We start from the raw sequence: 46,840 nt of genomic DNA on the forward strand, positions 1-46,840 counted from the left end.
CAAGAGCAGTGAAATCTGCCGGACATACGCAGAACAGGATGCGCGGATCCGTTATCACCAAAAAGAGAACGGCGGCGTCAGTTCGGCGCGGAATGCGGGCGTTGCGCTTGCAGAGGGGCGTTATATCACGTTTGTGGACAGCGACGATTTCGCAGCGGAGGATCTTCTGGAAACACTGTATCGTCTGGCGGAAAAATATGATGCCGAAATGAGTATCTGCCGCGGATACGATCTCTATGAAGGAAGGCCGGTGCCGGATCTGAAACAGGAGGGAATCGAATCTGTGACCGACAGCGAGGAGGGACTGCGCCAGGTGATGAAGGCGCGCGTGTTCGGCGTGATGCCGTGGGGCAAGCTGTATCGGAGAGAGATTTTCGAGGGCGTTGTCTATCCGGAGAAAACAATCGCCGAGGATGCATACGTCATCGTTCCGTTAATGGAGCACTGCCGGAAGGTGGCCTTTTCCACAGCACAGAAATACTATTATGTGCACCGGCGCGAAAGCCTCACGACAAGCGGTTTTCGCTGGTCAGATCTGGGTTCGGTGGAAGTATGGGATCATAATCAGAATGTCGTGGAAGAACGCCACCCGGCGCTGAAAAAAGAAGCAGGTGTGCGCTGCTGCTGGGCGCGGTTTTTCGTGCTGGACAAGCTGATGCTGTTGGAAACCATGGACGCGGAGAAAAAGGCGCTTGCGAAGAGGCTGGCAAAAGAGCTTAAAAAGCATCCGCTTCTGGTACTGGAAGGCGATCACTTCACGAATGGGCGGAAAATCGCCTATCTGACCCTGTTTCTGGGAACCGGAATTTACCGGCAGTGCGTTCGTGCACTGTTCCGGAAAAGAAATTTATAAAAAATGCGGCAGAAACGAATGAGATTTTCGTTTCTGCCGCATTTTTATATGGATTTTTCTAGCTTTCTTTTTCGGAAAGCAGAACACCGTTTTTATCAAACACATACGTTGTTCCGTCAATTTTTTTCGTCCCGGTGACGCATCCGCCCCAGCTCTGGAAATAATATGTTTTTCCGTCAATTTCTGCCCAGCCGGTCTGCATGGAAGCATCATCGTTGAAGTAATACCAGTTGTTTTTATAATAGAACCACTGCGATTTTCTCGCACCGCCCCAGCTGTAGGTAAAGTACCAGACACCGTCCCGGATCACCCATTGGTTTGCCGGCATGACGCCGTTTTCATCAACAAAATAAAGATTGTTATCATACGTAAAGGCTTCATCCGTTTTCCGTGTACAGTCCTCATTAATATAATAGTATTTATTCTGAAGCAGCAGCCAGCCTTCGTGTGCGGCACCGCCCCAGCTTCTGAGATAATAATAGTTTCCATCCCATTTCAGCCACTGGTTCTGATACATTTTTCCGCTCTTATTTACAAAGTAGAGATTGTTGTCATACAGGAACTTTCGTTCTGCTTCAGGGAACCGTCCGCATTCATAAAATACCAGGCGCCATCGATCTGATACCAGCCATTGGTTACGCAGGAATATTTCTGTACATAATACCAGGCACCGTCATGGTACAGCCAGGTGCTGCCGGAAATACCGCCCCAGGAAAGAAATTTGACGCGGTAACCGTTTAAGGTAAGTGTCGTATTGCGTGCGGCACCTCCCCATGTGTAAAAATAGTACATCGTTTTGGTCTCCGGATCAGCGTGCCATCCGGACGAATACATAATACCGGTATCCTTGGCGAGATAGTACCAGTTGTTGCTGATAAACTGCCATCCGGTCTGCATCTCACCGCTGCCGGAAAAATAATAGTAATCTCCATCAAGCAGAAGCCAGCCTGTTGCCATAACGCCGTCCGCGCCGAGGTAATACGTTTTGTGGTCGAGGGTGAGCCAGCCGGTATACGGTGTTTCATCATCGTTGTAGTAATACCATTTTCCATCCCGTTTTACCCAGCCGATGACGTGGCGTTCGTTTGTGATCACGCCGTTTTCATCGGAGGTATATTCGATGCCCGTTTCTGTGTCGCGCCAGGAAGTGGAGCATACGAGAAGATGGCTGCTGTCTGCATAATATTTCTGTCCGCCGCGGGTGAAAAATCCGCTGTACGGGATGCCGTCATGATAAGCAACGAGCTTGGAAGAACGGCCGCGGTAAATTTCATAGGTATCATCCACGTTGGAAGTGACCGCGGAACCGGAAAAGTCAGCAATGACTGCCGGAAGATCGCCGGAATATTCTGTCGTGGAAAATACGCGCAGCCCCAGAGAGGTCAGGGTCTCGACGGTATCGTTATCCATAATACGGAAGTCACCGGTCTGGATAAAATATTCCGGGTTGACGGCAGCAAGATAGTCTGCATCGACAGCATTCGGATATCCGTGATGATTGGAAGTCATCAGATCAATGCTGTACAGCCCGTAGTTCGAAACAATCCGGCTGGCATCGCCCTCGACGTCGTCGATATCGCTCGTCAGAAAAGCGCGGTGGTCGTTTGCGGAGGCAATTACACCAAGACAGAACTGGTTGGCGTCCTCTTTTGGACTTGTGAGATAATCTTCCTCGTAGTTGACAATCTGGATCTGGAAATTTCCAAAAGCAAAATCAGGAGATCCTTCTTCTGCGGAGGCGGCACCGGGATTCAGATGCTGGATCAGGGTCACACCTTCAGTCTCTTCTACAGCAGTAAGAAGCTGGTCGTAGACATAAAGATTGTCCCAGAGACGCGCAGTATTATAGATATAACTGTCATCATACGGGAGCAGATAAACCCGGTCGGGGGAATACAGCCGCACGATGGTATCGCCGGTTCCAATATGGTCGCTGTGCGGATGTGTTGCAACATAAAACTGCAGATTATCGGAGGTGACACCGAGGGAGTCCAGGTAGGAGAGTACCTCATCGTCGTAGCCGGTCGACGTTGTGATGCCGCTGCGCAGCGGATAACGCGGATCAGATCCGTCAGGGTAATCCCAGTCCTCGCCGGAGTCTACCATGCCGAAAATTTTCTGGCCATTATCGTCTACACTTTCCAGAACGATGGCATTGGAGCCGCTGCCGAGTGTCAGAATGTGAATTTTTGCTGTAGTATCAGCCGCATGTGTGTTTTCCGGGGTGAGAAAAAGAAAAGCAGCGGCAAGGGATGCCGCGCCGATGGAAAACACGGATCTGCGGGTATGCCGGGAAAAAGGCATATCAATGGCTCCTTTCGTAACATATATCATTAAAACAAAAAGTAAAACAGCCGGGTGGAAAATAAGCGCTCAACATCACAATTATACAAAATTTCAGGGAAAAGTCAATGTTTATTAGAATTTCGATTACTTGACGCAGACAGGGCATCATGTTAGAATGAGTGGGATTGGGAATGTAAGGAAAAGAAAGGAACCAAACATGATTACCTTATTAAAAATGCCGGCACTGTTTCTGGGAATGCTCGCAGTGTTCTGCTGCCTGGGTTCTTTTTTTATCAGAGAAAACAGGTATGAGAGCGGACATCTGGGTGAAACTGTGCTGTTTGGCTTTATTGCATATTACTTCTTATTTGAACTGATTTCTGTGCCGATGATGGTGCTCGGTGCAAAGCTGCATCTGCTCGCATGGGTATGGGCTGCTGTTGTGGCTGTCCTTGTAATTGCTTCCATCTGTCTTCATCTGGGAATGTGGAGAGAGTGGGGAAAAAGAAGCGGCGGTTTCTGGAGAGGAAAGACGGCGGCTTTTTATGTGATGCTGGTGCTGATTGGAATCCAGCTGTATTTTGTTGCTGCACTGCAGGAAAACGGCAGTGCGGATGCAGCGTATTATGTGGGAAGTGTGACAACGAACCTTGCGACAGATTCCATCAGCAGCTTTGACCCATATACAGGAAAAGCACTGGATTTTTTTAACATCCGTTATGTGTTCAGCATGTATCCGGCAGCAAATGCAGTACTGTGCCGTTTAACGGGCCTTCATCCGCTCGTAGTGACGAAGGTGATTCTCTGTATGATGACGGTAGTTTTAAGTTATCTCGTCTATGCACAGATCGGAAAGGCGCTGTTAAAAGAAAAACAGATGGTATGGGTGCTCCTGTGCTTTATTAGTGTTGTGAATCTGAATTTTCATACGATCTTTTCGAATGCGTCGTTCCTGCTGACGAGGGGATACGAGGGAAAGGCCGTATTGTGCAATATCATCCTCCCGTTTCTGTTTTATCTTGGTCTGCGCATGTATCAGGAGAAAAACGGAAAGAGAGTCTGGCTGCTGTTTTTCATGACAGGCGTCGCTGCGATTGACCTTACGATGTCATCCATGATGACTGTACCGGTGGCCATGAGTGCTGTGATTCTGCCGAATCTTGTGCGGAAAAAACGCTGGGGACAGAGCGGGCTCTATCTGCTTGCTGTGCTGCCGTGTGTGCTGGTGCTTGGGGTCTATCTCCTTGGTGTGCGCGGTATCCTGCAGATTCCGGTTGTGCGGTAGAAAGGAGAAAATGTGGGCGGAATAAATCTGAATGAGAGCGGCCTCGATTTTGTGAGACAGGTCTTTGTGACGTTTGGAGGAAACACAACCGTACTGACGCTGTTTCTGCTGTCGGTGCTGTATCTCGCTTTAAAAGGAAAAAAGGAAGAGCGGTATGTGTTCGTAACAACCGCTGTTTTTCTGGCCTTTACGGTATACAATCCATTTGCGGTGAAATATATCCTGGGAAAACTTGGAATGGTCAATGTCTATTACCGGTTTTTCTGGATTCTGCCGATGGTACTGACCATCGGATATGCCTGCACGAAAGTTGTGGGCGGGCAGAAAAAAGGCTGGAGACGGTATCTGACCGCGGCTGCGCTGGCAGCGGTCATCTGTTTGGCGGAAATTCCGTACTGGCTGGCGGACTGCCGAAGCTGCCGGATAACCAGTATAAGATGCCAGATGATCTTCTGGCCGTCTGTACGGTGCTGCACGAAGAAGCGGGAGAGGGAACCGTAAGAGTTGTCTTTGAACCGGATTTCAACCTGATCGTGCGGCAGTATGATGCTTCGTTTGAACTGGTTCTGGACCGCGATATGGTTCTGACCTATCAGGGCTCCAATACGGTATCAACCGATGCACTGACCGAGCAGGAAATTGAAGACGAAACAAAGATCCTTCAGATTATCACACAGATGGATCTGTCGCTGGATCAGAAAGAATTTTACAGAAGTCTTAGGGAAATGAATGCAGAGTATATTGTACTTTCGAGCAGTTCAGCGGCAGTATCCTATGTGGAAACAGCGGGGTGCATCCCGGTAAGAGAAGTAGAAGGGCATATCATTTTCCGCGTGGAAGAAAAGTAAGAAGGAGGACTTGTTTTTGAATAAGGCAAAAAATTATATTCAGCTGCACCTGAATATCCTGCTGTTTTCTCTGACGAGTGTGTTCTCGAAAGCAGCATCGGTTCAGCTGAACGGGGAGGAATCAAAAATCCTCTATTATATGTATTTTTATTTCTGATGGTTGCAAACTGTGGCATTTACGCTATTGCATGGCAGAAGGTAATCAAAAAATTCTCTTTGTCAACCGCATATGCAAACCGCAGCGTCTATCTGATCTGGTCCCAGATCTGGGCCGTGCTCATTTTTCATGAAAATCTGACGGTAAAAAATATCATCGGCCTTCTGATTGTGCTGGTGGGAGTTATGGTGGTGCAGCGATATGAATAAATATATGATTTTAATGCTGATCTGTACAATGTTTTCAGCAGTATCACAGATTCTGCTGAAACAAAGCGCCAACGAGGAGCATGCATCTGCACTTCGCGAGTATCTGAACTGGCGCGTGATTGTGGCGTATCTGATTTTTGGCAGTGTACTTCTTTTAAATACGTATGCCTACACACAGGTAGATTTGAAATACGGTCCGGTGTTGGATACCTTTACGTACGTCTTTGTCCTGCTGCTTTCCTTTGGCGTTTTGAAAGAAAAGGTATCAAAAGGAAAGCTGATTGGGAATCTGATTATTATCCTGGGAGTACTGGTGTATACATTGCCGTAAAACGTTCCGATGATGGAAAGAAAGCGATATCAGCTAAGCAGTCCTTGTCCTTTGAAATAGGGGGTCTGCGTACAACAAACGAACGGCTTTTGATTATGAATAAGAAAAAAATAGATTATCGTTTTAAGATATTATATGCTGTGGCGATTCTGATGGTTGTTGCGGGACATTGTGATGGTGGTGGAATTTCTTTGGACTTTGCGCAATGGTTTCCGTATGAGGGAATCCATCTGGCGCTGTTTACTTTTTGTTCAGGATATTTTTTTAAAGATGCAGCACTGAAACGACCGGGGAGATATGTCTGTAAAAAGCTTCGTACCCTGATACTTCCAATGTATGGGTATACGATTGCGTATGGGCTGCTTGTCAGGTTATTACATCGGTGGGGCTTTCAAATCGGTGGAAAATTTAATTTGCACAATATTCTGATTTCACCTTTAAACGATGGGCATCAGTTTGTCCTTAATATGGCCGGCTGGTATATTGTGCCCTTGTTTATGGTAGAAATATTAAATTGTATGATTCGGGCATTTTTTAAGCGAAAAGGATGGCAGATACCGGAATGGATATTTTTTGCAGGGGCAGTACTTATTGGAATGGGCGGCAATTTTTTGGCGATTATGGAATATCGCACCAGCTGGTGGCTGACAGTGGTCAGAATTCTGTATTTTGCTCCGTTTTATGCAATGGGTATTTTTTATAAAAAGATACTGGAGAAATATGTGGACAGGATTCCATCTGTAGTGTATTTTGCGATTGTGTTTGCTGCAAAAATTATGATTTTTCTTCATTATAAAACTAGGTTGGCTTATACGCCAGCGTGGTGCAATGACTTTAATCAAGGAACGGTCATGCCAATTATTATTGGTTTTTTGGGAATTGCACTTTGGATGCGGATTGCAACGATAATGGAACCAGTATTTGGAAGAAAAAAGTGGATTAATCTTCTTGCAGACAACACATTTTCGATTATGGAAAATCAGTTTTTGGGTTTTTTACTTGTAAAAGTTGCTTTCGGAACAATTGCGAATGGCACAAAGCTGTTTTTGAAGTTTGACTGGTCAAGATGTAAAAGTGATATTTGGTGGTATTATATGCCGAAGGACGTAGAACAGACAAAAATTCTGTATTTATTAGCAGCGATTTTTGTTGCCTTACTGATCCAGTGGATCCTTACACAGGTGAAAAAAATGGGAAAAAACATATTTTTGTACGTAAGACAATAGTTAAGCGTATACTGCTTTAAATATTTTGCAAAATAAAAATCCCGCAGAAAAAGAAATGAAAACTTTTTCTGCGGGATTTTATTTTATATTGCATAGATCTGAATCGTTATCAAATTTTTATTGATAATCGATAGGAGACAGGTCGTGAGGATCATCTTCCGCAGAAGAGCCTAGATGTCTGATGGTTTTGGAATTATCCTCATTTTCAGAGAAATCGTCCTCATCTATTCCAGAAGAAGAACTTTCGACTGTGGAATCCAAATCGTTTTCTGTAAAAGAAGAAGCGGAGGAAATGTCACTTACCGAAGTGGAGTCGGGTGTTTCCTCTTCCAATTCAGGATTTGTATCGCAAGGACCCTCGATGAGATGGTAATCCGACTCGGAAAAATGATACCATTTCCCATCCTCAAGCTTTTGCCAGCCGGAAACCGCGTGGCCGTCCTTATCAATAAAATAAGACTGCTTACCGTCAGCCCAGAGCTGATGTGGATTGTAAGTTACCCATTCGTTATTGGCAAATCGATCTTCTTCCTTAATATAAAATTTCTGATATTCGCCATCGCCGACCCAGACGGGGGTAAGATCAGCATCAAGTTCATCGAAGAATCGGGAGCCCATAGAGAGCTGGCGATTCAGTTCATCGAAGCCAAGTTCTTCGGCAAGTGTAGGCTTGTCTGAAAAAAGATTCGTACCAAGTCCAAGACGGTCACCGTCAATGACAGCTCCAAGGCTTGCGAGAGTAGTTGGGAACATATCCATCGTGGTGAAAATCCGATTTTTTTCATGAACCGGAAGAATGGGTGAATTTAAAATAGCGTTATAAGTAGAACGTTGATAATCTTCATCGATGTTTTCACAAAAATCAGAGTCCATGGTCAGATGATCACCGGAAAGAATTATAGTCGTGTTTTCATAAAAAGGCTGTTCCTTGATCCAGTCTATAAACTCACTGACACGGGAACTGGAGCAGTCAATCACCATACCGTAGTGGTCATCTCCGTACTGCTTTTCATCACACTCGTCACATTTGTAGCCGTCCTCGAAGTGGGTGGCAACAGTCAGCATACTGAAGTTGAACGGTTCGTCATTCTTGGAAATCTCCGTCAGTTTATCTTTTGCATACTCAAACAGTTTGGCATCTTCATAGCCCCACCACTGGTAGTAGCCTTCCGGGATCAGTCCCTCGCTGATCGCCCAGTAGTAATCGTCAATTTCATAATCACCGTGCGAAGTGAAGTAATTCTTCCGTCCGCCGAATGCGGCATCGGAACCCATCATAAAGTACTGTTTGTAGCCGGCTTCATTGAGAACGTCGCCAAGTGTTGAAAGCTGCGGAAAAAAGCTGTCCTGATAAGCCATCTCATTGCCTTGAATCGAAAGCTTCAGCGGAAGACCGGAAGTCTGTGCAAAGAGACCGCCCATGGTCCAGGTGGTTCCGGTTGTCGGATAAGCGCCGCCCAGCTTGTCGGAGTTGGAAAAATTGATATTGTCCAGGGCAAGATTAGTCAGGGCGGGAATAAAATTGTGGTCGTAAGCACCGCCGTCTTTTTTATCAGAATAGGTGCTTTCCATTGATTCCAGATAAATATAGATCAGATTCCGTTTCTTTTCCGGGAATGTAATCGTTGTCTGGGACGGATTGACGTAATTATCTTCGATCAAAGTACTGTAGCTGTTCTGAATGTGCAGGTAAGTATCGATATCCAGCGTCGTCCAGACATTATAAAGAGAATAGGAAGAAAGAGCGATTCCCAGGGCAATGCAGATGCAACCGAGAATGATTTCCACTTTCTTCCGATGGCGCAGGATAATAAAAAGCGCGATCAGAATAGCAAGAACGGCAAAAGAGATCATGCCGCAGGACCAGACGTAACTCCAGAGCACATCCTTGCTGGTACCCTCAAGGGGTGCCTTTAAGTGATAAACAAGTTCTTCCATATCAAGATGCGCCCAGGTCGCGAGCATCCAGCGGGAAGACGTAAAAAGAAGGATCCCAAGGAATCCTAACAGAACGGAAAGAATGGAAAAAAGTATCTTTCCAACATGCTGTACTTTTTTGCGAGACACAGTAAATAACCTCCAGTTTTCTTTAGTGTTTTATAATAGGTAACAAACAGGTAGCGTTAGGTATAAAATATAACTGGGAACTTACGATATTATAACAGAAACTTTACGAAAAAAATAGTATTTTCTTAAAAAATACGAGTGGAAAATGAAAATCCGGGAATTTACATAAAAAGCGGCGGGGCGGGCGTGAAAATGGGTTCTTGAGTTTCTCAGAAAAGAATGGTATAATAGCAAAGATTGTAGACACAAAAGAGGTCAAAAAAAGATCTGTTCACATTTTTGTGGAGAAGAGAAAGGAAAGAAAAATGGGAAAAATTAAAGTAGAATCTTGTGAAATTGAAGGATTAAAAGTAATTACCCCGACCGTATTCGGCGATGAGCGCGGATATTTTATGGAGACATACAATTACAATGATTTTAAAGAAGCCGGCATTGATGTCCAGTTCGTACAGGATAACCAGTCTGCATCCAAAAAAGGTGTCCTGCGTGGATTTCACTTCCAGATCAATTACCCGCAGGACAAACTGGTACGCGTGGTAAACGGAGAAGTATTCGATGTTGCGGTTGACCTTCGCGAGGGATCCAAAACCTACGGAAAATGGTTCGGCGTCCTGCTTTCGGCAGAAAATAAGAAACAGTTCTTTATTCCGAAGAACTTTGCACATGGATTTATCGTACTCTCTGATTATGCAGAGTTTGCTTATAAATGTACCGATTTCTATCATCCAAACGATGAGGGCGGTCTGTACTTTGACGATCCGGAGATCGGCGTGGAGTGGCCGATGCCGGAAGGAATGACAAAAGAAGATCTGATTATTTCGGAAAAAGATCATAAATGGGGCGGAATTAAGGATTTAAAGAAATAAGGAGTAAAAAACATTTATGAACGTATTCAAAGAACTTTATCAGAACCGGAAACTGATCTGGAAACTGTCAAAAAATGATTTCCGCAATAAATTCGCCGGAGCGTATTTTGGCATTATATGGCATTTATCCAGCCGATGGTGACGGTTGCTGTTTACTTTGTCGTATTCCAGCTCGGACTGCGCGTGCAGCCAGCTGCCACTGGATATCCGTATATCTGCTGGCTGGTTTCCGGTATTATTCCGTGGTTCTTCTTTTCTGATGCGCTGCCAAGTGCGTCAAATTGTCTGCTGGAATACAGTTATCTGGTAAAGAAGGTCGTATTTAAAATCAGTGTACTTCCGATTGTAAAGGTGATTTCTTCCCTGTTTGTACATCTGTTCTTTATTGTGTTTGCTATTTTGATTTTTGCACTGATGGGAAAACTTCCGCCGGTTCAGATTATCCAGATCGGGTACTATACCTTTGCGGTGATCTGTCTCGTCGTTGTACTTTCCTATCTGACCTGTTCCATCACACCGTTTTTCCGCGATTTCGGCCAGATTATCAATGTAATTCTGAATGTCGGCATGTGGGCAACCCCGATTCTGTGGGATACCACAACAATTCCGAATATTCCGAACTGGCTGAACAGCCTTCTGAAGCTGAATCCTCTGTACTATATTGTCCAGGGATATCGTGACAGCTTTATGAATGGACTCTGGTTCTTCGAGCATCCATGGCACACCCTTTACTTCTGGGCTTTTGTGCTTATGGCAGGACTAATCAGTTCCAAAGTGTTCAAGCGCCTCCGGGTTCATTTCTCAGATGTATTATAGGAGGATGGAATGAGCACAGAAAATACAGAAACAGTAATTTCAATTAACCATGTCAGCAAGGTCTACAAGCTGTTTGAAAAGCCGATGGACCGTCTGAAAGAATCGCTTTCACTGACACATAAAAACTATCACACCGATCATTTTGCGCTGGAGGATATCTCACTTGAGGTGCATAAGGGCGAGTGTGTCGGTATCATTGGAACGAACGGTTCCGGAAAATCCACACTGCTGAAAATCGTCACAGGTGTCTTAAACCCGACGAGCGGAAACGTGGAGTTAAAGGGAAGAGTCAGTGCCATTCTGGAACTGGGTGCAGGCTTTAACATGGAGTATACCGGTATTGAGAACATTTTCCTGAACGGAACGATGCTTGGCTATACCGAGGAGGAGATGAAGGCAAAGCTCGACGATATCATTGCGTTTGCAGAGATCGGTGACTTTATCAATCAGCCGGTTAAGACGTATTCCAGCGGTATGTTTGCCCGCCTTGCCTTCGCGGTTGCGATCAATGTGGATCCGGATATTCTGATTGTCGATGAGGCCTTAAGCGTCGGAGACATTTTCTTCCAGTCCAAGTGTTACCGGAAATTTAACGATCTGAAAGAAGCAGGAAAAACGATCCTTTTCGTTTCCCACGATATGGGCAGCGTCATCAAGTACTGTGAGAGATGTCTTCTGATTAACAAAGGAAAACAGGTGATGGTTGGAAAATCGTCGGAGGCAGTCGATGTCTACAAGAAGATTCTTGCCAACCAGTACGATGACGAGACAAAAGAAGAGGAAGAGACCGAAGAGAGTGCAGAACAGACCGAAGAGAGAACCGAAGCAGATGCATCCGGTGCCGTATCGGCAGAAAAGCCGAAAAAAGGCCTCTGGAGAGAACGCCTGATTGCGAATGCGCAGCTGGTAGAGTATGGAGACAAGGCTGCGGAGATCGTGGACTTTGCGATTATCGACCACAAAGGTATGATTACATCTTCTGTGGATAAAAACCAGAGATTCCGCATCAAGATGAAAATCAAGTTCCATGAAACGATGGAGCATCCGATTTTTGCCTTTTCGATCAAAGACCGGAAGGGAACGGAGATTACCGGAACGAATACGGCGCTGGAGGATTACACAAAAGACGTGGTGGAAGCAGGAAAGACCGTCACGGTATGCTTTGACCAGATCATGCCGCTGCAGAGCGGACAGTATCTGATGTCGTTTGGATGTACCAGCTACCATCTGGAAGAGCTGGTGATCCACCACAGACTGTACGATGCTTGCTTCCTGGAAGTCTTCTCCATGAAAGACACCGTAGGATTTTTTGATATGAACTCTACCGTGACCTACGAGTAGGATGCGGAGGATAAACGACGGGGGTTATATGAAAGAAACAATAGGAAATGTTCTTTTGAACCTGGATTATTATGACGGCGAAGATGCTTACAGCGACGGCAGCATTGAGGACCGGCTGCTGGAGATCGTCAAGACGACGCCGAAAGAGGATTACCAGAAGGTAATCCTCACAGAAAAAAGCTGGCCGATTTTTTATCACCTTTCTCCAGAACGGGAAAATATTCTGGACTGGTATGAGTGGAAAGACGATGCTTCCGTATTTGAAGTCGGAGCCGGCTGCGGAGCCATTTCCGGCGTGCTCTGCAGAAATGCAAAGCGGGTAGTGGCAAACGATCTGTCGAAGCGGCGCAGTACGATCAATGCCTACAAAAATCAGGATGCGTCCAACCTGGAGATTATGGTTGGAAACTTTAATGTTGTTGCAGAAAAAATGGAAGAACGCTTCGATTACGTGACACTGATCGGTGTTCTGGAGTATGCAAAAAGCTATATTGGAAAGGATAATCCGTATCCGGAATATCTGGAAAAGATCAATCGTCTCTTAAAACCGGGCGGAAAAATCCTGATTGCGATTGAGAACCGTCTGGGACTGAAGTATTTTGCCGGCTGCAGGGAAGACCATGTGGGCCGGGAATTTGTCGGAATTGAAGGATATCCGGGGATCGATTTTGTCGAGACATTCAGCAAACCGGAGCTGGAGCAGATGCTGCAGGAAAACGGTTTTTCGAAGTTCAAGTTTTATTATCCCTATCCGGATTACAAATTTCCGGCGGTCATTTATTCGGATGAATATCTGCCGAAGCCGGGTGAATTGAGAAAAAATCAGCGGAATTTTGATGCTGACAGGATCACACTTTTTGACGAAGGCAAAGCATTTGACGGAATCCTGAAGTCCGGTCTGTTTCCGGTTTTTTCCAATTCCTTTCTGATTGAAGTGGAGAAAAAGGAGTAAACGTATGAGGAAAGTTCTGTATACGAAATTTTCGAGAGAACGTCGGAACGAATTTCAGATTATGACCCGGATTACAGAAGAGGATGGGATCCGGCGTGTGTGGAGCTTCCGCTGCAGAAAGAGGGAGAACTCCACATCCGGCATATGTATGAAAACTATAGAAAGCTGGAGCATCTGTACGCCTATGCGGGCGTACAGATCTGCCCATGCGAACTGGATGAAGAAAAATGCGCGCTTGCATTTCCTTTTGTAGAAGGGGAAAGTCTGGAAACGCGCATTTCCCGTCATGGAAAAGAAAAAGATTTTGCATCGCTGAAAAAGGATTATGAACTGCTGTATCAGATCATTGCATCGGCAAAAGGGCAGAAATCCTTTGTGGAAACCGATGCGTTCTGTGAGGTGTTCGGCCATCCGGCATTGAAAGAAGGACTTGCCGCAGCGGAGATTTCCAATATTGACATGATTCCTGGCAACCTTCTTCTGGATGGAGAAAAGGTCTGGGTGGCAGACTACGAGTGGGTATTCCCGTTTGCCGTACCGATTGCATTTATCTATGCGCGGAGCGTCTTTTTACAGGAGGCGGCGAGTGCACTGACGAAGGAAGAGCAGGAAGAACTGTACGCCATTGGCGGTATTTCCATGGAAGAGATTCCGGTATACTACCATATGGAAGAGTGCTTCCAGGAATTCGCGGCCGGAAAGGGTGAGCCAAATGCGCTCGCCACGTTCTATGGAAAACTGCACCGGCACAATTATCCGCTTTCTATCTGGGAAAAAGAAAAAATGATGTACCCGGTTGTGCTCACCGAAACAGCACCGGAGGAGAGAGAACTCTATTATGAGGACTGCTTCGGCTTGGATGAGCAGAAGGTGATGATGCTTGAAAAGGCAGACGCGGACGGAGAGCTTTCCCTTCAGCTGATGCAGGAGGGGGCTGTCATTAAAATCCGTTCTCTCGCGGGCGTATGCAGCGATGGAAAGACGGAACGTATCGCTTTTTCGCACAACGCCGAGCTTGAGATTATCGACGACTATTATTTCCTTGGAACGCCGGTTCTGAAATTCCGGAATGCCGGTTATGAACAGATCCGGATTGATTACCGGATTTACTACAAAGGCGATGGCGTTACGTCCCAGTTTATTCAATATATCCGTCAGAATAAAGATCTGAGGGATGAACTGAACGGGGAGATTTATCGGAAAGGCCAGCTGCAGGCAGAAATCGAAGCAGAAAAAGCGGCACTTGCACACAGGGAAGAAGAACTCCAGGAAACGAGAAAACAGAAGCAGTTTCTGGAGGAAGAGCTGGAGCGGATGCGCCAGCGTAAGGTTGTGCGTATGGCAGATAAAGTGCAGCATGTGATAAAAAGGAGTAAATAACTATGGATGTATCCATTGTCATTCCTACCAAAAATGGTGGGCATCTGTTTGAAAAAGTGCTGGATGCCGTTTTCAAACAGAAGACAGAGTATGAATATGAAGTAATTTGCGTGGATTCCGGGTCAAAGGACGGAACTCTCGATGTGATCCGCAAATATCCATGCCGTTTGTTTCAGATTGAGCCGTCCGAATTTGGACATGGAAAAACGAGAAACTATGGTGCTTCCAAAGGAAACGGAACGTATATCATCTTTATTACGCAGGATGCGCTTCCAGCGACCGATACCTGGCTGCAGAATTTCATTGATGCCATGAAGATGGACCCGGAAATCGTGGGAGGATTCGGGATTCATTATCCGTATCCGGACTGCAATCTGCTTGACAAGCGTGATCTGGACGGCCATTTTAAAGGATTTGGAGAAACTAATACGATTTTCCACCTTGATGATCCGGAACGCTACGAAAGAGAAGAAGGATATCGTCATTATCTGGCGTTTTTCTCCGACAATAACTCCTGTATCCGAAGAGATATTTTTGAAAAATATCCGTATGAGGATGTCAACTTTGCCGAGGATCAGATCTGGGCGAGAAAGATGATTGAACTCGGATTCAAAAAAGTATACTGCCCGTATGCACCGGTATATCATTCCCACAATTTCAAACTCAGAACGTATTTCAAACGGTATTATGATGAGCAGAAGGGATTATATGAAGTTCATCAGTATATGATTGCACAGAAATGGACGCAGCTTCCGGGCATGCTGTACCGTCAGGTGAGAGGGGACTGCGTGTATATCCGTCAGCAGCCGCTCAGTAAAAAAGAGAAAATCCACTGGGCATTTTACTCCCTGTTTCGCAATTTTGACCGCTTTGTGGGCGGCTATCTCGGCGGAAAATACCATCTGTATTCCAAACGGAAACAACAGTTCCTGGATCGTCACATTTCGCAGCAGTACGATCAGAGACATGCATAGAAGAAAGGAAAAAGAAACGTGAAAAAACCAAATGTAGCATACCGTGCGTTACGGTATCTGAAGAATCATGGATTAAAAGAAACGATTGAGCGCGCAAAACAGGGCAATGAGCCGGCTGTACCGCCGAAGAACAACGTCATCGGATTTTACAGATTTGTCGTAGACAACGATCCGATCCCGTTCAATCAAAAAGAGTATGAGAAACATAAAAACGACAAGAAAAAGATCCTGAATTGGGTTGTACCGGAAATGGGACCTGGTTCCGGCGGTCATACCACCATTTTCCGTTTTATTTCCAACCTGGAGCGCCTCGGTTTCCACAGTAGAGTTTATCTCTACATGTCCCCGAATTTTCAGGATAATGCGTCCATCCGAAAATTCCTAAAAGAGTACTTCCCGCTTCTTGTGCCGGAAGTAGAAGTTTACTGCGATGTATCCCAGATGAAATTTGCACATGCAACCGTAGCAACCTCCTGGACCACCGCTTACTACGTAAGAAAATTCCAGAATACGATTTCGAAGTTTTACTTCGTACAGGATTTCGAGCCGCATTTCTATGCACACGGTTCCGAGTATGAATTTGCTGAGAACACCTATAAGATGGGATTCCGCGGAATCACTGCAGGTGATTGGTTAAGAGACATCATGAGAAATGAGTACGGCATGCAGGCAGACAGCTTCCATTTCTCCTACGATGACAAAGTATATCAGCCGAAAGAAAAACCGGACAACGAAAAGAGAGTCTTTTTCTATGCGCGCCCGGTTACCCCGAGACGTGATTTCGAGCTCGGTATGCTGGCACTCAATGAGCTGTGCCGCAGAATGCCAGAGATCGAGGTTGTTTTCGCGGGATGGGATGTCAGCGGCTATGAGATTCCGTTCAAACACAGAAATTTAGGTATCGTAACACCGCAGGTGCTGGCAGATTCCTATGCGATCTGTGATATGTGCCTTGTTATTTCGAATACCAACCTTTCCCTCGTACCGTTCGAGGTTATGGCCTGCAACTCGGTCGCTGTCTGCTCCAAGGGTGCAAACAGCAGCTGGATGGTAAATGAGGAAAACTCCATTCTGGTTGACTATGATCCGATCCAGATCGCAGACAGAATGGAATATTACTTCAACCACCCGGATGAGCTGGCTACAATCCGCAAAAAGGGAATGGATTTCGTAAAGGGAACCTCCTGGTACAAAGAAGCAGAAAAAGTTTATGCAAGCATGTTAAAGGGAATTGAGGAAGATGAGAAAAAACTGCAGTAAGGATGTGAGCAGAGAACACAGAATAGAAATTCTGTTTGTGTTCGGTGTATTCCTGTTTTACTTTTTATGGTCCTGTACGCAGCGATACAATTTTTCGGCGGATGAATCAATGCGCTATCAGATTGCACAGTTTATCTATGAACACGGAAGTCTTCCGCGCGGAGATGATCCACTGATCCGGAATGAGGACTGGGGAACCTCCTATGCGTTTAATCCCATCCTTTCTTACATGGCATCAGCCGTTCTGATGAAAGGCATGAGTCTTTTTACAACAAATGAATGGATGCTGCTGCTTTCCGCCCGGTTTGTTAATGTACTGCTTGGAGCGTTGATGGCATGGGTTGTGTTGAAGGCAGCAAAATTGTTGTTTCCGAGGCGGTATGCATGGATGTTTACCGCACTGGTTGTCTTTCTGCCGGGAAATGTGATTCTGTATTCTTACGTCAACTGCGATGCGCTCGCCATGTGTTCAACGGCTATTATTTTTTATTCCTGGGTCAAGGCGTATAAGGAAGGATGGAACTGGACAACTTGTGCAGTGTCTGCCATTGGAATGGGTCTTTGTTTCCTGTCGTATTACAATGCGTATGGATTTATCCTGACGACATTTTTCTTCTTTGTGGGAACGATGCTGACCGATCAGGAAAAGGCACCAAAAGAGCGTTGGAAAGAGATGATCCAGAAAGGTCTTTTTATTCTTGTGATCGTCTGTGTCATTGCTTTGTGGTGGTTTATTCGAAATGCAATTCTCTATCACGGGGATTTTCTGGGAAGAGAGACATCGAGTGCGTGTGCGGAACTGTATGCGAGAGCTAAGTACAAGCCATCGAACAGCAAAACATTCCAGAAAAAAGGCGACTCCATGCTATGTATGATCTTCTACAGACCAGTTTATCTGGAGCATGACTGGCTTGTGACAGTGCTGTACAGCTTTGTCGGTGCTTTTGGCTATAATAGGATTTATCTTTCCAAAATGATTATTGTTCCATACCTCTGCTGTCTTGGCATCGGCCTCATTCTGATGCGGAACTGTTGCCAGAGAGACTTTTTCTTCTGGAATGCCGATGGCACACAGACGGCGATTGCTGGTAAAACAAAGAGAAAATGGAGTAAAACAGGATGGTTTACCTGGGCAAATGTGTTTGCACTGCTGATTCCAAACTATCTGAATGCATATTATTCCTACAGCTCTGATTTTCAGCCGCAGGGACGATACAGCATGCCGATGCTGATTCCGCTGATGTATTTCGTGACGAAGGGTGTGCAGGCGTTCCTGAAACGGGAGAAAAAACTACAGAAGTATGAAAAATTGTTCTGTATTCTGGTCTGTGTGGCGGCAGCGGCATTAGCGGCATTCACTTGGGCGAGAATCATCTATCCGATGTACTTGCAGAACTACTACGGATTGCGGTAAGCGGAACAGAGAAAGAAAGCGGTGAAACGTTTGGAAAAAATTTCAGTGCTGACAGCAAAATTAAAAAAAGCTGTTGCAGAAGAAGGAATCGGCGGTCTGGCTGGGCGTACGAAAGGGTACCTTGCGCGGGCAAAAAAAGAAAAAGAGTTTCAGAGAGAAAAATCCCGGGTCTACCGGGATATTCTCTTTATCAGTGGCTGCAATGAACAGCTGCCGCATCCACACCGGTACCGCGTGGTGCATCAGATGGAGCAGCTGGAGGCAGGCGGATATACGTGTGATACGGTTTATTTTCAGGAGCTGAAGCCCTGGATGGTACGCTGCTACGGCGCGTTCGTGATTTTCCGCTGCCCGATGACGGACACCCTGCGGGAATTTGCCACAATGGCAAAGCAGATGAACAAGCCTCTGTGGTACGATGTGGATGATCTTGTGATCGATACGAAATACACCGATCAGATTCCGTTTCTCGACCGGATGCAGCCGGAAGAACGGCAGGCATACGATCAGAATGTCCGAAACATGGGCGAGCTGCTTTCCCTCTGTGATGCGGCGGTTACGACGACAGCGGCGCTGGCAGAAGAACTGAAGCAGTACGTACCGGAGGTGCTGATCAACCGCAACTGTGCGTCAGATGAGATGCTGCTACTGTCCGAGGCGGTGTTAAAAGAAAAACAGAAAAAGAACGAAGCAGATGGAACGGCGAAAAAAGTACGCCTTGGCTATTTCAGCGGCAGTGCGACGCATCTGGACGACATCGAGATGATCGTTCCGGTGCTGAAACAGCTGCTTGGCAAAAATCCGAACCTGGAACTCCTCATCGTGGGAATTCTGGAACTCCCGGTGGAGCTGAAACTGTTTGCTTCCCAGATCCAGATGGAGGGATTTGTCGATTACCAAAAACTGCCGGAGCGGATTGCGTCGGTGGATATCAACTTGGCTCCGCTTACCGATACGATTTTTAACCGTGCGAAATCGGAAAATAAATGGGTGGAAGCGGCTCTGGTGCAGACCGTGACAGCAGCCAGCAATCTCGGCGCTTTTGCTGAGATGGTACAGGATGGAGAAGACGGCGTACTCTGCCGAGACGAAGCGGAGTGGTTGGAAAAACTGCAGTGGCTGATCGACGACGAACCGGCACGAAAAGCCATTGCCGGACGGGCATATGGCCGGTGCAGCCGCGAGTGTGTCACAATCTTTCATGCCACCGGGATTTGCGAGTGGGTGGAGCGCCACTGGAATCTACGCTGTGCCTTTGTGCTTCCAGCGATGGAGATCAGCGGAGGCATCCGCGTTGCACTTCTTCATGCGGAAATGCTGGTAAAAGCAGGAGCGCAGGTCAGCCTCTTTACTCTGGAAGGGGAGGCGGAGTGGTATCATGAGGGTGATTTCCATTTTCCGGTGCTGTCGGCCGAGCGAGAGAAACTGCAGGGAACGCTGGATCTTGCGGTAGCGACGATGTGGAATACCGCAGAGTTCGTCGAACAGTCCAGTAAGATCCGAAAGAAAAAATATCTGGTGCAGAATTTTGAAGTTGGATTTTATCCGCCGGGAAGCCCGTACCGGATCGCAACTTCGGCGACTTACCGGATGAGGAGCCCGATGGAGTACGTAACCATTTCCAAATGGTGTCAGAACTGGCTGCGGGAGGAATACCATACCGAAGCAGTCTATCTTCCGAACGGCATCGATCCGTCCTTCTATCCGAAACGGGGGCGGGATCTGCAGGGAAAAATTCGGATTCTGATCGAGGGAGACTGCAGCGCGGAGCATAAAAACGTGGACGAGAGCTTCCGTATCGTGGAACAGCTGGATCTGGAAAAATTCGAGATCTGGTACATGTCCTACAATGGAAATCCGAAATCCTGGTACCGCGTGGACCGCTTTTTACACCGGGTTCCGTATGAAAAAACACCGGAAGTCTATGCGGCGTGTGATATCCTGCTGAAAACAAGCCTGCTGGAGAGCTTTTCCTATCCGCCGCTTGAGATGATGGCGTCCGGCGGCTACGTCGTTGCTGTGCCGAACGGTGGCAATCTGGAATACCTGAAAGATGGGGAAAACTGTATTCTCTATCCGCAGGGAAATCTCGCGGAGGCAAAAGCGGCGATTGAGCGTATTCTGACAGATGCGGAACTGAGGAAAAAACTGGATACGGGAGCAGAAGAGACGGTAAAGGAAAGAAACTGGAAAAGAATCGAACCACAGATTTTAGAACAGTATCTTGGAAAATAAATAAGCAACAAAAAGGGCTGTCGCACTAGCAAATATTTCTGGCGGTAGCTCTGCTTTATACCCAAATGCATCGAAATCGGTTGCGTTTTCGATGCCATTCTTTACTTCTTATAGGAAAGTTCGACTTCCGTCGAACTCTTGAATCAGGATCACCCGTTGGACGGGAGGTCCTGATTGCTTATAAATTAGAAGATCAGTGCCGTTTGTTTCGGTTATTGCGGCGTCTGTTTCTGCGTTTCCGTCTCTTTCTCGCGTTGTTGATCACGACAATGATCAGAATCAGAAAAGCGACACCGTTCAGGCCAAGCAGAATATAGAGCAGTGTGGAGAGAAAAGAAATTTTCTTGGTTTCTTCCGGTGTTGGAATATCTGTGCTGTCGGTTTCTTCTGATGAATCGGAGGAAACCGAAGAACTGTCGGAAACAGTACCTGGAGCGGAAACCTCGGCTGTTCCGATGAAGTGATCATCGAAAAAATACTGGCGGGTGTACGGTTCCTCAACGGAAGCGCCGTCCGGATCGGTGTAGGTTGCAGTTTCAATTTTCGCATTCTTTGGAAGCGTTACCACACCGGAAAGACTTTCCTTTTTTGCGTTCTTCAGGGTATAATGTGTAAAATTATCATAACCGAAATCAAGTACGGTACGGGTATCGTTGATATAATCGAGGTTATCACAGGTTAAAACAACGCAGACCAGCGTCATATTGCCTCGCTTGGCAGCGGTAACGAGTGTGTTGTGTGCCTCATCGGTATAACCGGTCTTTCCGGCGAAAGCACCCTTGTATCCCCACTGACCGTCCTGGAACAGCAATGCGTGGTGGTTCTGAAGATCACGCGGTGTCGAGGTCATATTGGTCGGCTGAATTGTGTAGGTCAGATCGGACTCGATGCGGCAGAAGGTCTCGTTTTTGATGCACTCCTGCATAATGAGTGCCATATCGTGTGCACTGGTGTAGTGGTTCGGATCTGGCAGACCGTTTGCATTGACAAAATGGGTATTCGTGCAGCCAAGTGCAGCGGCGCGTTCGTTCATCATGGCGGCGAAACCTTCCTCGCTTCCGGCAATGTCGATGGCAAGCTGTGTGCAGACCTCATTTGCCGAGGCAAGAAGAATCGCGTGAAGAGCATCCTCCACTGTGATCGTTTCGCCAAGCTGAACGTTGATGCGGGCATTTCCCGGAATGGATTCGCTGACAGCATGTTCGCCGAAGGTAACGGTGTCGGTCATCTGCTTGTTTTCAATGATCAGCAGAGCCGTCAGAATTTTGGTGATGCTGGCAGGATAGCGCTGCTCGTCCATGTTTTTATCGTATAAAACAGCCCCAGTATCGGCATCGAGTAAACAGACAGCGCCGGAATTGTTTTCCGGTCCTTCGGGCCAGGTGGTGACTGTTTTTTTATCGGTTGTGGCAAAAATCGTCTGCGGGAGGCAGGACGCGGCAAAAACAAAAGCAAGCAACAGGCATAAAAATGTGCGGGCTGCAGAATTCTTTCTAATCATAACTCACTCCTTCTGATCCAGCGGGTACAGCTGCATAAGACTGTCCGGGCAGCGGATCTCTCTAAAATGTATTAGACACACTTTTATTATTATAACATAAATCGAACAGGGAAGAAATACATAATTTCTTAATATTTTCAGTCGGGATTTGCAAAATGCAGTAAAATAGAGTATAATGCGAACGAGTTCATACGGAAAAAACAAAAAACCTGAAAAACAAAAACCCCAAGGAGTTAAAAAAAGTGTCAGATATGAAATGGCTCCGTTTTATACGGAAATTGAAACCTTACAACATACAGAAGGGACTGCGTTACCTGAAACATTATGGGCCAAAGGAATTCCTGATCCGTCTTTCGGAGCGGATGGAGCCGGAGGAGGTTCCGTACGGACCGTGGCGGGAGCAGTACTGCGCAAAAGAGGAGGACCTGGCGCGTCAGAAAAATCATAAATTTTCTTATTGTCCGAAGATCAGCGTTGTTGTTCCGGCTTACCGTACGCCGGAAATTTTTCTGCGTCAGATGATCGAATCCCTGGAAAAACAGAGTTATGAAAACTGGGAACTGGTGATCGGAAATGCCAGCCCGGAGGATGAGACGATGGCGCGCATCCTGAAAGAGTATACCGGAAAAGATCCGCGTGTAAAGAACGTTCCGATTCCGGAAAATATCGGCATTGCAGAGAATACAAATGCAGCGCTTGCCGCAGCAGCGGGAAATTTCGTCGGTTTTATGGATCACGACGATCTGCTTGCGCCGGATGCACTCTTTGAAATTGCCATCCGTCTGGAAAAAGATCCGTCCATCGATGCTTTTTATACCGATGAGGACAAGGTACGGACCGATCTGTCCGAGTATTTCCAGCCGCATTTCAAACCGGATTTCAATCTGGATCTGCTGCGGTCAAACAATTATATCTGCCATTTCTTCGTTGTACGGCGGGAGATTGCGGAGAAAACCGGCGGCCTTCGTCCGGAATACAATGGGGCGCAGGATTATGATTATATCTTCCGCTGCACGGAAATGGCGGGAAAAATTGTACACATTCCGAGGGTTTTATATCACTGGAGGGTCCACAGCGCTTCCACCGCAGACAATCCGGCAAGCAAGCTGTACGCGTATGAGGCCGGAAAAAAGGCAATTGAGGGAAACCTTGCGCGCTGCGGCGAAGAGGGAACCGTCACACTGCGTTCGGATTATGGCTTCTACGATGTAGATTATAAACTGCGGGGAACGCCTCTGGTTTCGATTCTGATCCCGAACAAGGATCAGGCCGATACGTTACGCACCTGTCTGGAATCCATTAAGAAGAAGTGCATGTATCCATCCTATGAGATTCTGATTATTGAGAACAACAGCACTGAGGAAGCAACGTTTTCCTATTACAAAGAACTCGAAGCACAGGGCATCCGTGTCCTGAAGTATCCAAAACAGGGCTTTAACTATTCTGCGATCAATAATTTTGGCGTCAAAGAGGCAAAGGGAGAGTATCTCCTGTTTCTCAATAACGATATGGAAATCATCACACCCGATTTTATGGAAAAGATGGTATCCAATCTGCAGAGACCGCAGATCGGGGCGGTCGGCGCGAAGCTGTATTACCCGGACAACACGGTGCAGCATGCGGGTATCATCATCGGTATCGGCGGCATTGCGGGCCACGCCTTTTTAGGACTGGCGCGCGGAAGAAGCGGCTACCTGCATAAGGCATCGCTCCAGATGAATGTGAGTGCGGTGACAGCAGCGTGCATGATGATGAAAAAAGAGGTCTTTGAGGAGGTCGGCGGCTTTGAAGAAGAACTGTCCGTCGCTTTCAACGATGTTGATCTGTGCCTGCGCATTGGAAAAGCAGGTTATAAAATCGTATACAATCCGCACGTGGAGCTGTACCATTATGAATCGAAATCCAGGGGAGCAGAGGATGACGAGAAGAAGGTGCGCCGCTTCCAGTCGGAAATCGAATTTATGCGCAGCCGCTGGATTGGGCTGTTAAAGGCAGGAGATCCCTGCTACAATCCAAATTTAACGCTGGCATCGTGGAACTATGGACTGCGTGCCGACGGCAGGGGAGTAAAACCATGGACAAAGTAGCAGTTGTAATACCAAATTATAATGGATACCGGTATCTGGAGACGTGCTTTGCAGCGCTTGCAAAGCAGACCTTTACGGAATTTACCACATATTTCGTGGACAATGGTTCACAGGATGAGAGCTGTGCGTTTCTGCGGGAACACTACCCGGAGACGAAAATCATCCAGCTCGATGATAACTATGGCTTCAGCCGTGCGGTCAACGAAGGCATCCGCCGGTCGAAGGAGCCGTATGTGATCCTTTTAAACAACGACACCGAAGTGTTCCCGGACTTTGTCGAGCGCCTTTATGAGGGAATCTGTAAAAGAAAGAATGCGTTTGCATGCAGCGCAAAGCTGATTTCCTATCAGGAGCGTGATAAAATCGACGATGCGGGAAATTACTATAATATGCTGGGATGGGCATTCGCAAGAGGAAAAGGAAAACCGGTCAGTGAATTTGAAACGTCCGACCGGATTTTTGCGGCCTGCGCCGGAGCAGCGATCTACCGCCGGGAATTTCTGGAAAAGACCGGACTTTTTGACGAAGAACATTTCGCTTATCTGGAAGATACCGACATCGGCTATCGTGCGCGGCTTTTGGGCTACGAGAACTGGTATGAGCCGTCCGCGAAGGTTTACCACGTCGGAAGCGGAACGAGCGGCTCCCGGTATAACCTCTTTAAAATCCGTTATTCTTCCAGGAACAATATTTATCTGATCTATAAAAATATGCCGGTTTTACAGATTTTGCTTAACCTGCCGGTCTTTATCCTCGGTTTTTCGGCAAAACTGGTCTTTTTTGCATCGAAGGGATACGGAAAAGAATATCTGGCAGGAATCAAGAATGGTTTTTTCATCTGCCGGAAGCCGGAAAACAGAGCAAAAAAGATCCGTTTCGAGTGGAAGCGCCTCGGCACGTATTTTGTCATCGAATGGGAGCTTTTTATCAATGTGTTCCGGAGATTTCTGGAGAGGGCATAAGGATTCTTTCAAAAGATTACGAAAAAGTTAAAAAGTTTACGGAAATAAGAAGAATGTTAGAAAAATATGATTGCTCTTTTTTGGAACTTATTGTATAGTTAGGGGTAGGGAATTTTTAAATCCCGAAAAAAACAGATAAGGTGAACGAATTTGATCAACGATAATCAGAAATATTTTGACCGGATGCACGTTCTGATCGATGCCCTGGTGCTCGCACTTTCCTATGTACTGTCCTGGTACTGCTATGTGCGGCTGGGCGTTATGAATAATCATCCGGAGAGGGGAATTCTGCCGCCGGCGACGTATATGATGGCACTGCTCTATATCGTGCCCGGCTATCTGCTGCTTTACTATGCATTCAATCTCTATGCATCCAAGCGTTTTCAGGGAAGACGTCTGGAATTTGCCAATATCTTAAAAGCGAATACGGTTGGATTTCTGGTCTGGCTGGCCAGCCTTTACATGGTGCGCCAGGTTCACTTTTCCCGTGGTATGCTCTGCATCTTCTTTGTGCTGAATGTGACACTGGAAACGATCGTAAGAAATCTGATCCACTATATCTTAAGCAATATGTGGAAACACGGCCGCAACCAGAAGCAGATTCTGATGGTCGGCTACAGCCGTGCGACCGAGGAATACATTGACCGGATCATTGCAAACCCGGAGTGGGGCTATCTCGTCCGCGGAATCCTCGATGACCATGTCAAAGCGGGAACGATGTACCGCGGTATCAAGGTTCTTGGAAGAATCAACAATCTTTCAGTCATTCTGCCGGAAAACAAACTGGATGAAATTGCCATTACCCTTGGCCTGAACGAATACTTCCGCCTGGAGGAGATCGTTGCCATGTGTGAAAAATCCGGCGTACATACCCAGTTTGTGCCGGATTACCACAACATCATTCCGACAAAGCCGTACACAGAAGACCTGCAGGGACTTCCTGTCGTCAATATCCGCTATGTGCCGCTTTCCAACACGTTCAACGCGATGCTGAAACGGATTGTGGATATTTTCGGCGCGCTCGTGGCGATCATTCTGTTCTCACCGGTGATGCTGTTTTCCTGCATCATGATCAAGCTGACCTCACCGGGTCCGCTGATCTACCGTCAGACACGCGTCGGACTGCACAACAAACCGTTTGAAATGTACAAGTTCCGTTCGATGGAAGTTCAGACGGAGGAGAAAGAAAAGAAGGCATGGACCGTGAAGAATGACCCGCGTGTGACGGGATTTGGAAAATTCATGCGCCATACCAGCATTGATGAGCTTCCACAGCTCTTTAACATCTTAAAAGGAGATATGAGCCTGGTCGGACCGAGGCCGGAGCGACCTTTCTTTGTGGAAAAATTCCGGGAGGAGATCCCGCGTTATATGGTAAAACATCAGGTTCGTCCCGGTCTTACGGGATGGGCGCAGGTGAATGGATACCGGGGGGATACTTCTATCCGCAAGCGTATTGACTGTGATCTGTATTATATTGAAAACTGGACGCTGGGACTTGATTTTAAAATTCTGTTCCTGACCTTTTTCAAAGGATTTGTGAATAAAAACGCTTACTAAAAGATAAGGGGAAAAGAGATGTCGAAGAAGAATTACAAAAAGAGCAGAAAATACAAAAAAATGCGCCGCAGAAAAATAATTTTCGGAATTGAAATCACCGTTCTGCTGATTCTTTCCGGAATTCTGTTCGTCTACGCATGGATCAACCGTTCGATGGATAAGATGAATCAGGATACGCTGGACAGCTCCCAGATTCAGATCAACAGTGAAGTAAAGGCAAATACCGATCTCTCACAGATGTCCGGTACACAGGTCATCGCGCTGGTCGGCGTGGATGCCAGAGGTGTGGAAGGCTCCGAGCTGGCAGAAAGCATGAACAGTGACACGATTATTCTCTGTTGTATTGATCATGACAAGCAGGAAATCCGTATGGTGTCGATTATGCGTGACACCTGGATGAACATGGCGAAATATACCGATGAATATTATGAGTTTGACAAAGCCAATTCCGCATACAACCGCGGCGGCCCGGAGAGTATGCTCTCCATGCTGAATACAAACCTTGACTTTGCACTGACCGATTACGTTACCGTAAACTTCAAGGCACTCGCCGATGCGATTGATGTCCTGGGCGGTCTCGACATCGAGATGACAAATGCAGAGTGTGTTCATGCAAACAACTACAACAGAGAGGTATCGGAAGCACAGGGCGTAGAGTATGAAGCTATTCCGTATGATGAGGACCTTGGGGATGATTACAGCGAAGTACGTCATGTCAGCGGTGCGCTTGCTACCTCCTATGCGCGGATCCGTTATGGCGGCGGTGATGATGCAAAACGTACCAGCCGTCAGCGAATTGTTATCAATCTTATGGTACAGAAGCTGAAACAGAATCCGACCAAGATTCCGGAAATTCTGGACAAGGTGATGGGAAATGTCAGCACCAGTCTTACCAAGAATGAAATCCTGGAACTTGGTATGCATGCGGTAACGTATACGATGGGAACCTCCTATGCCTATCCGTTCCAGCTCTGCTATGGTGAAAATGTAGTGAATGCCCTTGGTGAGGATGTTGTAATTCCGGTTACGCTGGAGTTCAATGTAAGAGAGCTGCATGAATATCTGTATCCGGGTCTTTCGTATGAACCGTCTGCGGCTGTTACAGAGTACAGCGACTACATTGCAAGAAAGAGCGGTTACGATGAAGATATGATCGGCTATGTGCTGAACCAGGGGCCTGGTGCAGAGGCAGATTCGGTGATCGCAGGCGACTAAATACGAGGGAGAAAACCAGACATGAAATTCTATACCGTTGATGTTATGATACCAACGTATAAACCAGGGCAGGAGTTCGCAGAGCTTCTGCCCCGCCTTTTGGAACAGACTTACCCGATCCGGTCGATCCGGGTTGTAAACACAGGGAAAAAGTTCTGGAACCCGGCGTGGGAGCAGTTATCGGATAAAATTATGGTAGAGCATATCCGGCCAAGCGAATTTGACCACGGCGGAACGAGAAGGGCGATGGCAGAAAGTTCGGATGCGGATCTTTTGCTTTTTATGACCCAGGATGCCATGCCGTACGACAATGCGTGCGTGGAACATCTGGTGGAAAAATTTTCACTGCCGCATGTGAAGGCGGCCTATGCGCGGCAGCTTCCGCGGGATGACTGCCGTACACTGGAACGGTTTACGAGAGGCTTTAACTATCCGGAGGAGAGTGATATCAAGGATGCCGGTGATCTGCCAAAACTTGGTGTTAAGACTTTTTTCTGCTCCAATGTCTGTGCAATGTATGACCGCAGGACATATGAAGAGCTGGGTGGATTTGTAGAAAGCACCTTGTTTAACGAAGATATGATCTATGCCGGGCATCTTGTGCAGGCGGGCTATGCGATTGCCTATGCGGCAGATGCGAAGGTGGTACATTCCCACAATTACGGTTGTCTGGCACAGCTTCACCGCAATTTCGACCTCGGTGTATCCCAGGCACAGCATCCGGAGATCTTTGATGCGTATCCGTCTGAGGGTGAGGGAATCCGTATGGTGAAAAAATCGGCATCCTACGTCTGCAAAATTCATAAGCCGTGGCTGCTCGTCACGTTATTTTTTCAAAGCGGATTCAAATATGTGGGATACTTCCTCGGAAAACGATACAAAAGCCTTCCGGACGGTGTGATCCGCTGGTGTACCTCAAACAAAACGTGGTGGGAATATCACGGAAAGATAAGAAAAAAACGAAATAGAAGATAAGTGAAAGTAAAAAACAAAAATAAAAAGATTTTGTAAGTAAATACGAAATGCTCCATAAGGTTGACAGAGAACGGAGCAGCGTGGTAAAAAAGTAAAGAACAAGAAATTAGAAGGCGGCATAACCTGAAAACAGAACAAGGGTGCCGCCTTTTGCTGTTAGGAGGAAAAAATCTATGTGTGGAATTGTTGGATATATTGGAACCTGCCAGGCTGCCCCGGTGCTGCTGGACGGATTGTCAAAGCTGGAGTACCGCGGATACGATTCGGCCGGAATTGCTGTATACGATGGAAACAAAATTCAGATGCAGAAAGCAATGGGCCGTCTGAAGGTGCTTGAGGAAATGACACAAAATGGAGCGACACTTCCGGGTACCGTAGGAATCGGACATACGAGATGGGCAACGCATGGGGCACCTTCCGATCTGAATGCACATCCGCATTTCAATAAAGACCACTCGATTGTCGTTGTACACAATGGAATTATTGAGAATTATCTGAAATTAAAGAAAAAACTGATGTCCAAAGGATATGAGTTCCTTTCGGAGACAGATACCGAGGTAATTGCCCATATGCTGGATTACTATTATAACGGCGATCCGCTTGCAACGATCACAAAGGTTATGCACCGCATGGAGGGATCGTATGCACTGGGTATCCTGTTCCGCGACCATCCGGATGAGGTGTATGCGGTCCGTAAAGACAGCCCGCTGATCGTTGGTACAAGTAAGAGCGGAAACCTGATTGCATCCGATGTTCCGGCTGTCCTGAAATATACAAGAGATGTCTATTTTCTGGAAAATGAGGAGATCGTGAAACTGACCCGCGATGGCCTTCACTTCTACAATATTGACGAGGAGGAGCTGGAGAAAGAGGCAACCCACATCGACTGGGATATGAATGCGGCAGAAAAAGGCGGCTATGAGCATTTCATGCTGAAAGAGATGCATGAGCAGCCAAAAGCCGTAAAAGATACCCTGACGCCGCGTATTAAGAACGGTGATGTTGTGATCGAAGAACTCGGCATGACCGATGAGGAGATCCGCGCGATCCGCAAAATCTTTATCGTTGCCTGCGGTTCCGCATACCACACCGGTGTAACCGCAAAATACGTCTTCGAAAAGCTGGCAAGAATCCCGGTTGAGGTAGATCTGGCAAGCGAATTCCGCTACCGTGATCCGATTCTGCCGGAAAATACGCTCGTGGTCATCGTCAGCCAGTCGGGTGAGACGGCCGATACCCTCGCGGCTCTCCGCCTTGCAAAAGAAAAGGGCGTGCGTACCCTTGGCATCGTAAACGTAGTTGGAAGTTCGATTGCAAGAGAGGCAGACAATGTCATGTACACCTGGGCCGGTCCGGAGATCGCTGTTGCGACAACGAAAGCGTACAGCACACAGCTTATCGCGCAGTACCTTCTGGCGATGAAGTTTGCCAAAGTACGCGGAACCGTTTCGCAGAATGACTTCGATGCGATGATCCAGAGCCTTGAGCGCCTGCCGGAGCAGATTTCCCTGCTGCTGTCCCATAAGGAGAACGTACAGCGTTTTGCCAACCGTTATCTTGCGGCAGAACACGTCTTTTTCATCGGACGCGGCATCGACTATGCAATCTCGATGGAGGGCTCCCTGAAGCTGAAAGAGATTTCCTACATCCACTCCGAGGCGTATGCAGCCGGTGAGCTGAAACACGGAACCATTTCCCTGATTGAGGACGGACGCCTTGTCGTAGCCGTGCTGACCCAGCCGGAGCTCTACAAGAAAACGATCAGCAATATTCAGGAAGTGAAGACACGAGGCGCGTTTGTCATGGCGGTAACGACCGTTGGCAATACAGAAGTGGAAAAAGTAGCCGACTACGTAGTTTACCTGCCGGAGACAAATCCGATTTTTGCAAACTCCCTGGCGATCATTCCGCTGCAGCTCTTTGGCTACTACGTATCGATCGGCAGAGGCCTCGATGTGGATAAACCGAGAAACTTGGCGAAATCGGTTACGGTAGAATAAAAACCGCAGCATAAAATTCCTCTTTTTTCAAAATTATCACAGTTTCAACACAATTCTAACGTACAATAGGCAGTAGAAAATGAAGAAAGAAATAAGAGCACTGTGTATTGGTGCCTGAGATAGAAAAGAGAAAGAGGGATCAGCCATGAGTGAAGAATTCAAAAAAGAAGAAATAAATGGTGAGGCAGCAGAGGAAACCAAAGCTGCAGAGCATACAGAAGAAGTAAAAGCAGAAACGACAGCAGAGCAGAGCGCAGCAGAGACGGAAAAACCGCAGGAAACCGCAGAAGCGCCGAAGACGGAAGAAAAGAAAACGACAACCTACAGCTGGGTGAATCCGAAAATCAGCGGAAAGACCGGCGAGGAGAATAACAGCGCTTCCTACACCGGAAAACCGGACTCGTCGGAGGCAAAGGCAGAGCAGACATCTTCTGCAAAGACAGAACATTATCAGTACCAGTCACAGACACAGAGTGCTCCGAAGCAGGAAAAACCACAGTTTTCTGCCGTTCCGCAGCCGCAGGATCACAAAAAGAAAGCGAAAAAACCAATGTCATCCGCAAAAAAATGGGGCATGACACTTGCCATGGCAGCGTGCTTCGGACTCGTGGCAGGCGGTGTTTTCATTGGGACTGCAGCAGTCGGTACGAAAGTGATAGGTACAGCAACAGAGCAGAAGCAGGAAGTTACAATTCCGACGACCACCACAACAACGGCAGCAGACAGCAGTGATACCTCCGATACCGTAAAAGCAACCGGCGAGATGTCCGTGAAAGATGTTGCATCGAGTGCGATGCCGTCTCTGGTAGCAATTTCTACGACAACGGTGGAAGAAGTTGAGACATTCTTCGGAACCACAAGCCAGGAAGTTCCTGCAAGCGGAACCGGAGTTATTGTCGGACAGAACGACGATGAGCTCCTGATTGCGACAAACAACCACGTTGTCAGCGGTGCAACGTCTCTTTCCGTCAGCTTTATCGACGATGAGACGGTAGAAGGCCAGATCAAAGGTACCGATGCGGACAATGACCTTGCTGTTGTTGCAGTAAAACTTTCCGACATCAAGGACGAGACAAAGAGCCAGATCAAAATTGCCGTGATGGGAAATTCCGATGACCTTGAGGTCGGTGATCAGGTTGTGGCAATCGGAAATGCACTGGGAACCGGCCAGTCCCTGACGAGCGGATATATCAGTGCAAAAGACCGTACGATCTCCAGTCAGGATGAGAGTACCGGCGAGACGATTACTTCTGAGGGACTGATCCAGACCGATGCAGCCATCAACCCTGGAAACAGCGGCGGCGCCCTTCTGAACATGAACGGTGAGCTGATCGGCATTAACGAAGCAAAATACAGTTCCACACAGGTCGAGGGCATGGGCTTTGCGATCCCGATTTCGAAAGCGGAGCCGATTCTGCAGAACCTGATGAACCTGACAACAAGATACAAAGTCAGCGATGATGAGGCCGCTTATATCGGAATTAACATGGCGGATGTCAGCGCAGATGTTTCCCAGAACTACGGTATTCCGACCGGTGTCTGCATCATGAGCGTTGTGGACGGCAGCCCGGCAGCCGATGCGGGCTTCAAGAAAGGCGATGTTATCACCACGTTTGATGGAAGAAGCATCTCGAACGCCAAAGGCTTAAAAGAGACACTGACCTATTATGCGGCAGGCGAGACTGTAGATGTCACCGTACAGCGCGCGGACAACGGTGAGTACAAAGAAGTAACACTGACGCTGACCCTTGGCTCTGCAGCAGATATGCCGCAGACGAGCGGAAGCAGCAACGGAACCACAAACGATGGAACCGGAAGCTCCGATCAGAATGACCAGGGTATTCAGAATCCGTTTGGCAACAGATAAAAACTCGAAATAACTATTTCCTAAGAGAAAAAAGACGGACAGCACAGGAATATGAACGCCTGGCTGTCCGCCTTTTTCTGCATTTTTTGATATAATTTTTTGAATTTGTAAAATTCTTAAAAAAGTTGGTAATTTTTAAGAAAGTTTTTACTTGTGACCCTATGGCTTTTGGGCTATAATCAAGCTAGACCAAGCGATCTATTACAGAAAGGAATTTGAAAAATCATGTCAGAAGAGAAAGACAGAGTGGACGGTACCGCGGACGAAACGAAGGCGGAAACAAAAAGCTCTGACCATCATACAGAAGATACCTATGAAAAAGTCTGCTTCATGTGCCGCAGACCGGAGAGCAAAGCCGGAAAGATGATTACCCTTCCGGGAAACATCAATATCTGCCCGGACTGCATGCAGAAGAGCTTTGATACCATGAACCAGAACCCGGGCCAGATCAATGAGATGATGAATAATATGAACAACATGCCGAATATCGGCATGTTCGATCTCTCCGGGCTTTCCAACCAGATCCCGAACCGGCAGCGGGTAAAGAAAAAAGAAGAAAAGAAGAAAACAAAAGAATTTTCAATCAAGGACATTCCGCCGCCGCACCGGATCAAGGCGATGCTTGACGAATACGTCATCGGCCAGGACCGTGCAAAGAAAGTCATGTCGGTTGCCGTTTACAACCATTACAAACGTGTCTTTGCACCGCAGGACGGAAATATCGAGATCGAAAAATCCAACATGCTGATGATCGGACCGACCGGTTCCGGAAAAACGTATCTGGTGCAGACACTGGCACGCCTCTTAGATGTGCCGCTTGCCATCACGGACGCCACATCCCTTACCGAAGCGGGTTATATCGGTGATGATATTGAAAGCGTGGTATCTAAGCTTTTAGCGGCCGCAGACAACGATGTGGAGCGCGCGGAGCACGGTATCATCTTCATTGACGAGATCGACAAGATTGCGAAAAAGAAAAATACAAACCAGAGAGACGTCAGCGGAGAAGCCGTACAGCAGGGAATGCTGAAGCTCCTCGAGGGCAGCGACATCGAAGTTCCGGTGGGAGCCAACAGCAAAAATGCGATGGTTCCGCTCGAGACCGTCAATACCAGAAACATTCTCTTTATCTGCGGCGGTGCCTTCCCGGATCTGACGGACATCATCAAGGAGCGTCTGAACAAGACAGCTTCCATTGGCTTCCAGGCGGATCTGAAGGACAAGTATGATGGGGATAAGAACCTGCTGTCACAGGTGACCTTAGAAGACCTTCGGACTTTCGGTATGGTGCCGGAGTTCCTTGGCCGTCTGCCGATCGTATTTACGCTGGAGAGTCTCAATGAGGATATGCTGGTCGAGATCTTAAAAGAACCGAAAAATGCGATCCTGAAGCAGTATAAGAGACTGCTCGAACTCGACGAGGTGAAACTGGAATTTGATGATGATGCACTTCGCTCTATTGCAAGAAAAGCGCTGGAAAAAGATACCGGTGCGAGAGCACTCCGTTCGATCATCGAGGATTTCATGCTGGATATCATGTATGAGATTCCAAAGGACAGCAGCATCGGAGAGGTTATCATCACAAAAGACTATATTGAAAAGACCGGCGGGCCGACGATTCTCCTGCGCGGTCAGGAAGTTCCAAAGTTAGAGCAGAAATAAGGTAACTGGAAAACACAGCGGAGCAGACGTGAAACTGGCGTTTTCTTGAAATAAGAGATAAGAAAGAGAGGGTTTTAACTATGGCAGAGGATTTTTTTGGAAATTTAAGTAAAACACTGAAAAAAACAGTGGATACTGTGGGAAAGAAAACAGATGAATTCGTAGAAATTCAGAAGATCCGCACCCGTCAGCATGCGCTTGAGGATCAGATTGAGAAGAATTACCAGGATATCGGACAGATCATCTACAACCGCTATCTGAACGGCGAAGCATTCGACGAGAATCTTGCCGGCATCTGCAAAGATATCACCGATCTGGAAAAAGAGATTGCAGACTGCAGGGAAGACGTGGCAAACAAGAGAGGCCGCATCGTATGCCCGGCCTGCGGCGCAAGTGTTCCGAAAGATGCAGCTTTCTGCATGCGCTGCGGTGCTGCTATGCCGGAGAAGGAAGAAGAGCCGGAGGATGCCGAGTTTGTACACGTAGAACCGGAAGAAAAAGCAGAAGAAACCGAAGCGGCAGCGCCGGAAGAAGAGCCGGAAGAAGAGCCTGAAAAAGAAGCAGAGGTACCGGAAGAGGAATGATCTGGACCCTGCTGCCGGGAGCGGTTTTCCTTGCAGACGGATGCCTGAAAAAGAAGGCAGAAGAGGAGTTAAAGGAAAATGAGCAGATCCCGGTCTGTAAAGGACATATTGTCCTGCGGAAATGTCATAACCGCGGCGTAGCGGGCGGCGGCTTCGCGGACAGCACGAAGAAGGTGGAAATTCTCACCTTCTTTTTGCTGTCCGGACTGTGGGCGCGTCTCGGAGCGCTGGCGGGCAGACGTAAGTGTAAGGCGAAGAAGCTTGGGCTTGCGCTTACGATTGGCGGCGGCATGTCGAACTGGTATGACCGGCATAAGAGAGGTTACGTGACCGACTATGTCAGCTTCCGGTTTGGACCGGAGAAGTTCCGCAGACTTGTGTTCAATGTTTCTGATTTCTGTATTTTCTTCGGAATTGCGCTGCTGACGGCAATTTCCTGCCGGGAGTCCAGGTGATGCAGGATCTCCCGAAAAGCTGCGGATGGCGGGCTTTTCGGGGCAAAAAAGAAAATTTGAAATTTTTTGAAAAAATTTGAAAAAAGCTGTTGACAGATTCGGAATCATCTGGTAATATATGTTTTGTTGAGCGGCACATGAGAGCCGCAAGACAAGAAATGCAGGAGTGGCGGAATTGGCAGACGCGCAGGCTTCAGGTGCCTGTGGTCGCAAGATCGTGTGGGTTCAAGTCCCATCTCCTGCATTATTTTTTCGCTTTGCGTATCAAGAATTGGTCCGGTGGACCAATTCGGATTGCCCTGATGGGAAGTGTGAAAACTTTCCGTCAGGGTATTTTTATTTTTCCAGAAAAGAAATTTCCGTAATTCGACAAAAATAGTTGAAATGTTTCCCTGGTTGTGATAGAATCTGAAAGATTAAAGTATGAGATGCATATTTCATACAAACTCAAAACCGAACGAAAAAGAAAGGAAAACGGTGGAATGATGAAAGCTTTTCTAATCTTAGAAGACGGGCATGTCTTTACCGGAACCAGCATTGGTTCACAAAAAGAAGTGATCAGTGAAATCGTATTTAATACATCCATGACTGGATATCTCGAAGTGCTGACTGACCCATCCTATGCGGGACAGGCAGTATGTATGACGTATCCTCTTATTGGAAACTATGGAATTTGTTATGATGATCAGGAGTCCTTAAGACCCTGGCCGGATGGCTATATTGTAAGAGAATTATCCCGTCTCCCCAGCAACTTCCGTTGCCAGGACACCATTCAGAATTTCCTGAAAAAGTTCGATATTCCCGGAATCGCCGGAATCGATACTCGTGCTCTCACCAAAATTCTTCGTGAAAAAGGTACCATGAACGGTATGATCACGACCAACGAAAATTATCACCTCGATGAAATTATTCCAAAATTAAAAGCGTATAATACCGGAAAAGTTGTAGAAAAGGTAACCTGCTCTGAAAAATCAGTTTTAAAAGGAGAAGGCTTTAAAGTTGCACTTCTGGATCTTGGCGCAAAGAACAACATCGCACGTTCCTTAAATGAGCGCGGATGCGAAGTGACCATTTATCCGGCGCTTACTACAGCAGAAGAGATCCTCGCCGCAAATCCGGACGGAATCATGCTGTCCAACGGCCCTGGAGATCCGAAAGAGTGCGTATCCATTATCAAAGAGATTAAAAAACTGTACGATTCCAATGTACCGATCTTTGCAATCTGTCTTGGACATCAGCTGATGGCACTGGCTACCGGCGCAGATACCCACAAGATGAAATACGGCCACCGCGGCGGAAACCACCCGGTCAAGGACCTGGCAACCGGAAGAGTTTACATTTCTTCCCAGAACCATGGCTACGTCGTAGATACCGATACCCTGGATCCGAATGTGGCAGTTCCGGCCTTTGTGAACGTCAACGACGGCACCAACGAGGGACTCAAATACGTCGGCAAAAACATCTTTACCGTACAGTTCCATCCGGAGGCATGCCCTGGCCCGCAGGATTCCGGATACCTGTTTGATCGATTCCTTGAGATGATGGGAGGTAACAAATAATGCCAAAGAATCCGAATATTAAAAAAGTTCTGGTTATCGGTTCCGGTCCGATCGTCATCGGACAGGCAGCAGAGTTCGACTACGCAGGAACACAGGCGTGCCGTTCCCTGAAAGAAGAGGGAATGGAAGTTGTTCTTCTGAACTCCAACCCGGCAACCATCATGACCGATAAAGACATCGCAGACCGCGTTTACATCGAGCCGCTGACCGTAGAAGTGGTAGAGCAGCTCATCCAGAAGGAAAAACCGGACAGCGTTCTTCCGACTCTGGGAGGCCAGGCAGGACTGAACCTTGCGATGGAACTCGAAGAAAAAGGCTTCTTAAAAGAAAACAACGTACGCCTGATCGGTACCACAGCACAGACCATCAAAAAAGCAGAGGACCGTCAGGAATTCAAAGATACCATGGAAAAAATCGGCGAGCCGGTAGCGGCATCCCTGGTTGTCCATGATGTACAGGCTGGTATCGATTTCACCAACAAGATCGGTTATCCGGTTGTACTGCGTCCGGCTTACACCCTCGGCGGAAGCGGCGGCGGTATCGCTTACAACGAAGAAGAGCTGATCGAGATCCTCTCGAACGGACTCCGTCTTTCCCGTGTCGGCGAAGTACTCGTTGAAAGATGTATCGCCGGATGGAAAGAGATCGAGTACGAGGTAATGCGGGACAGCGTAGGAAACTGCATCACCGTCTGCAACATGGAGAACATCGACCCGGTCGGCGTTCACACCGGAGACAGTATTGTCGTAGCACCATCCCAGACCCTGGGAGATAAAGAGTATCAGATGCTGCGTACTTCCGCACTCAACATCATCACCGAGCTCGGCATCACCGGCGGATGCAACGTACAGTATGCGTTGAATCCGGACAGCTTCGAGTACTGTGTTATCGAGGTAAATCCGCGTGTCAGCCGTTCTTCCGCACTGGCTTCCAAAGCGACCGGTTATCCGATTGCAAAGGTTGCTGCAAAGATCGCACTTGGCTACACTCTGGATGAGATCCCGAACGCCATTACTGGAAAAACCTACGCAAGCTTCGAGCCGATGCTGGATTACTGTGTTGTAAAAATCCCGCGTCTGCCGTTCGATAAGTTTATCAGTGCAAAACGTACCCTGACCACACAGATGAAGGCAACCGGTGAGGTTATGAGTATCTGCAACAACTTCGAGGGCGCGCTGATGAAAGCCATCCGTTCCCTGGAACAGCACGTAGATTCCCTGATGTCCTATGACTTCAGCCACTTGTCCAAAGACGAGCTGATCGAAGAGCTTCACATCGTAGACGATATGAGAATCTGGAGAATCGCAGAGGCGATCCGTCAGGGCATCTCCTACGACGAGATCCACGAGATCACCAAAATCGATGTATGGTTCATCGATAAGCTGGCTATCCTCGTTGAGATGGAGCAGGCATTACAGGCCAAAGAGCTGGATGAGGATCTGCTGCGCGAAGCAAAACGCCTTGAGTTCCCGGATTACCTGGTGGCAAAACTGGCAGGAAAGACCGAAGAAGAAGTAAAAGCGTTAAGAAAACAGTATGATATCACCGCAGCTTACAAGATGGTAGATACCTGTGCCGCTGAGTTCGCAGCAACCACACCGTATTACTATTCCGTATACGGCGGCGAAAACGAAGCTGTCGAGACAAACGACAGAAAGAAAGTCCTCGTCCTTGGTTCCGGCCCGATCCGTATCGGACAGGGTATCGAGTTTGACTTCTGCTCCGTACATTGTACCTGGGCATTCAAGAAAGAGGGCTATGAGACCATCATCATCAACAACAACCCGGAGACCGTCAGCACCGACTTCGATATCGCAGATAAACTGTATTTCGAGCCGCTGACACCGGAAGATGTAGAAAATATCGTCAACATCGAGCATCCGGACGGAGCCGTTGTACAGTTCGGCGGCCAGACTGCGATTAAGCTGACCGAAGCACTCCTGAAAATGGGTGTGCCGATCCTTGGAACATCTGCAGAGAACGTAGATGCCGCAGAGGACCGTGAGCTGTTCGATGAGATCCTGGAGCAGTGTGAAATCCCGCGTCCGAAGGGACACACCGTATTCACCGCAGAAGAGGCGAAAAAAGCAGCCAACGAGCTCGGCTATCCGGTACTCGTCCGCCCGTCCTACGTCCTTGGAGGACAGGGTATGCAGATCGCCATCAGCGATGAGGATGTCGATGAATTTATCGGCATCATCAACCGGATCGCACAGGAGCATCCGATCCTGGTTGATAAATATCTGCAGGGCAAGGAAATCGAGGTTGATGCAGTCTGCGACGGCACCGATATTCTGATTCCTGGTATCATGGAGCACATCGAGCGCGCCGGCGTTCACTCCGGAGACAGTATCTCCGTTTATCCGGCACAGAGCATCAGCCAGCATGCAAAAGACACTATCGTAGAGTATACGAAACGTCTGGCAAGATCCCTGCATGTCATCGGTATGATCAACATCCAGTTCATCGTATGCGGTGAGGATGTTTACGTCATCGAGGTCAACCCGCGTTCTTCTCGTACCGTGCCATACATCAGCAAGGTAACCGGAATCCCGATCGTGCCGCTGGCAACGAAAGTCATCCTCGGCCACACGATCCGCGAGCTTGGCTACGAGCCGGGACTGCAGAGAGAGGCAGATTACATTGCCATCAAGATGCCGGTATTCTCCTTCGAGAAGATCCGCGGCGCAGATATCGCCCTTGGACCGGAGATGAAATCCACCGGTGAGTGCCTTGGTATTGCAAAGACCTTCAACGAGGCTCTTTACAAAGCGTTCCTCGGTGCCGGAATCAACCTGCCGAAATACAAAAACATGATCATCACCGTAAAGGATGAGGATAAAGAGGATATCGTTCCGATCGCACAGAGATTCCAGGCTCTCGGCTACAAGATCTATGCGACGAGAAATACCGCGAAAGCCCTGAACGAGAACGGCGTCAATGCGATCCGCACCAACAAGATCGAGCAGCCGTCCCCGAACCTGATGGACCTGATCCTCGGCCACAAGATCGACCTCGTCATCGATACTCCGTCCCAGGGCGTTGAGCACTCCAAAGACGGATTCGTCATCCGCCGGAACGCGATCGAGACAGGTGTCAACGTACTGACCTCTCTGGATACCGCAACCGCACTCGTAACCAGTCTGGAAAATACAGATGTGAAGAAGCTGACCCTGATCGATATCGCAACGATCGACAAGAGATAAGCATGATAGAAGCATAAAGCAAAGAAAAGCTCTCTGCTGCAGAAACAAAGCGGCAGAGAGCTTTTTTGGCCGAATGTGGGTTATGGATTTTACAAAAAAGAAAACGTGACGCGCTTGTGTTTTTAGCATAAGTATGATAGATTTTTAATAGAATGCCAGAAAAGGGCATCCAATTCAAAAAGAGAAAGGTACATATCGTATGAACATCATTGAGTGGTTAAAGGTTATCCTGCTGGGTATCGTAGAGGGCATTACCGAGTGGCTTCCGATCAGCAGCACCGGCCACATGATTCTGGTAGATGAGTTTATTAAGCTGAATGTGACAGCTGATTTCAAGAATGTTTTTGAAGTTGTCATCCAGCTCGGTGCAATCCTTGCGGTTGTCGTCATCTATTTCTGGGATCTCTGGCCGTTTCATGGCAAAAGCAAAGCGAAAAGCAAGAGCTATTTTGCCAATCCAAGCGACAACAAGGTCTTTGCAGGTATTCAGAACTTTGTAGACAATTACTGTTATCTGGACAAAATTATCATGTGGTTCAAGATCGTCGTATCGTGTCTGCCGGCAGCCGTGATCGGACTGGCATTCAACGACTGGATCGAGGCCCATCTGATGAATTACGTGATCGTAGCACTGATGCTGATCATCTATGGTGTCCTCTTCATCATCATTGAGAATTACAACAAGACGAGAACACTGTCTGCAACAAAAATCAAAGAGATTACCTGGAAAAATGCGCTGTATATCGGTGTTTTCCAGCTCCTTTCCATCGTACCGGGAACTTCCCGTTCGGGAGCAACCATCATCGGCGGTATCCTGCTGGGATGCTCGAGAGAGCTGGCATCGGAGTACACGTTTTTCCTTGCCGTTCCGGTTATGTTCGGCGCGAGCCTTTTAAAACTGGTAAAACACGGCTTTGCCTTTACCGGTGTTGAGGTGGCGATCATGATCGTCGGCATGCTGGTGGCATTTGCGGTATCGATTCTTGCCATCAAATTCCTGATGCAGTACATCAAGAAGCACGATTTCAAAGCCTTCGGCTGGTACCGTATCGTACTCGGTGTGATTGTGCTGCTGTATTTCGTAATCAAAACCGTAATTCTGAAAGCATAAAATCAAACAATTCCGAAAATTTACCAGGAAAAATAGAAGAAGAAGTATCGTAAAATGAAAAAAATTGTGCGATACTTCTTTTTTTACGCAAAAATTACAAAAAACCCTGTAAAAAGTAACCAAAAGCTGATATAATAGGACACAAGAGGGACGCAGAACCAGAAATTAAAAAAAATACCGAAAATTTGCCATATTTTTATTGACTAAAGATATTCTTATGGTAAAATAAATGTGTGCGCCCCGAGGATATCTTTATTTTCGGTGCAATCGGTATAGGGTGAACGTATCATCCAGGGCAATCTGGAAATACTTTACTATAACCTATCAAAATTACAAGTAGGAGGAAAAGTAACAATGGCAAAATGGGTTTACATGTTCACTGAAGGTAATGCAGACATGCGTACCTTCTCGGTGGAAAAGGCGCAAACCTGGCTGAGATGACAAACCTGGGACTTCCTGTACCACAGGGATTCACGGTAACAACCGAGGCTTGTACACAGTACTATGAGGATGGCAGACAGATCAACGACGAGATCATGGGTCAGATCATGGAAGCAATCGATAAAATGGAAGGAATCACAGGAAAGAAATTCGGAGACGCTAAGAATCCGCTGCTCGTTTCTGTACGTTCCGGAGCAAGAGCTTCCATGCCAGGTATGATGGATACCATCCTGAACCTTGGTCTGAACGAAGAGGTTGTTGAAACTCTGTCACAGGCTTCCGGCAATCCACGTTGGGCTTGGGACTGCTACAGAAGATTCATTCAGATGTTCTCTGACGTAGTTATGGAAGTTGGTAAAAAATACTTCGAAGAGCTGATCGACAAGATGAAAGAGGAGAAAGGCGTAAAACAGGACGTAGATCTTGACGCAGATGACCTCAAAAAACTGGCTGAGCAGTTCAAAGCTGAGTACAAAGCTAAAATCGGTGAGGATTTCCCGACCGATCCTAAGGTACAGCTGATGGAGGCTGTAAAAGCCGTATTCCGTTCCTGGGACAACCCGAGAGCAAACGTTTATCGTCGTGACAACGACATCCCGTATTCCTGGGGTACCGCTGTTAACGTACAGATGATGGCATTCGGAAACATGGGAGATGACTGTGGTACAGGTGTTGCCTTCACCCGTGACCCTGCTACAGGAGAGAACGGACTGTTCGGTGAGTTCCTTACCAACGCACAGGGCGAGGACGTAGTTGCCGGTGTTCGTACACCTATGCACATTTCCGAGATGGAAGAGAAATTCCCGGAAGCTTTCAAACAGTTCAAAGAAGTTTGCAAAACTCTGGAAACACACTACAGAGATATGCAGGACATGGAGTTCACTGTAGAGCACGGTAAACTGTACATGCTGCAGACACGTAACGGTAAGAGAACAGCAAAAGCTGCTCTGAAAATCGCCTGCGACCTTGTAGATGAGGGAATGAGAACAGAGGAAGAGGCAGTTGCAATGATCGATCCTCGTAACCTTGACTCTCTGCTTCATCCGCAGTTCGATGCAAAAGCACTGAAAGAGGCTACTCCAATGGCAAAAGCACTGGGAGCATCTCCGGGAGCTGCTTGCGGTAAAATCGTCTTCACAGCTGATGACGCTGTTGCATGGGCTGAAAGAGGAGAAAAAGTTGTTCTGGTTCGTCTTGAGACATCCCCAGAAGATATCACAGGTATGAAATCTGCACAGGGTATCCTGACTGTTCGTGGTGGTATGACTTCCCACGCAGCCGTAGTTGCCCGTGGTATGGGAACCTGCTGTGTATCCGGTTGCGGTGATATCGTAATGGACGAGGCAAACAAGAAATTCACACTGGCTGGCAAAGAGTTCCACGAGGGAGACTGCATCTCTCTGGATGGTTCTACAGGATGCATCTATGACGGACTGATCCCGACCGTAGACGCTACCATCGCTGGCGAGTTCGGAAGAATCATGGGCTGGGCAGATAAATACAGAACCATGAAAGTTCGTACAAACGCTGATACTCCGGCAGACGCTAAAAAAGCTCGTGAGCTTGGCGCAGAAGGTATTGGTCTTTGCCGTACAGAGCATATGTCTTCGAAGGCAACAGAATCGATGCATTCCGTGAGATGATCTGCGCTGAAACCGTAGAAGAGAGAGAAGCAGCACTTGCTAAGATCCTTCCGGAGCAGCAGGGAGACTTCGAGAAGCTGTATGAAGCTCTGGAAGGCAACCCGGTTACCATCCGTTTCCTGGATCCGCCGCTTCATGAGTTCGTTCCGACTGAGGAAGAGGACATCAAGAAACTGGCTGATGCTCAGGGCAAAACTGTTGAGCAGATCAAAGCAATCATCGCTGGTCTGCATGAGTTCAACCCGATGATGGGTCATCGTGGATGCCGTCTTGCTGTAACTTATCCGGAAATCGCTAAGATGCAGACAAGCGCAGTAATCCGCGCAGCCATCAACGTGAAGAAAGCTCATCCGGATTGGAATGTAAAACCGGAAATCATGATCCCACTTGTTGGCGATATCAAAGAGCTGAAATACGTTAAGAAATTCGTAGTAGAGACCGCTGACGCTGAAATCGCAGCTGCAGGCAGCGACCTTGAATACGAAGTTGGTACCATGATCGAGATCCCGAGAGCAGCTCTGACTGCAGATGAGATCGCAAAAGAGGCAGACTTCTTCTGCTTCGGAACCAACGACCTTACTCAGATGACTTACGGATTCTCCCGTGACGATGCTGGTAAATTCCTGAACGCTTACTATGACGCTAAGATCTTCGAGAACGATCCGTTCGCAAAACTCGATCAGGACGGCGTTGGCAAGCTGATGAAGATGGCTATCGATCTTGGAAGACCGGTTAACTCTTCTCTGCACGTAGGTATCTGCGGTGAGCACGGTGGAGATCCGAGCTCCGTAGAGTTCTGCAACAAACTGGGTCTGGACTATGTTTCCTGCTCACCGTTCCGTGTGCCGATCGCCCGTCTGGCAGCAGCTCAGGCAGCTATCGCTCAGAAGAACGCTTAATTTAAGCAGAATCTGTCCGAATCAGGATTTTCATGCAATAGCATGATTTGTGTTCAAACGTAAGGAGACCCCGGCGGTCTGTAGAAATACAGGCGCCGGGGTCTTTTTTATCAATCGTTTAAAATCAAAGTGGGAGGGAAAACGGATGCAGAATGAAACAGCCAAAGAAAACCTGCTGCGGCAGATCCGGGAATACCGTCCGTACAATGAGCAGGAAGAGCGGGATCGGGCGATTCTGCTGAAATGGATGGAGAGCGGATGCGATATTTTGACGCGGGAAAATGAGACCGCACATCTGACTGCCTCCGCCTGGGTCGTAAGCCCGGATCGGAAGCAGGTGCTGATGGCGTATCACAATATTTACCATTCCTGGGCATGGCTCGGCGGCCACGCGGACGGAGATGCGGATCTTTACAGCGTGGCGGTAAGAGAAGTGAAGGAGGAATCCGGGATTGAAGAGGTGAAGCTCTTATCGGATCAGCCATTCTCGCTCGAAATCCTGTCGGTGGACGGCCATGTGAAGCGCGGAAAGTACGTGACGACACATCTCCATCTGAATGTGACATATCTCATGGAAGCAGATCCGGTACAGGAAATCCGCTGCAAGCCGGATGAAAACAGCGCAGTCGGCTGGATTCCGGTGGAGCAGATCGCAGAAAAATCGACAGAGCCGTGGTTTGTGGAGCGTGTGTATGGCAAGCTGTGTGAGAAAGTGAAAAGAGATTTCTGTGAAGTGTAATATGCAATCCGCGTATGAACTGCCATTTAGAATAAGCATTAGACAAATGAGCTGTTAGATGTCTAAAATAGAGACAGAAAGAAAAATGGCAGGAGGGGTTTTATGTTTACAAATCAGGATTTGAAAAAGCTGATTATTCCGCTTTTCCTAGAGCAGCTTCTGGTGGCTCTGGTCGGAATTGCGGACGTGTTTGTTATCGGATTTGTCGGAGAGGCGGCGGTTTCCGGTGTGTCACTGGTCAATGCGTTTAATATGATCTTTATCAACCTGTTCACAGCGCTGGCATCCGGCGGTGCGGTGGTCATCAGCCAGTATATCGGAAAGAAGGACAAGGAGCAGGCGGGAGCGGCAGCTTCCCAGCTTCTGACGGCATCGGTATTGCTGTCGGTTGTTATTTCTGTAGTGGTACTGGTTGCCAACGAACAGCTGATGCGTTTGATGTTCGGCAAGGTTGAGGATGATGTCATGGCGGCATGCGTGACGTATCTGCGTATCTCGGCATATTCCTATCCGGCAATGGCGATTTACAATGCGGGAGCGGCTTTGTACCGCAGTTTTGGAAAAACCAGCACGACGATGTACCTTTCGATTGCATCGAATGTGATCAACGTAGTCGGAAACTGTATCGGCGTCTTTGCTTTGCATACAGGTGTGCCTGGCGTTGCGGTTCCGTCGCTGATTGCGCGTATCTTTTCCGCAGCTGTTATCACGGTTCTCTGCTTCTCAAAGCGAAATCCGGTGCAGTATTTGAAAGAGTGGATTTTTAAAGTAGACTTGAGCTTCCAGAAAACGATCCTCAGTATCGCAGTTCCGAACGGTATCGAGAGCGGTATTTTCCAGCTCGTCAAAGTAGCACTTTCCAGTGTGGTAGCACTGTTTGGTACCTACCAGATTGCCGCAAACGGCATTGCCCAGAGTATATGGTCCATGGCGGCACTCACAAGCAGTGCACTTTCCCCAGTATTCATCACCGTCATCGGACAGTGCATGGGCGCGGGAGATACTGATCAGGCGGAGTATTATTTCCGCAAGCTGATAAAAATCACACTGATCATTGGAGTGGCATGGAATGCGCTTGTCTTTGCAGTCACACCGTTTGTCCTTTCCTTCTATGCGGTGTCCGAGGAGACGAAGCGGCTGACACTCTGGCTGGTACTGCTGCATAATATTTTCAACGGCATTGCACTCTGCTACGCCGGACCGCTTGGAAGCGGCCTTCGTGCGACAGGAGATGTAAAATTCACAATGGGAATTTCCCTCTTCACGACCATCGGCGTCCGCCTGATTTTCTCTGTGATTTTTGCAATCTGGATGAACATGGGCGTTATGGGAATCGCTCTTGCGATGTGCCTCGACTGGTCCGTGCGCGGCATCATCTTCTGGTGGAGATTCAAACAGGGCAAGTGGAAAACGTTTCAGGTTATCCGTGAGTGAAAAAACGATCCTCTTTTTCTGACGACAGAAAAGTTGTTGGGAAAAGGGGATTTTTGGGGTGAAAGGGATTATTTCGGCGCGTTGAAAATCATGCCGGGGTATGGTAAAATGGACTCCGAAAAACAGCAAAAGGAGGAAAATATAAGTAACTAAATATATTGTCAAATGTGATATAATGTGTTTAAACATACAAAAGGAGAATCATATTATGAACACATCAAATATCACAAACTACAAGCCGAAGGATTTTGCTGAATTGTTAGGGATATCTGTTAAAACGCTACAGCGTTGGGACAGAGAAGGGATTTTAAAAGCAAATCGAACTCCAACTGACAGGCGTTATTATACGTATGACCAATATCTTCAATTCAAAGGCATAAATATCGAAAATGATAAACGTCAGGCAGTTATTTATGCCAGAGTATCTACAAAAAATCAAA

General features: G+C 47.5%; 38 protein-coding genes, 1 tRNA gene and 1 pseudogene (1 of these 40 running past the window's edge). 36 read left to right on the plus strand and 4 right to left on the minus strand.

Annotated features, from left to right (window positions below):
- A protein-coding gene (locus DXA55_RS11250; protein ID WP_055219419.1) for a glycosyltransferase family 2 protein crosses the window boundary here: on the plus strand, nt 1–853 show its 3' portion. Its footprint begins 128 nt before the window's first position; the window shows 853 of its 981 coding nt (coding positions 129–981); its start codon lies off the left edge, out of view; it ends in the stop codon at nt 851–853.
- A gap of 58 nt (nt 854–911) precedes the next feature.
- Here DXA55_RS11250 and DXA55_RS11255 read toward each other — a convergent pair whose 3' ends face one another.
- Nucleotides 912–1,370 carry a hypothetical protein gene (locus DXA55_RS11255; RefSeq protein ID WP_117814209.1) on the minus strand — a complete coding sequence of 153 codons (459 nt, stop codon included), beginning with the start codon at nt 1,368–1,370 and terminating at the stop codon, nt 912–914.
- Nucleotides 1,371–1,384: 14 nt separating this feature from the next.
- Nucleotides 1,385–3,157, minus strand: coding sequence for a hypothetical protein (locus DXA55_RS11260; RefSeq protein WP_158565080.1), 1,773 nt, complete (start codon nt 3,155–3,157; stop codon nt 1,385–1,387).
- A 199-nt stretch (nt 3,158–3,356) separates the two neighbouring features.
- On the opposite strand from DXA55_RS11260, the gene DXA55_RS11265 reads away from it, so the two are divergent.
- The 7 genes from DXA55_RS11265 (at nt 3,357) to DXA55_RS11290 (ending at nt 7,195) form a co-directional block, all read left to right on the plus strand.
- Nucleotides 3,357–4,424, plus strand: coding sequence for a DUF6077 domain-containing protein (locus DXA55_RS11265; RefSeq protein ID WP_022462986.1), 1,068 nt, complete (start codon nt 3,357–3,359; stop codon nt 4,422–4,424).
- Between the two features lie 12 nt (nt 4,425–4,436).
- A complete protein-coding gene (locus DXA55_RS11270) occupies nt 4,437–4,925 on the plus strand; it encodes a hypothetical protein (RefSeq protein ID WP_117814212.1) in 489 nt (162 codons plus the stop codon).
- Nucleotides 4,862–5,272, plus strand: a complete 411-nt coding sequence (locus DXA55_RS11275) for a hypothetical protein (protein ID WP_147342015.1) — start codon at nt 4,862–4,864, stop codon at nt 5,270–5,272. Before DXA55_RS11270 ends, DXA55_RS11275 begins: the two co-directional genes overlap by 64 nt.
- 16 nt (nt 5,273–5,288) lie before the next feature.
- Entirely contained in the window at nt 5,289–5,429 is a 141-nt protein-coding gene (locus DXA55_RS17815) for a hypothetical protein (protein ID WP_242998500.1), read from the plus strand.
- Nucleotides 5,429–5,638, plus strand: coding sequence for an EamA family transporter (locus DXA55_RS17820; RefSeq protein WP_242998502.1), 210 nt, complete (start codon nt 5,429–5,431; stop codon nt 5,636–5,638). Before DXA55_RS17815 ends, DXA55_RS17820 begins: the two co-directional genes overlap by 1 nt.
- Nucleotides 5,631–5,969 carry an EamA family transporter gene (locus DXA55_RS11285; protein ID WP_022462983.1) on the plus strand — a complete coding sequence of 113 codons (339 nt, stop codon included), beginning with the start codon at nt 5,631–5,633 and terminating at the stop codon, nt 5,967–5,969. Before DXA55_RS17820 ends, DXA55_RS11285 begins: the two co-directional genes overlap by 8 nt.
- Nucleotides 5,970–6,064: 95 nt before the next feature.
- Nucleotides 6,065–7,195: an acyltransferase family protein gene (locus tag DXA55_RS11290; protein ID WP_117814216.1), complete on the plus strand. Its 1,131-nt coding sequence runs from the start codon at nt 6,065–6,067 to the stop codon at nt 7,193–7,195.
- 117 nt (nt 7,196–7,312) lie between these two features.
- On the opposite strand, the gene DXA55_RS11295 is transcribed toward DXA55_RS11290, so the two are convergent.
- On the minus strand, nt 7,313–9,262 hold the full coding sequence (locus tag DXA55_RS11295) for a sulfatase-like hydrolase/transferase (protein WP_070103202.1): 1,950 nt from the start codon (nt 9,260–9,262) through the stop codon (nt 7,313–7,315).
- Nucleotides 9,263–9,567: 305 nt separating this feature from the next.
- On the opposite strand from DXA55_RS11295, the gene rfbC reads away from it, so the two are divergent.
- From rfbC to DXA55_RS11340, 10 genes are all read left to right on the plus strand, one after another.
- The gene (gene rfbC, locus DXA55_RS11300) at nt 9,568–10,128 is read left to right on the plus strand and encodes a dTDP-4-dehydrorhamnose 3,5-epimerase (RefSeq protein WP_117814231.1); all 561 of its coding nucleotides are present in this window, start codon (nt 9,568–9,570) and stop codon (nt 10,126–10,128) included.
- A gap of 16 nt (nt 10,129–10,144) precedes the next feature.
- Entirely contained in the window at nt 10,145–10,270 is a 126-nt protein-coding gene (locus tag DXA55_RS18810; RefSeq protein ID WP_305764455.1) for a hypothetical protein, read from the plus strand.
- On the plus strand, nt 10,246–10,944 hold the full coding sequence (locus DXA55_RS11305) for an ABC transporter permease (protein WP_305764456.1): 699 nt from the start codon (nt 10,246–10,248) through the stop codon (nt 10,942–10,944). The genes DXA55_RS18810 and DXA55_RS11305 overlap by 25 nt, the downstream gene beginning before the upstream one ends.
- A gap of 9 nt (nt 10,945–10,953) precedes the next feature.
- Complete coding sequence (locus DXA55_RS11310) at nt 10,954–12,285, plus strand: ABC transporter ATP-binding protein (RefSeq protein ID WP_117801715.1); 1,332 nt, start codon at nt 10,954–10,956, stop codon at nt 12,283–12,285.
- 28 nt (nt 12,286–12,313) lie between these two features.
- Nucleotides 12,314–13,237 (plus strand): class I SAM-dependent methyltransferase, encoded by a 924-nt coding sequence (locus DXA55_RS11315; protein ID WP_055227563.1) that lies wholly within the window; start codon nt 12,314–12,316, stop codon nt 13,235–13,237.
- A 99-nt stretch (nt 13,238–13,336) separates the two neighbouring features.
- On the plus strand, nt 13,337–14,617 hold the full coding sequence (locus tag DXA55_RS11320) for a hypothetical protein (RefSeq protein WP_117814218.1): 1,281 nt from the start codon (nt 13,337–13,339) through the stop codon (nt 14,615–14,617).
- 2 nt (nt 14,618–14,619) lie between these two features.
- Nucleotides 14,620–15,591, plus strand: coding sequence for a glycosyltransferase family 2 protein (locus tag DXA55_RS11325; RefSeq protein WP_022462975.1), 972 nt, complete (start codon nt 14,620–14,622; stop codon nt 15,589–15,591).
- Between the two features lie 18 nt (nt 15,592–15,609).
- Nucleotides 15,610–16,851 carry a rhamnosyltransferase WsaF family glycosyltransferase gene (locus DXA55_RS11330; protein ID WP_022462974.1) on the plus strand — a complete coding sequence of 414 codons (1,242 nt, stop codon included), beginning with the start codon at nt 15,610–15,612 and terminating at the stop codon, nt 16,849–16,851.
- A gap of 109 nt (nt 16,852–16,960) precedes the next feature.
- A complete protein-coding gene (locus tag DXA55_RS11335) occupies nt 16,961–18,265 on the plus strand; it encodes an ArnT family glycosyltransferase (RefSeq protein WP_158565081.1) in 1,305 nt (434 codons plus the stop codon).
- A 21-nt stretch (nt 18,266–18,286) separates the two neighbouring features.
- Nucleotides 18,287–20,500: a glycosyltransferase gene (locus tag DXA55_RS11340; RefSeq protein WP_416388226.1), complete on the plus strand. Its 2,214-nt coding sequence runs from the start codon at nt 18,287–18,289 to the stop codon at nt 20,498–20,500.
- A 193-nt stretch (nt 20,501–20,693) separates the two neighbouring features.
- Here the strand turns inward: DXA55_RS11340 and DXA55_RS11345 are convergent, their stop codons facing one another.
- A complete protein-coding gene (locus DXA55_RS11345) occupies nt 20,694–22,001 on the minus strand; it encodes a D-alanyl-D-alanine carboxypeptidase family protein (RefSeq protein ID WP_055227560.1) in 1,308 nt (435 codons plus the stop codon).
- A 251-nt stretch (nt 22,002–22,252) separates the two neighbouring features.
- Between DXA55_RS11345 and DXA55_RS11350 the strand changes: the two genes are divergently transcribed.
- The 18 genes and pseudogenes from DXA55_RS11350 to DXA55_RS11435 form a co-directional block, all read left to right on the plus strand.
- Nucleotides 22,253–24,088 (plus strand): glycosyltransferase family 2 protein, encoded by a 1,836-nt coding sequence (locus DXA55_RS11350; protein WP_055265472.1) that lies wholly within the window; start codon nt 22,253–22,255, stop codon nt 24,086–24,088.
- A complete protein-coding gene (locus tag DXA55_RS11355; RefSeq protein WP_022462968.1) occupies nt 24,076–25,050 on the plus strand; it encodes a glycosyltransferase family 2 protein in 975 nt (324 codons plus the stop codon). The genes DXA55_RS11350 and DXA55_RS11355 overlap by 13 nt, the downstream gene beginning before the upstream one ends.
- A gap of 150 nt (nt 25,051–25,200) precedes the next feature.
- Nucleotides 25,201–26,610 (plus strand): undecaprenyl-phosphate glucose phosphotransferase, encoded by a 1,410-nt coding sequence (locus DXA55_RS11360; RefSeq protein ID WP_055219401.1) that lies wholly within the window; start codon nt 25,201–25,203, stop codon nt 26,608–26,610.
- 18 nt (nt 26,611–26,628) lie between these two features.
- A complete protein-coding gene (locus DXA55_RS11365; RefSeq protein WP_022462966.1) occupies nt 26,629–27,825 on the plus strand; it encodes an LCP family protein in 1,197 nt (398 codons plus the stop codon).
- A gap of 21 nt (nt 27,826–27,846) precedes the next feature.
- Nucleotides 27,847–28,800 carry a glycosyltransferase family 2 protein gene (locus tag DXA55_RS11370; RefSeq protein ID WP_055219399.1) on the plus strand — a complete coding sequence of 318 codons (954 nt, stop codon included), beginning with the start codon at nt 27,847–27,849 and terminating at the stop codon, nt 28,798–28,800.
- A gap of 173 nt (nt 28,801–28,973) precedes the next feature.
- Nucleotides 28,974–30,800, plus strand: coding sequence for a glutamine--fructose-6-phosphate transaminase (isomerizing) (gene glmS, locus DXA55_RS11375; RefSeq protein ID WP_055219397.1), 1,827 nt, complete (start codon nt 28,974–28,976; stop codon nt 30,798–30,800).
- A 145-nt stretch (nt 30,801–30,945) separates the two neighbouring features.
- Nucleotides 30,946–32,667, plus strand: a complete 1,722-nt coding sequence (locus tag DXA55_RS11380) for a trypsin-like peptidase domain-containing protein (protein ID WP_055265355.1) — start codon at nt 30,946–30,948, stop codon at nt 32,665–32,667.
- Between the two features lie 225 nt (nt 32,668–32,892).
- Nucleotides 32,893–34,329, plus strand: coding sequence for an ATP-dependent Clp protease ATP-binding subunit ClpX (gene clpX, locus DXA55_RS11385; RefSeq protein ID WP_055265357.1), 1,437 nt, complete (start codon nt 32,893–32,895; stop codon nt 34,327–34,329).
- An 80-nt stretch (nt 34,330–34,409) separates the two neighbouring features.
- Entirely contained in the window at nt 34,410–34,913 is a 504-nt protein-coding gene (locus tag DXA55_RS11390) for a zinc-ribbon domain-containing protein (RefSeq protein WP_055265359.1), read from the plus strand.
- Nucleotides 34,910–35,368: a signal peptidase II gene (locus DXA55_RS11395; RefSeq protein ID WP_055265361.1), complete on the plus strand. Its 459-nt coding sequence runs from the start codon at nt 34,910–34,912 to the stop codon at nt 35,366–35,368. The genes DXA55_RS11390 and DXA55_RS11395 overlap by 4 nt, the downstream gene beginning before the upstream one ends.
- A 160-nt stretch (nt 35,369–35,528) precedes the next feature.
- A tRNA-Leu gene (locus tag DXA55_RS11400) sits at nt 35,529–35,612 on the plus strand.
- Nucleotides 35,613–35,853: 241 nt separating this feature from the next.
- Complete coding sequence (locus DXA55_RS11405) at nt 35,854–36,927, plus strand: carbamoyl phosphate synthase small subunit (protein WP_055219571.1); 1,074 nt, start codon at nt 35,854–35,856, stop codon at nt 36,925–36,927.
- Nucleotides 36,927–40,133 carry a carbamoyl-phosphate synthase large subunit gene (carB, locus tag DXA55_RS11410; protein ID WP_022462958.1) on the plus strand — a complete coding sequence of 1,069 codons (3,207 nt, stop codon included), beginning with the start codon at nt 36,927–36,929 and terminating at the stop codon, nt 40,131–40,133. The genes DXA55_RS11405 and carB overlap by 1 nt, the downstream gene beginning before the upstream one ends.
- Nucleotides 40,134–40,332: 199 nt before the next feature.
- Nucleotides 40,333–41,244 carry an undecaprenyl-diphosphate phosphatase gene (locus tag DXA55_RS11415; RefSeq protein ID WP_022462957.1) on the plus strand — a complete coding sequence of 304 codons (912 nt, stop codon included), beginning with the start codon at nt 40,333–40,335 and terminating at the stop codon, nt 41,242–41,244.
- A 354-nt stretch (nt 41,245–41,598) separates the two neighbouring features.
- A pseudogene (gene ppdK / locus DXA55_RS19325) lies at nt 41,599–44,227 on the plus strand (pyruvate, phosphate dikinase).
- Between the two features lie 145 nt (nt 44,228–44,372).
- Complete coding sequence (locus DXA55_RS11425) at nt 44,373–44,966, plus strand: NUDIX hydrolase (RefSeq protein ID WP_117814220.1); 594 nt, start codon at nt 44,373–44,375, stop codon at nt 44,964–44,966.
- A gap of 102 nt (nt 44,967–45,068) precedes the next feature.
- Complete coding sequence (locus tag DXA55_RS11430) at nt 45,069–46,400, plus strand: MATE family efflux transporter (RefSeq protein WP_117814222.1); 1,332 nt, start codon at nt 45,069–45,071, stop codon at nt 46,398–46,400.
- A 223-nt stretch (nt 46,401–46,623) separates the two neighbouring features.
- Nucleotides 46,624–46,840: MerR family DNA-binding transcriptional regulator (locus tag DXA55_RS11435; protein ID WP_242998504.1), on the plus strand; the 217-nt coding region annotated here is incomplete at its 3' end.

It is taken from the genome of Blautia sp. OF03-13 (assembly GCF_003460685.1).
Lineage (GTDB): Bacteria > Bacillota > Clostridia > Lachnospirales > Lachnospiraceae > Fusicatenibacter > Fusicatenibacter saccharivorans.

Coding starts and splice junctions, on each gene's coding strand:
- DXA55_RS11255 (WP_117814209.1), bottom strand. CDS start 1,370: ATGTATCAGAACCAGTGGCTGAAATGGGATGGAAACTATTATTATCTC.
- DXA55_RS11260 (WP_158565080.1), bottom strand. CDS start 3,157: ATGCCTTTTTCCCGGCATACCCGCAGATCCGTGTTTTCCATCGGCGCG.
- DXA55_RS11265 (WP_022462986.1), top strand. CDS start 3,357: ATGATTACCTTATTAAAAATGCCGGCACTGTTTCTGGGAATGCTCGCA.
- DXA55_RS11275 (WP_147342015.1), top strand. CDS start 4,862: ATGCCAGATGATCTTCTGGCCGTCTGTACGGTGCTGCACGAAGAAGCG.
- DXA55_RS17820 (WP_242998502.1), top strand. CDS start 5,429: ATGGTTGCAAACTGTGGCATTTACGCTATTGCATGGCAGAAGGTAATC.
- DXA55_RS11285 (WP_022462983.1), top strand. CDS start 5,631: ATGAATAAATATATGATTTTAATGCTGATCTGTACAATGTTTTCAGCA.
- DXA55_RS11290 (WP_117814216.1), top strand. CDS start 6,065: ATGAATAAGAAAAAAATAGATTATCGTTTTAAGATATTATATGCTGTG.
- rfbC (WP_117814231.1), top strand. CDS start 9,568: ATGGGAAAAATTAAAGTAGAATCTTGTGAAATTGAAGGATTAAAAGTA.
- DXA55_RS18810 (WP_305764455.1), top strand. CDS start 10,145: ATGAACGTATTCAAAGAACTTTATCAGAACCGGAAACTGATCTGGAAA.
- DXA55_RS11305 (WP_305764456.1), top strand. CDS start 10,246: ATGGCATTTATCCAGCCGATGGTGACGGTTGCTGTTTACTTTGTCGTA.
- DXA55_RS11310 (WP_117801715.1), top strand. CDS start 10,954: ATGAGCACAGAAAATACAGAAACAGTAATTTCAATTAACCATGTCAGC.
- DXA55_RS11315 (WP_055227563.1), top strand. CDS start 12,314: ATGAAAGAAACAATAGGAAATGTTCTTTTGAACCTGGATTATTATGAC.
- DXA55_RS11325 (WP_022462975.1), top strand. CDS start 14,620: ATGGATGTATCCATTGTCATTCCTACCAAAAATGGTGGGCATCTGTTT.
- DXA55_RS11335 (WP_158565081.1), top strand. CDS start 16,961: ATGCGCTATCAGATTGCACAGTTTATCTATGAACACGGAAGTCTTCCG.
- DXA55_RS11345 (WP_055227560.1), bottom strand. CDS start 22,001: ATGATTAGAAAGAATTCTGCAGCCCGCACATTTTTATGCCTGTTGCTT.
- DXA55_RS11350 (WP_055265472.1), top strand. CDS start 22,253: ATGAAATGGCTCCGTTTTATACGGAAATTGAAACCTTACAACATACAG.
- DXA55_RS11355 (WP_022462968.1), top strand. CDS start 24,076: ATGGACAAAGTAGCAGTTGTAATACCAAATTATAATGGATACCGGTAT.
- DXA55_RS11365 (WP_022462966.1), top strand. CDS start 26,629: ATGTCGAAGAAGAATTACAAAAAGAGCAGAAAATACAAAAAAATGCGC.
- DXA55_RS11370 (WP_055219399.1), top strand. CDS start 27,847: ATGAAATTCTATACCGTTGATGTTATGATACCAACGTATAAACCAGGG.
- glmS (WP_055219397.1), top strand. CDS start 28,974: ATGTGTGGAATTGTTGGATATATTGGAACCTGCCAGGCTGCCCCGGTG.
- DXA55_RS11380 (WP_055265355.1), top strand. CDS start 30,946: ATGAGTGAAGAATTCAAAAAAGAAGAAATAAATGGTGAGGCAGCAGAG.
- clpX (WP_055265357.1), top strand. CDS start 32,893: ATGTCAGAAGAGAAAGACAGAGTGGACGGTACCGCGGACGAAACGAAG.
- DXA55_RS11390 (WP_055265359.1), top strand. CDS start 34,410: ATGGCAGAGGATTTTTTTGGAAATTTAAGTAAAACACTGAAAAAAACA.
- DXA55_RS11395 (WP_055265361.1), top strand. CDS start 34,910: ATGATCTGGACCCTGCTGCCGGGAGCGGTTTTCCTTGCAGACGGATGC.
- DXA55_RS11405 (WP_055219571.1), top strand. CDS start 35,854: ATGAAAGCTTTTCTAATCTTAGAAGACGGGCATGTCTTTACCGGAACC.
- carB (WP_022462958.1), top strand. CDS start 36,927: ATGCCAAAGAATCCGAATATTAAAAAAGTTCTGGTTATCGGTTCCGGT.
- DXA55_RS11415 (WP_022462957.1), top strand. CDS start 40,333: ATGAACATCATTGAGTGGTTAAAGGTTATCCTGCTGGGTATCGTAGAG.
- DXA55_RS11425 (WP_117814220.1), top strand. CDS start 44,373: ATGCAGAATGAAACAGCCAAAGAAAACCTGCTGCGGCAGATCCGGGAA.
- DXA55_RS11430 (WP_117814222.1), top strand. CDS start 45,069: ATGTTTACAAATCAGGATTTGAAAAAGCTGATTATTCCGCTTTTCCTA.